The sequence below is a fragment of the Bacillus sp. SRL543 genome (assembly GCF_984799205.1).
The window spans coordinates 218405-274227 of record NZ_OZ481794.1 but is presented as its reverse complement, the minus strand read 5'-3'; the positions used below and the strand labels follow the sequence as shown (position 1 = coordinate 274227).

Here is a 55823-nt window from a genome sequence, read left to right as displayed (position 1 = left end):
ACGGCCCACACAGCCGTGCCTCTATCATTTAATAGTTTACATTGTATGTTTGATGCTCTGTTTTTCCGTATGCCTTTCAATCGCCAGGTTAACAAGCCTTTCAATCAGCTGCGGATATTCCACTCCAGTATGCTTCCAAAGAAGCGGGAACATGCTGAACGGCGTAAAGCCGGGCATTGTATTGACCTCATTGATCATCACCTTGCCGTCGCGCGTCAGGAAGAAGTCTGCCCTAACGAGTCCGGAGCAGTCAAGCGCTTTGAAAGCCCTGATCGACATCTCGTTCAGTGTGCTGTACTCCTCTTCCGTAATTTCAGCAGGAATGATCATGGCCGTATCGCCATCCTCATACTTGGCTTTATAATCGTAGAAGTCTTTCTTCGGTACAATTTCTCCTGCTACCGAACACTCCGGCTCATCATTGCCAAGGACGCCGAGCTCAATTTCCCTCGCCGTTACGCCTTCCTCCACAATGATCTTCCGGTCAAACTGGAATGCTTCTTCAAAAGCCGCTGCCAGTTCTTCACGGTTTGTACATTTGCTGATCCCTACACTGGATCCAAGATTGGCCGGCTTGACAAAGCAAGGATAGCCCAGCTCCTCTTCCACCTTCTCATAAGCCGTTTCTCCAGCCTTCTGCCATTCACTGCGCACAAACCATACATAGTTAACCTGAGGCAGGCCGGCCTGGGCAAAGATATTCTTCATGATGACCTTATCCATGCCCGCAGATGAGGCGAGCACGCCATTGCCGACATAAGGAAGATTAAGGATCTCAAGCAGCCCCTGAACCGTGCCGTCTTCGCCATTTGGCCCGTGAAGGAGCGGGAAGATGACGTCAAAGCTGCTTTCTTCAGCTGACTTGAACATTGCCGGAGCCAGTGCTGCAGGCGATACAGCTTCGCCCTGGGAAAATTCCAGCTGCTTGACGCTTTCTGCCGGTGCCTCAAGCAGTGGGCCCTTCACCCATTCCCCTTCCTCAGTTATGTAAACAGGATATATATCAAATTTCTCCAAATCCAAGGCTTTAATGACAGCCAGGGCCGTCTGCATTGATACTTTATGCTCTGCGGATTTTCCGCCGTATAATAATCCAAGCTTCTTTTTCATCAAAAGGAACCCTCCATTTATTCAATCACATGTTTCATTTTACCACTCCAAAAGACAAAAAGTCGTGATTGAATATTGTTATTTGCAGGAATTTTTTCTTTCCCATTCTGCCCTGCTTTCTATATATGTATGATTTCCCGGGCCTATCTGCCACCCATTCCGCCTAATTCCCCCCCCCCCCCGGATAACTGGTTCCAAGGTATTATTCTCAAATAGTTTTTTAGATGGTATAGTTTGAATTTACCGAATATTTTTATTTATTTTTCCTTAAAAATTTCCACTTAACAAGCTAGGTTTCCATCTGTATAATCCACGTTATACAAACAAATGTATTTTCAAGGAGGACAAAAAATGAAGCGGCTAGGACTTCTTCCCAGAATTATTCTTGCAATAGCTTTAGGTATTTTAATCGGTTCTTTCTCTCCGGAAGGAGCAATCAGGCTGTTTGCAACATTCAACAGCCTGTTCGGAAACTTTCTCGGCTTTGCCATCCCTTTAATTATCATCGGGTTCATTGCTCCCGGCATCGGGACAATGGGAAGGGGTGCAGGCAAGCTTCTTGGCATTACAACAGGGTTTGCTTACGCCTCTACAATTGCCGCAGGGACAGCCGCTTATTTTGCCGCTGTGACCCTGTACCCTGCCCTGCTCAAGAATCAGAGCTTAAAAGAATTCGGGAATCCAGAGGAAGCGCTCGCTTCTCCCTTTTTCCAGGTGGACATGCCGCCGGTAATGGGGGTCATGACAGCACTGCTGCTTGCTTTCACAATCGGGCTTGGGCTTGCCGGCCTGAAAAGCAGTGCCCTGCAGAATGTAATGGATGATTTCCGGGGGATCATTGAAATGCTGATCGAAAAAATCATCATTCCCCTGCTGCCTTTCCATATCTTCGGGATCTTTGCCAATATGACGCACGGCGGACAGGTTGGAAGCATCATCAGTGTATTCGCAAAAGTATTTGTCATGATTATTGCCCTTCATTTCTTATTCCTGCTTTTACAGTACACAGCAGCAGGGGCTGCCGCCAGGAAGAATCCTTTTTACCTGCTGAAGTCAATGCTTCCTGCTTATTTCACTGCGCTCGGGACTCAATCCTCTGCCTCTACGATCCCGGTTACGCTGAAGCAGGTTAAAAAGCTTGGCGCACGTGAGAAAACAGCGGATTTTGCTGTGCCTCTCCTGGCAACGATCCATTTATCCGGAAGCACCATCACACTGGTCAGCTGTTCCATTGCGGTTCTTATGCTCCAGGGTGAAGCCGTGTCCTTAGGGCAGATGTTCCCGTTTATCATGATGCTCGGGATAACGATGATTGCCGCACCAGGCGTTCCCGGAGGAGCTGTAATGGCTGCGCTCGGCCTCCTGGAATCTATGCTTGGCTTTAATGGGACCATGACTGCTTTGATGATCGCCCTCTACCTTGCCCAGGACAGCTTCGGCACTGCATGCAATGTAACAGGCGACGGTGCCATCACACTCCTCGCGGACAAAGCAAGCGGGAAAAAAGCTGTCCCGCTCAAAAATGAAGCAAAAGCTGTGTAGCCTGAAAATTAACTTTGACATCTCCTGGATAATCATCTAAACTGTTTCTAACATTCAGTAAACAGAAACTAAATAGATGAGTTATGACAGGAATCAGTAAGGTTTGCTTCCCTGTTTGAAGAGAGCCGGTGTTTGGTGCATACCGGTACAAAAGCAAACGTGAATTACCTCCTTGAACATTCTTTGTGAATCATAAGTAGCAAAGGACGGACGGTCCGTTATCCGAACGAGCGGAAGACAAATGTCTTCAACAAGGGTGGTACCGCGTGCAAAACCACGTCCCTTTTTACAGGGATGTGGTTTTTTTGTGCGTTCAAAACTCATCAGGAAGTGCCGCAAACAAAAAACATAAGGAGGATACATCGTGGAGAATTTTATAGAAAAGCTGAACCCCGACCAGAAAAAGGAGCTTGAAAGGCAATATCAGCTTTACACCAGCGGCACTCAGGATGTGGTGCCCCCTCAGGAGCTCAAAAATAAAATTGCCAAGTCACTTTTTCTCGGCAAGCCGCTGAAGGTGAAGCTCGGGCTTGATCCATCCGCCCCTGACGTCCACCTGGGCCATACTGTTGTATTGAATAAGCTGAAACAATTCCAGGAAAATGGCCATACCATCCAGCTGATCATCGGCGATTTTACCGGAAAAATCGGCGATCCGACTGGAAAATCAGCAGCAAGAAAACAGCTGACCGACGAAGAGGTCAAGCATAATGCGGAAACCTACTTCCAGCAATTCGGCAAAGTGCTCGATATGGGCAGGGCCGAGCTTCATTATAATTCCAAATGGCTGTCAGCCCTCAACCTCCAGGATGTCATCACGCTTGCCGGCAGCATTACCGTGGCCCGCCTGCTCGAGCGCAATGATTTTTCCGAACGGCTTGGGGCAGGGAAGCCGATTTCCCTCCATGAGTTTTTCTACCCGCTCATGCAGGGCTATGATTCGGTTATGCTCGAAAGCGATATAGAACTCGGCGGCAATGACCAGCATTTCAATGTTCTTATGGGCAGGCATTTGCAGGAGCACTATGAAAAAGAAAAACAAGTGGTAATCCTTGTCCCTCTTTTGGAAGGGCTCGATGGAACAGAGAAAATGTCAAAATCCAAGAACAATTACATCGGAGTGGACGAAAAACCGGAGGAAATCTACGGTAAAGCCATGTCAATCCCAGATGAGCTGATGGAGAAATACTTCCATCTCGCAACAAATTTGCCGCTTGCTGAGAAGCTGTCCATCAGGGAGAAGCTGGAAGAAGGGTCGCTTCATCCCCGCGATGCTAAAATGCAGCTTGCCAGAACCATTGTCAGCATGTACCACGGACATGAAGCTGCCGAAAAAGCGGAAGCCCATTTCAAAAGTGTGTTCCAGCAAGGCTCCATACCGGAAGACATGCCTGTACTCACCTGGGATGGCGGTGAAGAACCACATCTGCTGGAGCTTCTGATGTATGCCGGCCTCTTCCCTTCCAAAAGCGAGGCAAGAAGGATGGTTCAAAATGGCGGAGTCCGGATGAACGGCGAAAAAATTGATGATGTTAACTTAACGGTTCCTGTACTGGAAGAGCTGATCCTGCAGGTCGGTAAGCGGAAGTTCGTGAGGATTTTAAGGAAAGAGTAAAGAAAAAAGGGAAGACACCATTTTAGGATGTCTTCCCTTTTTCTATATCAATGGCCGGAAAGCTTGGCGCCTTTCTGTTTGTGGACAGCCAGCTTATCAACCAGATGCAGGCTCGGCTCGTTGAGTCCGATCAAATGGACGGCTGTTCCATTCTGCCTGAGCTTCATTACGATTTTATCGATGGCAGCTACAGCAGAGTCATCCCACACATGCGCTTCAGAAAGATCGATGACCACTTCCTGTACCGTTTCCTTTAGATCAAAACTGCCGGCAAAATCAGTGACAGAGGCGAAGAACAGCTGTCCTGTCACTTTATAGGTGCGTTTGCCTGCTTTTTCATCCAGGACTGTCGACACCTTCACTTTTGAGATTTTGGCAACGAAGAATATTGCGCTCAGGAGCACTCCCGCAAAGACGCCTTTAGACAGGTCATGGGTGAAAACAACTGTTACAACCGTTACGACCATTACGATGGAGTCCGTGGCAGGAACCTTTGCCATATTGCGGAGAGAAGTCCAGTCAAATGTACCAATGGATACCATGATCATAACTCCAACAAGTGCAGCCATTGGGATTTGCACCACCAGGTCGCCGAGGACCAGAATCAGGAACATCAGGAACACACCGGCTGTCAAGGTAGACAACCTTCCCCGGCCCCCTGACTTCACGTTAATGACGGATTGGCCAATCATCGCACAGCCCGCCATCCCGCCGAAAAATCCGTTAATGATATTGGCAATCCCCTGCCCTCTGGCTTCACGGTTTTTGTTGCTTTCCGTGTCGGTCATATCATCGACGATGGAAGCTGTCAAAAGTGACTCAAGCAGGCCGACAATGGCCAATCCGAGGGAATAAGGGAAGATAATCTTCAGTGTTTCCAGGTTCAGCGGGATATCAGGAATCAGGAATACCGGAAGCTTTCTTGTCAGCTCCCCCATGTCTCCTACTGTCCGCACATCTGAACCTGTCGTTATCGCAATGATAGAAATGACAATAATGGCAACAAGCGGCGATGGAACAGCCTTTGTCATGCGCGGAAACAAATATATGATTGCAAGCGCACCGGCTACCATCGCATACATAACCCATGTCGCATCGACAAACTGCTCAAGCTGCGCCATGAAAATCAAGATGGCGAGCGCATTAACAAATCCGATCATCACAGACCTTGGAATGAACTTCATAAACCGGGCAAGCTTAAAGACACCCAGCAGCAGCTGAATGATTCCGGTCAGGATGGTGGCAGCGAACAAATACTGAAGCCCGTGGTCTGCAACAAGCGTAACCATCAGCAGGGCCATGGCCCCGGTTGCAGCTGAAATCATCCCCGGCCGTCCGCCGACAAACGCGATAATAACCGCAATGCAGAAAGAAGCATAGAGACCGACCATCGGGTCTACACCTGCAATAATGGAGAAAGCAATCGCCTCGGGAATGAGCGCAAGCGCCACGACAATCCCGGCCAGGATATCACCTCTGACATTGCCAAACCATTGTTCTTTAATTGATAAACCTTTCAAATGAACACCCCTTATTGTATTTGGATTTATAGTGTGACTTTGAACTCTCATCAAAGTCCGGGCCGACAAAAACATAGAGTATCATACCATATTCCAGATAATTTACAAGAGCCGCTGTAAGCGCTGAATTACTGAGTTTCTGCTGTTTTTCTTCGATTTTCTTTAAAATACTTACCCGGATAAATCTTGCTGATGCAAAAAAATAAGCCCTCTAAAAAGAGGGCCAAGCATTTCTAGCCAATGGGTGTGCAAATCTCAATATAATGCCCATCCGGATCTTCCATATAGGCGACAGTCTGTCCCCACGGCTTTTTCACCGGTTCAACCAGGACACGAACTCCCGCCAGGCGCGCCTTTTCGATTGTCCCCTCCACATCATCTGTTACAAAGCCAAGCTCCATTGTCTGCTCTGTCCGGAAGCCTTCTGGTATCGGAAGATCTGTCAGTTCACGGACATTTTCCCTTGTATTCATGGAGAGGATGGTGCTGCCTGTGTCATATTCTATGTAGGTGCCAAATTCATTTTTCAGCTCGAGACCGAGAAGTTCGCCATAAAACTGCTTCGTCTTTTCCAAATCCTCGACATATAAAATGATATAGCCAAGCTTCAAATCCATCATAAGCTCCTTTCAGCGGTCTTTTTAGGCCCGCTTTTCTTTATTACTTTTGTGCTTTTATAATGAACCGGTGCGAACGGACCCTCTGCATATCCTGTCCGCTGATCTCCTCGTGCAGCTCCCTCAGCTTTTCTCGTATCCTTCAGCAGAAAACCCTTCAATTTGCCAGGGCCAACTGTTATAACTCATATTCTATCATTAACATCAGTTAATATATGAATTTTTATAATTTTTCAAATCACTGACTTTGGGAATAAATGTAATCAATAAATATTATCACTGATTTTAGGCGGAATAAACAAAAATCCAGGCAGAACAACTCTGAAACTAGGCTGAATCAACCGAAAAAAAGCAGCAGCTCTACAATGAGAGCTGCTGCCTGTGCTTAGCTGATCGTTTTTAAGCCAATAACACCGCCGATGATCATGCCGATAAATAATACCCTTTTCCAGTCCCGCGATTCACCGAAAAATAGCATGCCGAGCAGCACACTTCCGGCTGCGCCGATGCCGGTCCAGATTCCGTAGCCTGTGCCAATCGGAATCTCCAGGAGCGCCCTGGAGAGGAAATAAAAGCTGACAAAGCCGGATAGGGCAGACAAAAGTGTGTATTTTTTTCTGCTAAAGCCTTCTGACAGCTTCATGAAAATAACAAAACCTATCTCACCGAATCCCGCCAATACTAGATAAACCCATGCCATGCCTACTCAGCCCCCTTTTCCGTTTCTTCTTCTTTGGAGGTCATTTTCAGCCCGATGATGCCGCCGAGGAGCAGTGCCAGGAACAGCAGCTTTAAAGCCCCGCCCGGCTCCCCGAGGAACAGCATGCTGATAATTACGGTACCTGCGGCGCCTATCCCTGTGAATACTGCATAAGCTGTTCCGATCGGGATGGTCTTCATCGCATTCGAGAACAGCATAAAACTTATAAAGATCACTATAACAGTGATGGCTGACGGCAAAGGCTTTGTAAAGCCTTCTGAATATTTGAGCCCGAAAGCCCAGCCTATTTCGCATAATCCTGCTGCAAATAAATAAATCCAAGGCATTGATGCTACCCTTCTTTCTTCATGGTGATTCCGGCCAGGAAGATCTTCCATGCCGATTCTCTCCGTTTGTTGTATTCTTCCTGGCTGTAATAATGCTGTTCGACCAGCAGCCCGTCTATCAGGCAATAAAATGCTGCAGCCATTTCGCCGCTTTCGGCAGACGTAAACATTGATTCTTTTTTACCCTGCTCAAATAAGCCCTGCAGCATGTCAGTGGAATGCTTTTCATATTCAAAAAATTCCTCTTTCAGCTTTGGGCCGAGATTGGCCGGCGGGAAGAATATCGCTCTTTTGAAGAATTGGATATTCTCATTCTCTTCCCTCACTTCGGTCAAAGCATCAAAAATTGACATGATTGTTTCAAGGGCATTACCTGAACTTTGATCATCCATGGCTTCTTTAATAGTGAGCAGCTCCAATGAAACGGTGTCCCGGAAAACCGACAGGAACAGCTCTTCTTTTGAAGGAAAATGCGCATATAAAGAAGGGGTCTTAATCCCCACCGCCTTGGCGATGGCGGAGAGCGGCGTCCCCTCGTATCCTTTTTCAGCAAAAAGCTTTAATGCTGCCTGTTTGATTTGCTGTGAAGTCATCTTTGATCCATCTCCCTAACTATCGTTAGTTAGAAGTATAACAAAGTGAATCCCTATATTCAATAGCGAAAAACATTTCTGCTTCCCCACCCAAATAAGGAAGAATATGTTAGTATTTTTCTGAAAGGGGGATGCTAATGATGATTACGGAACTGAGTAAGAATGAATTCAGCAGATGCAGGGAGCTGCTTCACCCGGAAGGGCAATTAGAAGCTGCCGCTGTAATAGAAGGAACCATCACGGGAAGAGTATTTGCAGACAACAGACTCGCCCCTTCAACAGGTCTTATCTGGCTCGGAAACAATGACGGCTTCATTTCCATTGGAAATGAAAACAATGAGATTTTTAACGGAGCGTTAAATACTTTTATAGACAAAGTGATTAAAACTGAGGCAATGAAAGTCCAGCTAGAATGGTTCGAAGCTATCGGCAATCATGCTGAATGGAATAAGACAATAGAAAGAGTTTTTGCACACCGGAAGCTTGGGAGCTGGAAGCAGAGAGTATATAAATTAGAGCCAGGCAGCTATTCTGATAACTCTTACGCCCCTGCTGAGGATGGCTATGAAATCATAAGAATCAAGAAGGAACATTTTGAAAAAGTAAAAAACAGATTCCTGCAGTAAAAGATTAGCCTGTTCTGGCCAGCGCCCGAGACATTTCTAAAAGAAGGAATAGGCTATGCTTATATCTATGAAGATGAAATCATCAGTGTTTGCTTCTCAGGTTTTGTTGCGGGGAGCGTCCACGGAATTGATATTGAAACACTCAAGCCCCATCAGGGAAAAAAATTAGCGCAATGCTTAGCCCGCAAGTTTGTACAAGAATGTCTGCAAAAAGATATAGTCGCATATTGGGACTGCATGGAAATGAACAAGCCCTCCATCGCTGTTGCAGAGCGGCTTGGATTTAACCATATTTCAACGTATACCGGCTTTGAATTTCCACTAAAATAAAGCTGAGGGTCATAGACTCTCAGCTGAATGCCGCCTGTACTTCCCACTCCCCGACAAGCTCCACTTCACGGGTTCCTATATCCAGCATCTCTCCAAAAATATCCAAAATCCTGCTGCTCTCGGCTGCACCACGAACCAAACCTTCATCCACCTCATAAAGCACCACCGAAATAGAATGGAGATACTGTTCCTGTGATGATTCGCCTATCAGACTATCATGCAGAAAATCCATGAAATACTGGTAGCTCTCTCTGCTCTCCCACAAACCAAAGATACTGGCATCGGCATCCCCTTCCGTTCTTGTCCAGCCGCCGAACTGCCGGATAAAACCGGGGACCCGCTTCAATGGATCCCATCCCATTTGGGCGAGGCTGAACTTTTCCCTGGAAGCTGAGTCAACCCCGCACCTGATATATTTCACGAGCATTCAGCCTGGCACTCCGATATGGGAAAGATCGCCTGCCAGCACGAGTTCAAGCTGCCCATCCCTGTATTTCATATGGGTAAGGCTTGTGCCATGGATGAACGGCGGCTCCCATATTTCATTGTCTGTCACCTTATTGGCGAGCATGACTGCCGTTTTGATGACAACCGCGTGGGTGACAATCAGGATTTTCCCTGTGCTCCGGCTGTCCCCGAGTTCCTGCAGGAATCCGGCCAGCCTGGCTTTTACATCCAGAAAGGTTTCTCCCTCCGGGTTCTCAAACTTTTCCGGCTCGTTCCAGTAATAGCTGTACTGTTCAGGGAAGAGCATCTTTATTTCGTCGCCCGTTTTTCCTTGCCACTGGCCAAGGTGGATTTCCATCAGCCTTTCATCGGAACGGATGGGTGCTGCACTGCAGCCGGCAAGTTTTTCAGCTGTCTGAATGGTTCTGGCGCTTGGGCTTGAGATGATTTCGTCAAATTGCATCTTCCGCAAATATTCTCCGAGCCTTTCAGCATCCTCCAGCCCTTTTTCAGTCAAATCCGAATCAAGCCTGCCCTGCATCCGTCCTGACTTATTCCATTCTGTTTCCCCATGCCTTACAAAATATAAATCAAGCAAGTTTCATTCCTCCTCTAGTCGATCTCAAGCTGATGCTGGAAGCTTCCCGCTTTAATCATGATTTCTCTCTCAAGCTCCTCAGGATAGGAAGCGATGAAGCAGCAGGAAGGCCCGCCTGATTTCAAGAGGTCCACCCCACTGCAGGAAACTTCATTTTTAGTGAATTCCCTATTGGTGAAAAGCTGGTTCAGCTCATAAAGTATTCCCTTTGAGCCGACAGGCAGCGTACAGACTCCATCCATCCTGCTGATTTCTTTGAATAGCGAAAGCGGTGCAATCGCCCCTTTATCGATCAGGACCTCTTCGCCGACAAGCGGCAGTCCGATGACCGCCAGCTTCTCCCGGCCGGTGTAAAGGGGAGCAGCTACAGGACAGCCCTTCTTTTTTCCAATAATCATCAGCCCGACTGCCGATTGGAGGAGATCAAAATTGCTTTCTGTGCTTCCTGTGACAGAGAAGCCTTCAAGCCCTGCTTCTTCTGCGCCTGTCTCAATGCCTCCGGCTAGCGCATTCCAATGCTCGTCCCCTGCAAAATTGTGCAGGACAGCTGCAAAGGGAGCACCGCCGGCTGAAAGATTTTCCATGAAAGCTGTGCGGAAAGCAAAATAAGCAACTGTTTCATACGGGACCTTTACATGGTCGGCATCCTTCAGGCCGATGCCTCCGCTGTTGTCGCTGCTGATGACCAGCATTTCCCCGTTTCCGCCTGGTATGTATAATACGTCCCTCATTCCGGTACATTCCCTTCCCTCTGCCCCTCACCAAGCACGCGGCTGATGCGCGGGACCGCCCAAAAAGCCAGCATGCCATTTAGAAGCGAGCCAATCAGAAGGGAAGGGACGATCGCGATATAAAAACCAATCCCCATTAGAAAAAGGAACGGGAGTGGTGCAAGGAACGTGTTGCCTGCTGCAAACATGAACAAAGCGGCCTTCCTCCGGCCTTTTCCCCATAGCTTCCCATACAGCCAGACCAGAACGGCCATTTCTGCAGCAACGAGAAAGTGAAGCGGCCCGAGCGGCATTCCGCCGACCAGTGCAGACAGGAGATGGCCGAGCCCGGCCACAATGCTGCCTGTCCCGCCCCCGAGCAGGGCAGCAGCAGCTAATGCCGGAAACGAATCGAGCGCCACACTCCCTATGACCGCAGGAATTTTGACAGCTGCCCCGATGGCTGAAAAAGCAATGAACAAGGCAGCCAGCATCATTTTTTTATTTTTCACAATCAGTTCTCCTTGCGCTTTCCGCCGCGGAAAACCTTCGCGCTCCGAACATATTCCACATCCTTCACTTGAAGGCGGAAATTGATTACCCTTGCCAGGGCAAAGAAATAATCTGAAAGTCGGTTCATATACTGCAGGCAAACTTCAGGAACTTTTTCTTCCGTTTTGATGAGCGTGACGATGAGACGCTCTGCCCTTCTGGCCACCGTCCTTGCTATATGGATGGAAGCGGATGGCTTCGAACCGCCTGGAAGGATAAAACGTTCAAGCTCCGGTGCTTCTTCGATGAATTCATCGATCCTGCTTTCCAGATAGTCAATAGAGTCCTGTCCAAGCTTCAGTTCCCTTTTAGCCGACACATTGGCCAGGTCTCCTCCGCAGTCAAACAGCTCATGCTGAATCTTTTCCAGATCATCAAGCACATCCTTGAACACTTCCCCATCCAGCTCAGTCATGGCCTGTCCGACAAAGCAGTTCACCTCATCAACCGTGCCATACGCCTCAACCCTGACATCATCTTTATCCACTCTGCCGCCTATAATGCTTGTCTGCCCTTTATCGCCTGTCCTTGTATAAATCCTCATTTTCATTTCCCCTGTCCTTTTATTTTAATTTCCGGCTGATGCCATACCAGATCAGATCGACCCTTTCAGCAGCTGCTGCAGCATCCTGGAATATCCACCCGGAGGCATCGCGCCAATCCCGGTCTTCTTTTTCCATCGGTACAATCCCTTTGGTGATATCTGTCCCGATCAGCACCAGTTTTCTTTCCTGCAAACCAGCTTCCCAGCGGAGCCAATCATCCAGCCGCTCCTTCCACAGGGCTCTGGCCTGGTCTTTATCCATTCTCTTTATATCTTCGCGGATCCACTGTTCGATTCCTTCCATAATGACGCAGTTTGGCGCTGCCCCAGAAGCTTCAGGAAACCGCTCGCCTATATAGGCATTATGCCAGGAAATGGTTTCCCCTTCATACTGCCTCTTCACCCAGGCAGCTTTCCCGTTGAATCCTCCTCCAATAATAAAGTGCATCTTTCATCCCTCCTGAACCCATTGTTCTCCCAGACCATTGTGATGGCGCCGGCATGCGGGACTTTCCACTCCCAGAACGGCCTTTCCTCTGGTGCAAGCCTGGTCAACAGCTGCCGGATCACCCCGCCGTGCGTGACGACAGCAGCTTTTGTTCCTTCATGCCGGATCAGGATGGTCCTTATTTTTTCCCAGCCATGCCTGACCCTTTCAGAAAACTGCCCATAATCCTCGCCTTCAGGTATCGGGGCAGTAAAAGGATCATTGAGCCAGGCCTGGTAGACAGGATCATTCTTCAGCTCTTCATAGACACTGCCTTCCCATCTGCCAAAATTCATTTCCCGCAGCTCCTTCAGCTTGAGAGCATCTCCTCCGGGCAAAGAACTGGCAGTCTCGAGGCAGCGTCCCAGATCACTTGAAAAAATGAAAGGATAAGCAGGCAGGGAGCGAGCCCACACTTCGAATCTTCGTTTCTCTTCATGACATAGAGCAGAGTCTGTCCAGCCGAGATAGGCATGCTGCTTGTTTTGTTCTGTCAGGACATGGCGAAATAATGTAACAGCCACAGTACCATCCATAAAAAGCATTCAGCTCCTTCTGCAGATGCACCAAGCACATCCCCTGTAATTCCCCCAAACCATTTAACCGACTTTACAGCGGCAAACATCAGAAAACCTGCTGCTGCCAATAGCAGAATCGCCGCATGGACTGCAAGGCTGATATCTGCCATAGCATACAGCACGAACACCAGCAGCACTGCCGCCGGGTAAAAGGCCAAATCTCTGGCACTGGCAGCTTTTTGAAACATTGCCCCCAGTCCTTCAGGCTTTGCCGGGCGCACCTGCATCAGGAGGACGCCCATGATCTGTTTTCCGAGAAACGGAATCAGGGCAATGAGCCAATATGTCTCCGGCTTTTGCTGGAGCACTATTTCATATATGAACAGAAAGCGTGCGGCAAGAAGCACAATGGCCGAAAGGACGCCGAACGCACCTGTACGGGGATCTTTCATGATTTCGAGCCTCTTCTCCCGATCTTGATAAGAGAAGAAGGCATCGCTTGCATCCATCCAGCCGTCCAGGTGGATTCCCCCTGTCAGGATGATCATCGCAAGCCATAGGGCAAATGCCGAGGCGAGCGGCGAAAGCGGAGTCCATTCCAGGAAAGCATACAATACCAGGCTGTAAAAGAGTCCCTGGAGAAGACCGAGGGCGGGAAAAGTGATCACGGCCCTTTTTAAATGATCTTTATCCATCGGAATCTCCATCGGCACCGGGATGCTTGTAAAAAATTGAATGTTGATCAGAAGTCCTTTAATGGTTTTCATATGCATTTTCATATCCTATGATTTCTTTGATTTTGTCCCACTGAAGATGCTGCTTTGCCTCATTGGCGAGTTTCTCAAAACGTTCGTCCTTCATGTCTCCGATCCGTACAGGCTCCTTTTGCGGCAGGCCTTTTTCCTTCCGAATGCTGACAAGCCACCTGTTTCTGAAGCTGTCATTATGAAAAACATGATGGAGATAGGTCCCGATGACCTTTCCGCTGCTGCCGCTATAGCCTTCCTCCCGGCCATCTTCCATCAAAAATAAACTCCTGCCTGCATCCTCGCCTTTTTTAGCTGTTTGGCCAAGGTGAATCTCATAGCCTTCAACACTGCCGCTGCCAAACCCGGCGGATGCTATATATGAACCCTTCGCCTGGACGGTTATTTTGTCTCTGAAGAAGGTCGTATCAGCCGCTATCAGGCCCAGTCCCTTTTCTTTTAAGCCTATCGTACCGCTGTCGGTCCCTTCAGGATCATACAGCTGCTCCCCTAGCATCTGGTAGCCGCCGCATATTCCGGCAATTCTGCCGCCCTCTCCGGCAAGACGGATAATAGAACGGTCCAGGCCGGCTGCCTTCAAAAACTGCAGGTCATGGATTGTACTTTTCGTCCCCGGGATGATGATGGCATCCGGCTTGCCCAGCTCAGCAGCACTTTTCACCCAGCGCACCGACACGTCTTCTTCATAGAGAAACGGTTCAATGTCGCTGTAATTTGATATATACGGCAGCCTGATCACCGCAATATCAATCTTCCCTCCCTGTTTCCTGTAAAAGCTGTCCTCAAGGGAAAGGGAGTCCTCTCCATCAATCATATGGTTGTCAAAATGGGGAAGAACGCCGAGAACAGGAATCCCTGTCCGCTCCTCCAGCCAGGAGATGCCATCTGCAAACAAATCCGGATCGCCCCGGAACTTATTGATGATCAGCCCTTTCACCCTCTTCCGCTCTTCTGGGGTGAGCAGCTCAAGGGTGCCGATGATGCTTGCGAACACACCTCCGCGGTCGATATCCGCTGCCAGGATGACCGGGATATCAACAAGATCTGCCACCTTCATATTGACCAGCTCCCGGTCCTTCAGGTTGATTTCTACCGGGCTCCCGGCTCCTTCTGCAACAATGACATCAAAATCGGCTTCAAGCTTCTTCAATGATTTTTCAATCACAGCAAGACCCTTTTCATAAAAATTCTCCCGGTAGCTGCGGCCGGAATAGCTTCGAACAGCCTTTCCGAGCAGAACCACCTCTGAGCTCATATTCGATTTCGGCTTGAGCAGGATCGGGTTCATCCAGACTGTTGCTTCTGTCCTTGCAGCTTCTGCCTGGATGCCCTGCGCCCGGCCGATTTCCCTGCCGTCCGCTGTCGCATAGGAATTATTGGACATATTCTGAGACTTGAACGGCGCCACCCTGAGGCCTTCATTGGACAGCAGCCGGCAGAGAGCAGTAGCGATAAAGCTCTTCCCCACATCTGAAGCTGTTCCCTGTATCATGATGCCTTTCATGATTTTCTTCCTTTCATAAGAAGCGGGATTCCCGCTTCCACAAGATAAGCCTGTCCTGCCATAGAGACAATCCTCTGATGGAGCTGGCCAAGCAGCCTGGTGTAGATGCGGGACACACTCCCTGTTTCAAGCGTTTCATACTGGACTTCATTGCTGACAATAATCAATGCGCCTGCATGGTCTGCCAGGGATTGAATATCCCGAAGGATCCGCTCTCTGACAGCTTTCTGGAATTCCGGACTCTCCCAGCTGCCATCTGTGCCGAATAATTCATTGTTCAACAGAGTGGTCAGGCAGTCCAGAAGCAGCACATCCTGCTTTGTAAAAGCAGCAGCCAGCTTTCCTATCCCCGCAGGCTGTTCCCAGGTCCTCCACCCGCTGCCGCTTTCATCCCGCTGCTTTTGATGCAGCAGGATCCGCTCGGCCATTTCTTCATCCGAGCTCTTCCCTGCGGCTATATAATGAAGACGGCTATTGGAGGCGGCGGCTCGGGACTCTGCTGCTTTTTCCGCAAAGGTGCTTTTGCCGCTGCGTACGCCGCCTGTTATGAATATCAGCCCTTCTGTATCATCCATTCGTCGAACGCCTCCATCAGCTTCAGATTATCTTCTGTCCCTTTGATGGCAAACCTGAGCCAGCGCCCCGAAAGCCCAGGGAAATTATAGGTATGGCGGGGGACGATTCCTTTTTCCAGCAAAAAGGAAAACAGTTTTTCCTGGTCATCATATTCCTGGTCGCGGAGAAGATAGAAATTGGTTTTCGATTCGGACACGGGCAAGCCTTTGGCTCTGTAGAAGTTAAAGAGCCTGCTTCTTTCTTTTTCAATAAATTTCTGTGTTTCTTTTATGTATGCGTCCTCTTCCAGGCAGATCAGTCCTGCCTGCTGGGCAGCGGAGTTGATGCTCCAATGGTACTGAAAGCGGGCCATCCCCCTGATCAGTTCAGGATCTGCCAGTGCATAGCCGAGCCGCAGACCCGGGATGCTGAACATTTTCGTCAAGCTGCGGAGAAGAATCAGATTTTTGTATTCTGAAAGCAGCGGCACAAGAGGTTCATATTCCGGCAGAAAATCATAAAATGCCTCGTCAACGATGATGAGTGTTTCGGAACATCCCTCTAATAATGAAACGATTTCTTCACGGCCATAGTATCTGCCTGTCGGATTAGCCGGATTGCAGAGAAAGAGGGCATCCGCTTTCCTTCCTGCCTCACAGAGTTTTGCCGTATCCAGTTCCCAGCTCCCTTCTTCCAGCTGAAAATAGCTGATGTCACAATCATTCACTCTGCAGGCCTGTTCATATTCAGAGAAAGCCGGCTGAACAATCGTGACTTTTTTTCCTGCCAGAAGCCTTGCTGCCAGACTGATCAGCTCGGATGCACCGTTCCCGGCCAGTACATACTCTCCGGCGATGCCTTCCTTTTGAGCCAGCCTGGCAGTCAGTTCTGCTGCAAAAGGGTCCGGGTAAACAGGCAGTTCATTGAAAAATGAATGCCAGCCTGCCTTTAATTTTTCAGGCGGCCCCATAGGATTAATATTAGCGCTGAAGTCCAGCAGCTCTGATGGCTCCGGCATCCCAAGTGCCTTAAATAAATGCTGCGGATTGGATCCATGTGACGGCCAATTCAAAGAGCATTCCCCCCAGCCATAAGAATAATAGAAATAATAAAGACGTCCTTTTCATAATCTCAATGACCGACAATATATGGCCTTTTTCCAGGATAACGACAGGGTCGCCCATTCTTGCCCTGTCAGAAACGATCCCTCTATAGTAATTGATGCCCCCGAGCTGCACACCCATCAAGGCTGCAGCTGCCGCTTCTCCCCAGCCGCTGTTCGGGCTCGGGTGCTTCCTGCTGTCCCTGATGAGAATGTCCCATGCTTTCTTAAAACTGGTATGCTCGGGCTTTTTTCCCAGCAGCATCAGGAGGCCGGTCAGCCGGGCCGGGATAAAGTTCAGCAGATCATCGAGCCGGGCTGAGGTCCAGCCGAAGTCGATATATTTTTCATTTTTATATCCTGTCATAGAGTCGCAAGTATTGGCTGCACGGTATAAAAGGGCAAGAGGTGCTCCGCCGATGAGCGCCCAAAACAATGGAGCAGTGATCCCGTCACTCGTATTTTCTGCAACCGTTTCCACCGTTCCTCTTACAATGTCCGGCTCTTCCAGCTTTTCTGTATCACGGCCGACAATATAGGAAAGCTTCAGGCGTGCTTCAGATATGTTTCCTCTATGAAGCGGACTATAGACCTCAAGCGCCGCTTCCTTCAGGCTTTTTTGCGCGATGGTGGTGGAAATGAGGATGGCTTCAATTATGATTCCTGCCAGCGGATGGATGCTATAGCCGGTGTATGTGATGGCGCTGGCAGCAAGGAATACAGTACCAAGGACAGCCAGGACCATGATGGCCCCTTTCAGCTTCCGCCGGCCGCCCCGGTTCCATTTTTTATCCAAAAATAGAATAAATGACCCGATCCACCGGACTGGATGGGGCCATTTAGGCGGATCTCCAATAAGCAGATCCAGCAGAAACGCAAGGGTAAGGGCAGCAAGATGATAAACAATCATGATGACACCCTATCCCGGTATTTGTGGAGCGCTTCAGCTGTACAGTCATATACGGCTTTGCTGATCAGCTTGCCAAGAGGTGTAATCGTTCCTGCAAACTCCAGCTTTTTCCCTGACTGGGCCGCAGCAATCAGGATGCTGTCTGTGCTTGTTCCGGTCGCCAGAGTGCCGGATGCCTTATCGATTATTTGATGATCATGAAGCACTTTCACCTTTGTTTCCGTGGCCGTCATGATGCTTTGGATGAAGGCTTCCTCTGTCAGGTTTCCGTTGATGAAGATCCATGTATTGATCGTGCCTGGGGAAAATTCAAAGCTGTGCAGGCCGCTGCGGGAAGCGTCTACAGCATTCCCCGTTCCCGCGGTGACAACTGCGAGGAGAGAAAAGCCGTCGGATTCATAGAGCCTATAGGCAGCGTCGGCCACCTGGACGGCTGTCATCATGCCGACCGCCTCGCCTGGTTCATAGCCTTTTTCCCGCAGATATTCCTTCATTTCTGCCCGATGGTCGCTGCAGTCATAATGGTTCGGCACCTGGCGGTTAACAAACAGCCTGTGCCAGCCGACCCCAGCTCCTGCCACCCCAGAGGACATCGTACGGAGCGGGAAAGATGATTTCACAAGCACATGGTCTTCGTACACCTGGACATCTTCTTCGCCGACAGCGGCCGGTTCAGCAGCAGTCAGGTCCCCTGGCAGGATCGCCATCTGCGGGGCAGGGACGGCCGGATGGGCATGCTTCATGATATCCGTCTGATAGACTGTGCGGATCCGGTCCTCATGGAGCACTTCATTCGGTACATCAGCCGCGACTACCTTACCGTTTTCCATTAAAAGCAGCCTGTCGCAATACAGCGCTGCAAGGTTCAGATCATGGAAAATGGAAACAACGGTCATCCCGCATTCCTTCGCCCATGTCCGCAGCAGGTCAAGCAGCTCTTTCTGGAAAGAGAGATCAAGATGGTTGGTCGGCTCATCCAGGAGCAGGATCTCAGGTTCCTGGGCAAGCGCCTGGGCAAGGAATACCCGCTGCCTCTCCCCGCCGGAAAGCTCATGGATATAATGATCCTTGAATTCTGCGACCCGCGTTTGTTCCATCACGCGCTGTACGATCTTTTCATCTTCTTCAGACCAGGTCTGGAACCATCCCTTCTGATGGGCATACCTGCCCAAAGAAACCGTTTCTTTGACTGTATAAGAAAAAGATTGTGATGAATGCTGCGGCAGCACTGCAATGACCTTTGCCAGCTCTTTCACTGAGAACTCCGTCAAAGGCCTGCCTTTGACAGAAATGCTCCCGCTCTTATAGGAGAGGATGCCGCTCAGCATTTTTAAAAGAGTTGTCTTTCCGCTTCCATTTGGGCCAAGGATGCCAAACAGCTCACCCTTCTCCACTGAAAAACTGACCTCTTTAATAATGCTTTCGTCCGCGTAGCCGCCGGTCAATCCTTGTATGCTCAGCATCAGACCGCCCTCCTATTTCTTCTTTTCAGCAAAATGAGTGCAAACACAGGCGCTCCGATGATGCTTGTAATGACGCCGATCGGCAGCTCTGTAGGCGAGATGACCGTCCGTGCGACCAGGTCGGCAAGTATCAGGAAGCCTGCGCCGGTCATCATTGACAAAGGCAGCAGATGGATATGGTCAGGCCCCCACAGCCGTCTTGTCAGATGCGGGATTACGAGGCCGACAAAGCCGATGGTGCCTGACACCGCGACGGCGGCACCTGTCAGAATGGATCCTGCCACGAGCACCATCATTTTTCTTCTCTGTACATTCACACCAAGATGCTGTGCACGCTCTTCTCCAAATGACATGGCATTCAGCTCTTTCGCATTCATCATTAACAGAAGGCTTCCTATGATGAAAAACGGCAGGATGATGCGGATATAGGCCCATCCCCTCATCGAAACGCTTCCCATGATCCAGCCGATGATCTGCCTGAGCTCTTCTCCTGTCAAAGCGATCATGAGAGAAATGAGCGCGCCAAGAAAAGAACTGACAATGATTCCCGTCAAAATGATCGTTTCCACCTTCATGGCCCTGTCAATCCTTCTTGCGAAAAACAGCACGGCAAATATGGTCAGGAATGAGAATATCATACTGAGAATAGGCAGCGTAAACAGGCCTGCAAACGGGATCGAGATTTGAAAAAACAGCACCAGCACTGCACCGACAGACGCACCGGATGAAACCCCCAGTGTATAAGGATCTGCAAGCGGATTGCGCAAGAGGCCCTGGAAGGCTGCCCCCGCAATGGCGAGGGAAGCTCCTACAAGCCCGGCAAGAATGACCCTGGGCAGGCGGATATTCATCACAATATTGCTGTGCATCGGGTCAACCGCAGCAGCGGGCTGAATCGGCAGGATTTTAGATCCTACTATATTGATGATGGAAGGGACCGGCACAGAGACTGTACCAATTGAAATCCCGACCAGCATGCATATGACAAGGAAAGCGGCTGCAACCACATAGGCTGACAGCTTATTCTTACTTAAATACGTCCGGATAGACAGCTTTGGCAAATTCCTCTACTCCTTCAGCAAGCCTCGGGCCGGAACGGCTTACTGTATCTGAATCCACACTGAACACCTGCTTGTTTTTTACGGCATTTACATCCTGCCAGCCTTCACGGGCGAGAACTTCTGCCACAGCATCTTCATTACGGTAGCCGGAAGTGGAAATGATCACGTCCGGATTTTCCTTGATGATGGCTTCAGGATCCACCTTTGGCCATCCTTCTTCTTTTACAATATTCTCTGCATTAATCATCGTAAGCATTTCATCCATGAATGTATTTTTCCCAGGCGAATAAATTTCCGGCGCTGGAGACACCTCTACAAAGACTTTCTTCTTTTCCGTTACGCCAGCTGCTTTTTCTTTGATTGCCTCTATCTTCTCTTTCATGCCGGCAATCACATCTTCGGCTTCTTCCTTTGCACCAGAAGCGGTTCCTATCATTTCGATCGACTCATATACCTGTTCAAAGCTCTGGGCATCATTGACAACCAGCACAGCGATTCCTGAATCTTTCAGCTGCTGCAATCCTGCTGTTGCATTGTGAGCGCTTGAAGCATGCGCAAGAACCAGGTCCGGAGCAAGGGAGATGATTTTTTCAACATTGAACTCCATTCCGCCGATCTTCTCTTTATCTGCTGTTTCTTCCGGGTAATTATCAAAATCAGATACCCCAACAACTTCTTCACCCAGACCGAGTGCAAAAGCTGTTTCCGTGTTGCTTGGAATCAGGGAAACAATCTTCTCCGGCTTTTCTTCTATAACAACTTCTTCACCGGCGGCATCTGTGATGGTAACCGGAAATTCTGCTTTTTCTGTTTCTGTCTCTGTCTGTTCAGTGCTGCTGCCATTGTCCTTTTCAGGCTCTGCAGCCGAATCGCCGCAGCCTGACAGAACACCCGCTGCCAAAAGCATGCTGAATAATAACGAATAAAGCTTTTTCATGGTAAATCCCCCTGTAGAATAAATGTCGCAAAATTCATGCTGCAAGAGTCTTATGCCCAAAACGGGACCAGCATCCTTTGAAATCAAAAAAAGCATCCCCAATAAACATGGAGATGCTTTGCACGGCGTGCGCAGATTCAAAATAAAAGATTCCAAAAGGCTGCCGTACACCTCCCTATCCTCGTAGGTTTATGGGTGCATAAGAATCAGGCAGGTCTCCTGGCTCATGGTCATTGCTTGCTGCCCCTTCCCATACATCCGTACAGTGGCTTTGCAGCTTGCTCCCATTTACAGTGGCGGGACCGCGTTGGATTTGCACCAACTTCCCTTTTAAGTCTTTCAAAGAAAAACACCTGTTTCTGCATATGTATGAAATTTTCCGCTATCGCCATTATACACTATTTCATCTTTAAAACTAGCAGAAAAAGGGCCGTCCGGAAGAAGACCGGGCAGACCCTTTTTGCTAGACGGTCGGGCTGCTGCTTCTTGCCGGCCGCCTGCTCTTCAATCCTGCCATCGAGAAAACGGCAGCGCCAAGTGCGAAGAGGATGAAGACTCCCCCTGCCGAAGCGTTCCACTCGACTGAAGCCTGTTCAATTATAATTCCCCCGATCAGGGATCCAAAGGCAATCCCAAAGTGCAGGGCTGAGTTATTCAAGCTTTGCTGGATATCCGATGTTTCCGGAGAAGACTCTATCAAATAACTCTGCAAGGCCGGAGTGATCGCCCAGCTCAGCATGCTCCAGATAATCATGACTGCAATAAATAGCGGCAGGTAAAAAGCAGTATGCGGAATCGAAAACAGCGCAGCCGCAAACAGCACAATAATCGCTAAAATCGTCGGCTTTGTTCCGAAGCGGTCGGCTAGATATCCGCCTGCACCGCCGCCGGCCACCGCGGCAATACCGAACAGCAGATACATGATGCTGACCCAGTTTCCGTCCATTCCCAGGACGGTCTTTAAAAATGGAGTCAGATATCCATAAAGTGTCAGGTGCCCTGCTAAAAAGAGGAACGAGGCCAGTTGGGCGAATAAAATTTTCCTGTTCTTCAGGGCAGCGAACATCTGCCTGATGGATATGGCAGCTTTCGGTTCAATCCGGTCCATGAAAAAGTACACCCCTGCTATCGACAGGCATGTCAGGACAGCAATCATCAGGAATGGTGCCCTCCAGCCAAATTCATTGCCAAGCATAAGCCCGGCCGGAATGCCAAGAACAAGTGAAGCACTTACGCCCATAAACACGATGCCGATCGCCCGTGCGCGATATTTTTCCTGCACTATATTCGATGCGATCGTGATGCACAGCACAACAAGCAAAGATCCGCTTGCCGCTGATATAACCCTTGCCAGAAAAAGAATACTATAACTCGGGCTCAGGAAAGCCAGGATATTTCCTGCAAGGAAAACGAGCAAGGCTATGAGCGTCAGTTTTTTCCTTTCCACTCCCCCGGTCGCTGTCAGCAGAATCGGTGCCGCGACAGCATATACAATCGAAAACACACTGATCAAAAGGCCGGCTTTGCCGATGCTGACATGAAGATCGGCCGCAACCAGATCAATGATTCCTCCTATTATAAGCTCGACCATCCCGACTACAAAGGAAACGATCGTCAAAAGATACACACGTTTATCCATTTTATACACCTCTCAATTAGTTACCACCACAATGGTAACTTTTTATAGGGATAGGTGCAAGTGTTAATTTTCCCAGTGCGATTTAGCGGAAAAGATATGATATTATTAAGAAAAAACTGACTCAGGAGTTCTGTCTATGCTGCAGCAATTCGGGTTTACCCAATATGAAAGCCAAATTTATCAGGCGCTTATTTCCGCGGACCAGCCGCTGGACGCCACAGGGATCGTCAAGCTCTCTGCCGTCCCCCGCTCAAAGGTGTATGAGGTGCTTCACCGCCTGGCAGAGAAGGGCATCATCCTTGAAACGACGGTAGAAAAAAAGCGTTTGTACACCGCCCTTCCCGTTGAATCTGTGATCAGCAAGCTGAAGGCTGACTTCGAAACAAGCGTCCAGGAGCTGCGGGAAACTGCCGTCAAAAAACCTGTTGCGGATGACCGGGTGTGGACCTTGAAAGATAATCACTCCATCCTTTCCCTGCTGGAGGAAATGCTCGGAAGGGCGGAAAGAAAGATCATTATCTCTGCCTGGGGCGATGATCTGCAGAAGTTTACAGAGCTGCTGGAGGAGAAGCACGGAGACGGTGTCAGTATTCATGTGCACTCTATCGGAAAAATAGAAACGAACCTCCCCTCAGTTTCCGTCCTGATTCCAGACAGGCATCATGAAACACTCGAAAGAAGCAGGATCGCCATCATCGACGAAGAAGAAATGCTGTTCGCCGGCATGGAAGCCGGCAAGTGGAATGCCATCACCACCCGTTCAAGGCCGCTCGTGAAGTTTTTCGCTGAGTTCTTCTATCATGATGTCGCCCTTACCGAAATCACACAGAAATATAAGGACACCATCATGGAGGATAAAGCGATCCGGGATGTTCTTTTGAATTTGCGGTATTAGGGCAAGGCGGGCATCTTGCGGTTAACGGGGCATGTGAGGTTCAGATGCATGCAGTCTGTTCTTCGGAAACTCTTCTAGAGGGCTCTAGTCGGTCTTGCTGGCACCCTCTGTTTTGTAAAAACTCTTCTAGAGGGCTTTGGGCGCGATCACTAACACCTCTGTTTTACAAAATCTCTTTTAGAGGGCTTTAGTCGCTCCCACTAACACCCTCTTTCTTCAAAAACTCTTCTAGACGGTTCTAGTCACGATCACTAACACCCTCTGTTCTTCAAAATCTCTTCTAGACGGCTTTAGTCGCGATCACTAGCACCCTCTGTTTTACAAAATCTCTTTTAGAGGGCTTTAGTCGCTCCCACTAACACCCTCTGTTCTTCAAAAACTCTGCTAGACGGCTTTAGTCGCTCCCACTAACACCCTCTGTTCTTCAAAAACTCTTCTAGACGGTTCTAGTCGCGATCACTAACACCCTCTGTTTCTCAAAATCTCTTCTAGACGGCTTTAGTCGCTCTCACTAACACCCTCTGTTCTTCAAAAACTCTGCTAGACGGCTTTAGTCGCTCCCACTAACACCCTCTGTTCTTCAAAAACTCTGCTAGACGGCTTTAGTCGCTCCCACTAACACCCTCTGTTCTTCAAAAACTCTTCTAGACGGTTCTAGTCGCGATCACTAACACCCTCTGTTTCTCAAAATCTCTTCTAGACGGCTTTAGTCGCTCTCACTAACACCCTCTGTTCTTCAAAAACTCTGCTAGACGGCTTTAGTCGCTCCCACTAACACCCTCTGTTCTTCAAAAACTCTGCTAGACGGCTTTAGTCGCTCCCACTAACACCCTCTGTTCTTCAAAAACTCTTCTAGACGGTTCTAGTCGCGATCACTAACACCCTCTGTTTCTCAAAATCTCTTCTAGACGGCTTTAGTCGCTCTCACTAACACCCTCTGTTCTCCAAAAACTCTTCTAGACGGCTTTAGTCGCTCCCACTAACACCCTCTGTTTAGCAAAATCTCTTCTAGACGGCTCTAGTCGCTCCCACTAACACCCTCTGTTCTTCAAAAACTCTTCCAGACGGCTCTAGTCACATCCACTAACACCCTCTGTTCTTCAATAACTCTTCCAGACGGCTCTAGTCACGCCCACTAACACCCTCTGTTCTTCAAAAACTCTTCTAGACGGCTCTAGTCGCTCCCACTAACACCCTCTGTTTAGCAAAATCTCTTCTAGACGGCTCTAGTCGCTCCCACTAACACCCTCTGATCAACAAAAACTCTTCCAGACGGCTCTAGTCACACCCACTAACACCCTCTGTTCTTCAATAACTCCTCTAGAGGGCCAAACTCTCCTGCCCCCCCTTTTCCCAATAAAAAAAGCCCGGCATTCCTGCCGGGCTTTCCTCATCTCGCATACAGCTTCCATTCCCGTGTTTTTTTATCAAACACGAGCTTGGCTTCGCATTTTTCTTTTGCGATGCTTTCGTATTCTTCGTACATGTCGTCCATATTGGCAAAATCGCCGATCACCCAGATGGGGATCTCGATCCGCGCACGGTTTTGCTCTGTCTGTTTGATGGAGATGACTGCACCTTCCCTCATCATGTCCTTCATGTAGGAAATAGCCTCTTGCGGCACCGGCGGGAAGGAGCTTTTCTTCCGCAGGCCGAGGAGTGATTTTTCCGGCTTGATTTCGCTCAGCTTTTCAGGGATCAGCTGGCTCAGCAGGCGGTAAAAATCAGCCATGTCCCGGTAATAGGTTTTGTTATACCAGCCGTCATCATGGGCCAAATAGACAAAGCGGTTGCCAAGATAGTTATAGAATGGCGCTTTCAGGTGCTCCTTCAGATGGCCCAGATACAAAAGCTCCGCAATGGTCTGGCCAGGAAGCTCGTTCAGCCCTTCAAGCTCCTCAAAATCGATCCAGCAGAAGTCGCCATAGTTGTAGACATCATCAGAAAGCAGCTTATTCAGCTTTTCATACGGAACATACTCCAGAAGTGTATGCATATTGAATTCACCATCATCAAACCTGTGCTTCAAAAGCAGGAGATTCGCCATTACATCTGACAGCGACCGGGCAAACTCCTCAAATTCAATGCCGTAAGACATAACATATCTTTCCTGTTCATTTAAATGGACATATATGAGATCACGCGAGCTGTTATGATTCTTTTTCAATAGCAGAACCTCCGAATAAAATAAGAAAAGATGATTTCTGAGCCGATGGAGCGCGGAGCTAAACAGTTGCCGAAGTTTTAAAGGATCTTCTGATCTATTAAGATACACAGCCTCGCTCACGCTTCAGCTGCCATGCCCGTCCGGATACAATATCCCTATTTTAGCAAAAAACATTGAAAATTTCTTAGTTTTAATAAAAATATAAATCAGCCGCATCTTTCCAATTTATGGTTAACCGCACAATGCAAGTGTACCGGCACTCACTCATTTGCCAATAAAACAGCAGCAGATAGAACCGAATACTCTCTTTTCCCGGCAATCTTGAAAAATTCTCCTTTTAAGGAAACAATATGACCGGCAGGAACGTCTATACTAATGACAATGTACATAAAGCTATTCCGGACTTTCGCCAGAATCCACTTGCCTTCCCCCTGCAGAGTGTATGGGAGCATGGCGCATATATAAACAATGGCCAAACTGAAATGAAACAGGGTGTAATTTACAATGGATCGTTCACTTAAGCCTTCCGACCGCTTTGACTGGACGCTGAGCTTTCTGCTGCTGTTATTTGCCATAGTCAGCTGTACAGCGATCTACAGTGCACAAACCTTGCAGCAATATGATAAAAATTTTCTGCTGATGCAGATTTTCTGGTATGGGGTCGGCACTTTTATCGTGGGTGTGACCATGTATTTCGACAGCGACCAATTCAGGAAGCTTTCCTGGATCCTCTATGCTTTCGGCATACTCCTGCTTGTGGCGCTTGCCCTCGCCCCTGACAGCATTGCCCCCGTAATTAAAGGAGCAAAAAGCTGGTTTGTCATCCCCGGCGTGGGTTCGATCCAGCCATCCGAATTTGTTAAAGTATTCCTGATCATGGCGCTCAGCAAGCTGATTGCCTCCCATCATGAAAAATTTATGCAGAAAACACTGAAGACCGACTTTTACCTTCTGATCAAGCTTGGCGCTGTGACCGCCTTGCCGCTCGGCCTTATCATTGTCCAGGATCTTGGGACCGCCCTCGTGATCATTGCCATCATGCTCGGAATCATCTTCGTCTCCGGGATTTCATGGAAAATTCTTCTGCCCATCTATAGTGCTGGCATTGGTTTTGCTGCTGCAGTCCTTTACCTGGTGATATGGGCACCTGAAATCATTGAAAAATATTTGAAGGTCGACCCTTATCAATTTGACCGGATCTATTCGTGGCTCGATCCCGAGAGCTACGGGCAGTCTGCCGGCCTCCAGCTCCTGCGCTCGCTCCAGGCGATTGGATCTGGCCTTATTACTGGAAAAGGAGTCGGCGACAGGCAGGTCAATATTCCCGATAATCATTCCGATTTCATCTTCAGCGTCATCGGAGAGGAATATGGCTTCCTTGGGGCAAGCGTGGTCATCAGCCTTTTCTTCCTCTTAATCTATCATTTGACCAAGACGGCCATGGACACAAAAGACCCTTATAATACTTATATTTGTACAGGGATCATCAGTATGATCACGTTCCATGTGTTCCAGAATATCGGCATGACCATTCAGCTGCTGCCGATCACAGGGATTCCGCTTCCATTCATCAGCTATGGCGGAAGCTCGCTGATGGGCAATATGTTTGCGATGGGTTTGATCTTCAGCATCCGCTTCCATCATAAAACCTATATGTTTTCATCAGATTCACAATAGTCTTGCAATTTATATAAAATGGGATATAATCGTTTAATATTAAGTTCATCTATATTTCAATCGAGGATGAAGAGAGTAGTAAAGGGGCCGTCCCCTGAAGCGATGCAGGGATGGTGAAAGCCTGCAGGGACCCTTTTATGAAGCGCACTTCGGAGATGCCGGGCCGAAAATCAAAGTAGGTCCTGCCGGGGCAGTCCCCCGTTATCATTTCAAGAGGTCCTATGGACAATCAGAGTGGCACCGCGGGTATAACAGGCTCGTCTCTTTTATAAGAGGCGGGCTTTTTTGCGTTCAATCAAAACAACTGGAAGGAGAAAGATCCATGATCAAACTGAAAGCCATTTTTACTGAAGCGCTTTTGGAACTGTTTGAGGACCGGCTCTCAGCCGCTGAGCTTGCCGGCTTGATTGAAGTGCCAAAGAATACGGCGCACGGCGACCTGGCATTTCCCTGCTTCACCCTTGCCAAAAAAATGAAGCAGGCACCGGCAGTGATAGCTGCTGAAGCCGCCGGAAAACTTCAGTACAGCCTCATTGACCGGGCAGTAGCCCACGGCCCGTATTTGAATGTTTTTTTCTCGAAGGAAAAAGCCGGCCTGGAAATCCTGCAGTCTTTACTTAACGCCGGCTCCCTTTACGGCAATAGCACCGCCGGCTCTGGAAAGACCATCACCATTGACTTCTCAGCCCCCAATATTGCCAAGCCGTTTTCGATGGGGCATCTGCGCTCAACCGTCATCGGAAACAGCATCAGCCTGATAGTTGAAAAATGCGGTTATGAAGTTATCAGGATCAACCATCTCGGCGATTGGGGAACTCAATTCGGCAAGCTGATTACCGCCTATAAAAAATGGGGCAGCCCCGGCATTGTAAAAGAAAAGCCGGTCGCTGAACTATTCAAGCTTTACATCCGTTTCCATGAGGAGGCAGAGAAAGATCCTGATCTCGAAGACGAAGCGCGCCGCTGGTTCAGGGAACTTGAACAGGGTAATGAAGAGGCTTTTGCGTTATGGAGCTGGTTCAGGGAGGAATCATTGAAAGAATTTAACCGGATTTATGAGCTGTTGGGCATCTCTTTTGATTCCTATAACGGAGAGGCCTTCTACAACGATAAAATGGATAAAGCCGTAGAGCTCCTGCAGGCCCGGAACCTCCTCACCCAATCCGAGGGAGCGGCAGTGGTCACCCTGGAAGAACATGGCCTCCCTCCCTGCCTGATCAAGAAATCGGATGGAGCGACCCTGTATGCAACCCGAGACCTGGCCGCCGCGATCTTCCGGCAAGAAACCTATCACTTTTCTGAAAGCCTGTATATCGTCGGCCAGGAGCAATCCGTCCACTTCAGACAGCTGAAGCTTGTTCTGAAAAAGCTTGGCTTCCATTGGGCAGATGATATGCATCACATTCCTTTCGGGCTTTATCTGAAGGACGGCAAGAAAATGTCGACAAGGAAAGGCAGGGTCGTCCTGCTTGAGGATGTCCTGAAGGAAGCGGTCGAGCTTGCTTATGAGAATATCTGCCGTAAGAACCCTTCTCTTGAGCAGAAGGAAGAAACCGCTGCCGCTGTCGGCATCGGAGCAGTCCTTTTTCACGACTTGAAAAATGACCGCCTCAACCATATTGAATTTTCTCTGGAAGAAATGCTTACATTTGAAGGTGAAACCGGCCCTTATGTCCAGTACACAAATGCGAGGGCACATTCCATCCTCCAAAAGGCCGGGACAGCAGGCAAGGTGGAGCAGGGACTCAGCGACCCATACAGTTGGGATCTCCTCAAGCAGCTCAGCCTCTTTCCCCGGAAGATTGAAGAAGCCCATAAACACTATTCACCTTCCGTCATTGCTAAATATATCATCAATGTAGCGCAGAGCTTCAATAGATATTATGGACAGATCAGGATACTGGACGATACCCCTGGGCTCGAAACCAGGCTCAGCCTTATCCGGGCTGCTTCCCTTGTCCTTGAAGAAGGGCTGCGGCTGCTTGGGATAACAGCGCCAAAGAAAATGTAGGATTAACAAAAAGAGGAGGGCAAAGCGCCCTCCCCTCCTGCCTCTATGCCTCCGCTTCCTTCTTCCTGATGATCTTCGACAGGGACAGAAAAAAGAAATAAGCAATAAATAAGCTCAGCAGGACAATTCCGATCAGATTGTGATGGACCAGCTTGAAAACAACGCTTAACAGGGTCGCAATATACAATCCTGAAAGCAGCAGGCTGATGTCTTTATTTTTATAAAAATTGGTCAGCCATGCTCCTGCCTGTGATCCGACAAGGCCGCCGGCAACAAGCAGGATGGCTGTCAGATAACTGATCTCCACAGCAGATGCATACGACAGGAATCCTGTGCTTACAATCAGCAGGACAGCAAACAGGCTTGTCCCCACTGCCTTTCTCGGCTGGAGGCCAAGAAAGGCAATTGCCAGGGGAACCATGATGAAGCCTCCCCCCACTCCTAAAGCGGCAGAGACAAAACCGCCTGAAAATCCGATCAGCAGCATTCCAGCCAGGGATGGCCTGCCCTCATGGGACTGTTCATTGGTCTTTTTCCCTTGCCGGAACATGGTGAACGCGAAATAGGAGAGCAATACAATATAGCTTGCCGGTATGACGGTTGCATCCAGGCCTTTATCGCTCAGGAACAGCACCAGCGGCTTGGCTGCCTGGGTGGCAAGCATGCCGCTCACCCCAAGTATTGCCCCTTCCTTCCATAGGATATTTTTCAGCCGGAAATGGGCGCCGATCCCCGACAGTGAAGTGCCGATTGAGAAAAAAAGGCTGGTCGCGATTGCCTCCAGGGGGGCAAACCCGATCAATAACAGTACAGGCGTCAGGATGAATCCTCCTCCTACTCCAAAGAAGCCGGACAATACACTGATCACTCCGCCAAGCAATAAAAAAAGTAAAATTTCCATCTAAAAACTCCTTTGTTATCTCTATACCCATTGTAACTGATTTCATTACCCTTCGCCTTTTACCTTGTATAACAATGTACATTGAAGTACAATGTATACAAATGAACCTGGAGGTACCCTTCGTGGATAAAGAACTTTTAAAAGGAAGCATCGATATCCTTCTATTATCCCTTCTTTCCGAAAAAGACAGCTATGGATATGAAATGACAAAGGAAATCCGCAAGAAGAGCGATGAAGCATACAGCATGAATGAGGGAACTCTGTATCCCGCTCTCAAGCGGCTGGAGGCAAAAGGATTTGTCACTTCCTACTGGCACCAGGAGCTTGAGGGCAGCAGGCGGAAATATTACAGCATCACCGAAGACGGCCGCAAAGAATTGCGCAAAAAGCTTAAAAACTGGAACAAGATCAGCGACTTAATCCACAAATTTTCGGAGGGCTACTCATGAGAAAAATCGATCAGTACATCGAAAATATCGTTGATGGTCTGCCAATGGACAATGCTGAGCGGGAAGAGCTGCGGCTTGAAATGACCTCCCATCTTGAAGAGCATGCAAAAGAGCTGATGGCCTTCGGCTGGTCCGAGGAAGAAGCTGCCGGGGAAGCAATCAGAAGCTTTGGGAATGAAAAGCAAATCAGCTCGGAGCTGAAGAAAGCTGTTTTTCCTTTTTATAAAATTTTCAGGTTCCTCTTCAGCACGATTTTTCTGACAGCTGCCCTGCACCTCATATCATATAAAACAATGGTGTATTATAACCCGCAATATGAGTTCGGGCTTGAACCAGGATACCTTTTCTCCACCTATATGCTTGTGTTCTTCCTTGCAGGGATTGCAGAGATATTGTATGAAGCTGTGTCACAGGCTTATAAAGTGAAATGGCTGCAAAGCCCATGGATGGTCATTCTTGTCCCGGCTGCTTTTATCTCGGGTTTGACATCGCTTGACTGGTTCAAACAGCCTGAAAGATACCAGAATGGGCTTTGGCTCGACCTGTTCGCCATCCTGATCGGGGCATTCATCTATCTTCTTGCAAGACAGATGTATACCCTTTTATTCTTATCGGGTAAAGGAAACGCCGGATCAGCCGGCCAGCGGTAAGGCCCCCTTGGTCTTTATGAAAATTCTTGTAATTACCGGACTCCTGCATGACTTGGCAGACAGTAAATGATATACTTCTCGTGTGCTGTCCTTCAGCTCTGTACAAGAGGGCTTGAGGATATTTAACGAAGCTGCTAAAGGAGATCCGTTATGTCAGAACTGATTCACACGATTGAAGAATGGCTTATGGAGTATGGTATTTTTGGATTGTTTTTTGTGTCCTTTGCCGACTCATCCTTCTTCCCCATCCCTCCGGATGTACTATTAATCCCAATGGGCATTTCCAATCCGGACCGCGTCATCTGGTATGCATTCATCACAACCGTGGCATCCGTCCTGGGCGCCATTCTCGGATGGTTCATTGGAAAAAAACTGGGCCGCCCTGTTTTGCGGTATATCATCTCTGAAGAAAGAATCCAGAAAGTAGAAAATTATTTCAATAAATACGGGCCAGTAGCCATCCTGATTGCAGGCTTTACCCCAATTCCTTATAAAGTGTTCACTATTTTTGCCGGCATCACAAAAGTCCAGCTCCGGACCCTCATCATCTGGTCCATCATAGGCAGAGGCGCCCGTTTCTTCCTTGAAGCCGCCCTTATTATGGTGCTTGGCGCACAAGCACGGCCATTTATCGAAGAGAATTTCGGTATGGTCACCCTCATAGGCGGAGCCTTGATTGTCATCGTATATATCATTTATCTGGTTATGCGCAAAAAAAAGAAAACAGTCTGATTCAAAACGGCCATCCCGGCCGTTTTTTTATATTAATTTTTTATTTATAATAATTATAAATAAATATTGATTTTAAATTAATATTTGATATAATGTAGATACAGACAATATGAGGAGGAATTATCTATGACTTTAATAAACAGCCTGAATAAACAGATCGCTAACTGGAGCGTCCTATATACTAAACTTCACCGTTTTCACTGGTTTGTGAAAGGACCTGCATTTTTCACCCTGCACGAGAAATTTGAAGAGCTTTATAATGAAGCGGCAGCCAATGTCGATACAATTGCGGAACGGGCATTAGCTGCTGGCGGCAGGCCGATTGCCACAATGAGTGAGTTCCTTGAGCATGCGTCCATCGAGGATAATGGCAGCGAAGAAACAGCAGAAGAAATGGCCGCTTCCCTTATTTCAGACTACGGCATTATCAGCTCTGAGCTAAAGCAGCTGGCAGGACTAGCGGATGAAGAAGCAGATCCGGTCACAGAAGACCTTGCTATCGGACTGATTGAAGATCTGGAGAAGAAAATCTGGATGCTGAAAGCCTTTCTAGCATAAAAAGAGCCGGACGGCTCTTTTTTTTTGTATGCTCCTTTAAGAAAATAAAGGAGTTCCTCCTTCTATGGGGAATATTTAAGTACTGAAATCTTTTTGAAAAGGCAGGCAAGAGTTCTATGCAGAAAAATTCAATGGTGCCGGACATCCTCTTTTATGTTGTGCTCCCTCTTGTGGTTTGGAATTATGGCCGGGACATGCTCGGTGATTATCTGGCGATGATCCTGTCTTCCGTACCTGGCATCATCTATACACTGTACCGCTTCTTCCAGCTGAAGAAAATCAATCTATTCGGCCTGTTCCTTCTTTCGAACCTGGTGATCGGGACCATGATAGATGTACTTGCCGGTTCTGCCCTTCAGCTGCTTTGGAATAATGTCATTTATTCTTATGTACTGGGCTGTCTGTTTTTGTTGACGATCGTGCTGAGAAAGCCCGTCTTCCTCTATTTCACTCTGGATTTTATGGAGCTGCAGGGAAAAAACAGGGGCAGCATGAAGGAAGTTTTCTTTAAAAGCAAAAGCTTGATGATTTTCAGCCTGATCACAGCGGGCTTTGCCCTGAAGTTCATTCTTCTCGCTTCCATAAAGGTGTGGCTCATTGGAAAATATGGCGTCGATGCCTTTGACCAGGGAATCGTGCTGAGGCAGATTTTGAATTGGGGCTTTACCATTGTATCGGCTGGCGGATTCTATTTTATCCTGAAAGAAATCGGAGCGCTGAACGAGCCTTCTGAAACAACCATAAGCCAGGACAGCCCTTAAAGCTGTCCTGGCTTTATCATTTGCACATGTCCTTCATGGACCCGTATCTGGCAGGGAGTCACAGAATAAACCTCTCCATCCATATCGGCTTCCATCTTCTTGTCTGTGCTTACTTGTATTTCCTTCCCTTTATAGTGGAGAATATTCTCGTTCGCTTCCATGCTTTCTTCAGTAAGGGCTTCTTTCATTAAAGCAAGATTGGCATCTTTTATAATGAATAGATCAGCCAGTCCGTCATTATAATCAAGATCCCTGAAAGGCAATGCATTGGTTCCTATATACCGGCCATTGGCGAGGAGGATCATGACGGCATCTTCCTCTATAGCCGTCCCATCTACAAAAATGGATGCATGGAAGGGCTCCATTTCCTTGATCGTCCGCAATGCGCTCAAGAAGTAGCCGATCCGGCCGAATAGGTTTTTTTCTGTTGCCTTGATATTTTCCGAAGCTTCCGTCACCAGCCCGATTCCCCAGAAATTGAGGAAATAATCCTCATTCGCCTGCATGATGTCAACCGGCTCTGCTTTCCCTGTGATCATGGCAAGCGCGGCATCACGAAGATTCCGGGGAATGTCCAGTGTCCTTGAGAAATCATTGCATGTCCCGCCAGGCAAAATGCCGATGGCCGGCCGGGTCTCAAGCGGCGCCAATCCATTGATGCATTCATGTACTGTCCCGTCTCCGCCCAGAATGAAAACCACGTCCACTTCAGGCCCATATTCTTTGCACAGCTCTCTTGCATGCCCTTCCCTTTTGGTTGGCAGCAGAATCAGGGAATCCAGCTCCGCTGACAAGATCGGGACACAGGCTGCCAGGGATTTTTCCATATTCTTTTGTCCGGCGTTTCCATTATAAATAAGTATTCCTTTTTTATAATCCATCCTGGCCAAGGCCCCCTCTTTCGAACAGTGTATCTGCTATTACATTTACCCAACTTTTGCTTTTTCAATTATCATTGATGCATAAATTGCTGAAAGTGATAAAATATCTATTTTTATCTGTCCTTCAGTGGATTATATTGTAATTAGAAAATTCCAAGGAGGAGTTCGAATGGATGCAATACGGTTTCTGCAGGGCGAACGGATTTTTTTACGGCCGATCAGTACAGAGGATACAGATACCTATATAAAGCTGCTCTACAATGAACAGTCACGAAAGCTCACCGGGCTGAAAAAAGCTTTTTCGAAAGACCAGATCTTCTCTTATATTAAAGAAAAAGCAGAGGACTCTTCTTCCATCTTCTTATTGATTGTCCTTGATGGAACACATGAAGTGATCGGTGATATCGCCCTTCAGGATATAGATGCCACCAACCGCAATGCCAATATCCGCGTGAATATCAGCGAAGAAGAGAACCAGGGGCGCGGTTATGGCAGCGAAGCCATGGAACTGATGCTTGGCTATGCGTTCGGCGTACTGAATCTGCACAGGGTCGAGCTGAATGTTTTCAACTATAACAACCGGGCGCTTCATGTCTACGAAAAGCTCGGCTTCAAACAGGAAGGCGTCCAGCGCGATGCTTTATTCTACGATCACCAATACCACGATTCGATTATGATGAGCATTCTGGAGGATGATTACCGCCAGATCCATCTGGAGGGTAAATGATCTTATTAAACCGTGCAGCCTGCACGGTTTTTTTGGTCCAGAAAAATTTACAATTTCCTGATTGACTTTGCAAGGGTGCGGGAGTATTTTATTTATTATAATCACACTTGAATTTCATAACTTTGCTGAATCTTATGTTAAGAACGGGGGAACCAATAAGGCAGGCTGCTGATGCACCTGCCCGGGGTGAATCCTGGCGCGGGCCAGGAAGGAAGCTCTCAATTCCTAATCCGGCAGCTAACTCCGTAAGCATATTGAGAGAAAGGCCAATGGGCGCATTGACCATTCTTTTCCGTGGATAAGAATGGTCTTTTTTGTGTCCAAAAACCCTGGCCTGTTTGTTTTCATCATTTTGAGGAAGAAGGAGTACCATCCATTATGAAACGAAAATATCTAAATATAACGCCTCCCCAGCTTCTGACCCTTATATTCTTGTTTTTCATCCTGTTAGGTGCCTCCTTGCTGAAGCTTCCCTTTTCAACTGTTAAAGGCGTTTCGTGGATCAATGCCCTGTTCACAGCCACCTCGGCGATGACTGTGACCGGGCTGACAGTAGCTGACACTGCCTCCACCTATACACTGTTCGGGGAAGTTGTCATCATGTGCCTCATCCAGCTTGGCGGGCTCGGGATCATGTCATTTGCTGTTCTGATTTATCTGATGCTCGGAAGGAAAATCGGGTTTAAGGAGCGCCTGGTCCTCCAGCAGGCATTGAATCAAACGTCAATCGGAGGGGTCATCCGCCTCGTCCGCTACCTTTTTATCTTTTCCTTTACAATCGAGGCCATCGCCGTTTTCTTTCTCTGCCTGAGATGGGTTCCGAAGTACGGATGGTCGGATGGCTTTTATTATAGCCTCTTCCACTCTGTTTCTGCTTTCAATAATGCAGGCTTCCAGCTCTGGCCGGATGGCCTGAGCCAATTTGTCGGCGACCCTGTCATCAATATTGTCATTTCCATGCTCTTCATCATCGGCGGCCTAGGCTTTACCGTACTGGCCGATTTGTGGAAATCAAAGCAATTCAGAAGGCTTTCGCTCCACTCCAAGATGATGATTGCGGGCACCTTTGTGGTCAATATTGTATCAATGGCCGTCATCTTTTATCTTGAATACAATAATCCGCAGACCCTCGCCCAGCTGACCGGCTGGGAAAAGCTTTGGGCATCCTACTTTCAGGCTGTATCGCCCAGAACGGCCGGTTTCAACAGCATTGACATCGGCGGGCTTGAGGATGCAACCGTCTTGTACATGCTGCTTCTGATGTTTATCGGCGCCGGCAGCGCCTCAACCGGGGGCGGGATCAAACTGACAACCTTCATCATCATCATCCTGGCCGTCATTACATTCATACGCGGCAAAAGAGATATCGTCATCTTCCGCCGCTCTATCAGCGGAAACTATCTGACAAAAGCATTGGCCATCTCAACGATCTCCATTCTGTTCGTATTTAGTGCCATCTTTATCCTGAGCATCACAGAAGATCTGCCTTTTATTAAAATCATCTTTGAAGTCGTCTCCGCTTTCGGCACCGTCGGCCTGTCCATGGGCATCACTGCCGACCTGTCCGGAATCGGAAAAGAAATCATCATCTTCATCATGTTCCTTGGCAAACTCGGCCCGCTCACACTCGCCTTCTCCTTCGCCAAACAAAGACCGGAAAAGATCCGGTACCCTAGTGAGGATGTTTTGCTGGGGTAAAGAAAAGCGGAAAAGCCTTGCTCAGCCCCGATAAGCATAAGACGCCCAAGAATAAAAGGCGTTCTTTGCCTTTAATTCTTGGGTGGCTTATGACTCGAGGGGCTAGGCTTTGGAGCTGGACAGAGAGAAAAGCGGAGGCGGCTTGTCCAGGTGAATCAATCGGGCGGCACCTCCTTATCAATGGCAGAATGCACATAAAAAGACCAGGCCGGAACCCATTGTTCCAGCCTGGTCTTTCTTATAACGGAAGAGTGCTTCTCCTTATAAAGTTCCGGACATGGAGGTTTTCACCCTCTGCAAACCTATCAGTCTCTAATACAGCCGAAGCTTCACTTCTCCCTCAATCCAGGATGGAAATGCTGCTAGTTCAAGTCTAATGGGATTTTTATACTTGGCAGGATCTGCTTCAGATAAGGCCACGCCAAACTCCTTCTCAAGACCATAGCCGCCGGATCGATAGAAGGAGCTTCCGCCATCAAGCTCCCTGCCTTCTGCATCTTTTGCAGCTGTAAAGAGCTGATGGTTGTATTCCTTATCTGCTTGAACCTGAAATGAGAGGCTTCCTCCTTCCAAGACTAAACCTGACAATTTATCACCCTTGGGCTGCTTCAGAATCTCTAATGTCTCGGTGTTTATGACCACTTCCGCATCCTCTTTATCAACGGCCATCACTTTATTCAGGGCAAGATACAGCTCCTCCGGCTTTTTAAAATAATTGCTCTGCAGATAAATGATTTTCTCGTTTTCCTTAATATCTTGTGCTGTCACACCATTGGCAATGCCAGACCAGGCTTCTCCATTCTCATCAACAAGCCTTAAATCATCAAGAGCAAAGATTTTCTTGCTGTTGTCCGGGTCAAATGCCACATGGATGGCCACGCGCAGTGGATAGATGGTGATATCCTTGAATGTAATTTTCTGCCCTTCAATTGATACAGTTTCATTTAACGAATATACCTTCTTCTTCACTTTTGGGCTTTCAACCGGGAAATCAATTTTGAAAGTTTCTGTCCCATTCTCCGTTTTGACCTCCAACTCTGCCTTAAACTCGTTTCCTTCCAAGTCTTCGCTGAATAGATAGTCAGCTGTCCCATTTACAGACTTGACTGGCTCATCCGTGTAGGCGCTGTCACCGGAACCGGAAAAACTGACAGGAAGCTCTTCTCCCTCACCGCCAGTTATACTGATCTTATTTGTATGAAGCACCTGCTTCTCTTTTGATTCAACTGTGTAAAATACCACCAGTCCCCGCTCATCCCTTATGGCGGCATCAAGCGTGACCCGTACCCCATTTTTTTCCTGGGACAAGCCGAGAGGCTGCATATAGTCATTCTCCACAGCGGATATCCATCCCTTATCAAACCGGATGAGGTCAACCAGCTTTTCCATACCAGGCATTTCTGCGACATAGTGGGCAAAAGCCGGGGAAACTCTGATACTGGTCAAAAAGCCGAGCAATAACACGGCGGCCGTAATACCGGGCAGCCACCTTTTTCTGATCAATCGTTTTTTCGGAGAAGCTGCTTTAGCCTGCTGGAATCCTTTCATGATTGCTTCCTCCAGCCGTTCATCTGGCACGGGAAGCTCTCCATACCGTTCCCCCATGGCTTCAAGCTGTTTTTCTTCCTTCTCAAACATCCATCTTCCCCCCGCTTTCCTCAAGCTTTTCCCTTAATGATTTTAACGCTTTATTGAGCCATGTTTTCACGGTTCCCTCCGGGCGGTTGTAAAGGGCAGCCACTTCCCTGATTTTCAGATCGTGGAAGTATTTCAGCGTCAGCAGTTCACGGGAGCGGTCATCGAGCGCCTCCATCGCATCCTGGATTTCAAATAGAAGATTATCCTCTTTCCCGCCCGCAGCGGGGAGCAGCTGTTCGTTATATACTAGCCTGTTTTGCTTCTTAAGCCTGTCGCAGCAATAATGGATCATGATACGGATGATCCATGTCTTGAAATAGGCAGGCTGCTTCAGATCTTTTATGCTCCTGTAAGCCCGGAAGGTGACTTCCTGGACGGCTTCAAGAGCTTCTTCCTCATTTCGCATATAGGCGAGTGCGGTTTTGTACAAATCCGCCTTACAGGAACGGATGATATCAAGAAAAGCTTCATCATTCCCTTTCATGGCTTTGCGGACAATATGCTCCAAAGCTGATCGATCCCCCTCTTGTTTTCCTGAATATTAGACTGCTTCATAGGAAAAAGGTTTTGCTTTTCCAAACTTTATTTTCCAATTCAGCTGCCTGTGGCCTGTTTAGCAGCTAACTCTCTGGGTAAATGTAAATATCTATGTAAAGGAGTGGATCTAGTTGGATAATAATTATGCGTTTTGGAATGGCTGGAACGGCTACCTGAACCAGCTTCCCGACCTTTTGCTGGCATTGGTCGTCCTCTTGCTGGGATGGATCATTGCAAAGGCGGTTGAGAAGGCGGTACTAAAGGGGCTCCGCAAAACAAATCTTGATAATAAACTGTTTGCTGAAGCAGGAAACAGGAAATACTCCCCTGAAAAAATAATAAGCAAAATCGTTTATATCCTTATACTGATTTTTGTCTTTATATGGTTCTTCAATATCCTTAACTTAAGCTTCCTTGCCACTCCGCTTGTCGGCATGTTCTCGACGATCACGGGGGCCATCCCGAACATCCTGAAGGCAGCCTTGATCCTTCTGTTTGCCTGGCTGGCAGCATCCGCTCTCAAGTTCCTCATCAAGCGGGCAGGCAGAACGCTGCGTGTCCATGAAACACTGAACAAATATAAATTCATCAAAGGCGATCATGATTCCTCTGATATTGTCGATAAAGCTGCCAATATCGTATTCTATCTGGTTCTGCTGATTTTCATTCCAGCCGTGCTGTCGGCATTGAATCTCGAAGGGGTTTCCGGGCCGTTTGCCAGCATGCTCAATGATATCCTGGCTTTCATTCCCAAGCTCTTTGCCGCTGCCCTTATTCTGTTTATCGGCTGGTTCATCGCCAAGCTGGTCCGTGATATTGTCACGAGCTTCCTGCAGAGCATCGGCACGGAAAAGCTTGTCGGGCGCTTCGGCCTTTCCAAGCTGTTTGAAGGGACTACCCTTTCATCTGTCGCCGGCTATATCGTATTTGTCTTCATTATGATTCCGGTCGTAATCGCGGCTCTCGAAGAATTGGATCTGGAAGGAATATCACAGCCTGCGATTGCCATGCTGAACGATGTCCTCACCATGATTCCGAATATCATTGTCGCCATTGCCTTTATCCTTGCGGGCATCTGGCTCGGAAAATGGGTCAGGCAGCTGGTTGCCGGCCTTCTTGAACGAATCGGCGCAGATTCTTATTTTAATAGCATCGGATTCAAAAAAAATAAAACTGGAGCTGCAAAGAGCGGGATCTCCCAGCTGATCGGCTATCTGGCGCAGATCATTGTTGTCCTCTTATTTGCTGTACAGGCTCTGAACCTGTTGAAGCTCGACTTCCTTGTCACCCTGGCAACCGGTGTCATAGCCTACCTGCCGCATGTTCTAGCAGCCCTTGTCATTCTTGGGGCTGGACTATGGCTCGGAACCCTTGTAAACAAGCTGCTTTCCAGCCTGCTGGAAGGCCCTCATTTCCGCCTGCTTTCTTCAGTGGCCCAATATGCAATCGTGGCTGTTTCCATCTTTATGGCCCTGGACCAGCTTGGCGTCGCACATTCCATCGTCAACTCTGCCTTTATCCTTATCCTGGGCGGACTGGCTCTTGCCTTTGGCCTTGCCTTCGGATTGGGCGGAAGGGATTTTGCAGCCAAGTACCTGCAAAAGCTTGACCGGAAAATCGAGCAGACCAGCATCAATAAAGATGCCCGCACCAGCCAAATCAAAGAATCCATGACTCCTGATGCCTCAATGGGCAATCAGGCTGGTGGATCTGATCCGGCGCGGCCGATGACGCCTGGTAACGCTGATCCGATAAACCCGGAGAACAATCGCATGAATGAAAACAGAGATGAATAGCCACCAGAAAAGAGGCATTTTTTAAAGCATGAGATGAAGCCGGCCTCCTGCGGGAAGCCGGCTTTCATGCACCATGGAAAAAACCACTTTAGGAGAGATGATGATGAAAACAATCCAAAAAGCATTGCTGAAAAAAGAAGATATGACGAACCCTGATATTGTACCCGCGTGGGTCATTGAAGAATATAAAACCTTCCATCAAACCGTCACAGATAAGACATTCCCCTGCTATTTCGGCATGACTGCAGAAAACCGCGGGGAGCTGCGCTATGCGTATATTTCACGGGACGACTGGTCACAGCTTCCGAAGGCGCTGGAACAGTTCATTGACCTTTTTGACGCCCCGAAGCTTATCCGCCATGGGTTGTTTGTGTTTGTGGAGCCTGAAGAAGAAGAGAAGGATATCCCCTATTACCGCGAGTATTTCTGGAACATCCTGCAGCATCTTCATGATCAGGATGAAAAGCCGTGGCCAAAGGATTATCCCGAGGATCCTGACCATCATCTATGGGCGTTCTCTTTTGCAGAAGAGCCATTCTTTGTATTTGGAAACGCTCCTGCCTATAAGCAGCGGAAAACAAGGGATCTCGGAAACAGCCTGGTGCTGGGCTTCCAGCCGAGGAGGATTTTCGAGGGGCTTGAAGGCACTTCTAAGGGAGGCATCATGTCCCGGGAAAAAGTCAGGGAACGCGTGGAAAAGTGGGATGGACTGCCAAAGCATCCGAATATCAGCCATTACGGTGACCCTGAGCATCGGGAATGGAAACAATATTTCATCGGCGATGACATCAAGCCGATTGAAGGAAAATGCCCCTTCCATTCCAGCTGATAGAATGGGGTGAAAATTTCAGCAAACAGGTTTTACTTTCCTTTTATGATGGTATCACTATACTAACATACCATTAAGAAAGGAATTAAAAAGCATGTTACAAGTAACCGTAACCGTTAACCACGATGGAAAAAATTATATGACAAACGTAATTGCACATAGAGGGACTCAAGAAGAGGAAATTGCCCGCCTTGCACAGGAGCAGGTTCAAAGACAGTGGCAGGCTGCAAATTAAAAAGTGAAGCGTATACGCTTCACTTTTTAGATTCCCCATTTAATATAAACACCCAGTGCGACAATAGACAGCAGAATGACTGCCGCATAAATCACAGTCAGGTTGACAGTATTTCTCTTGGCTGACTGAGAGTAGTCAGCATCACTTTTGCCTGCCAGCATAAGGGTGAAAATTAAAGAAAGAATGATAATGGCGATAACTATGATTAATCCCAGCTTCATGTTTGATTCCCCGCTTTTGCAGAAGGCTGCTTAATAGATATTCCCAGTGTATCACTTTATATTTAATTAGTTCTTCTTTTATATAAAAGTTTCACACAAATATCACCTTTTGGTTTGTTCGAATCCCGCTGCCATCAGCGCCTGCTTAAGATTTGCCCTTGTCGGGATTTCCCGGAACTCTATTCCGAGGGCCACGATCGTCTGGGCAATTTCAGGCCGTATTCCTGTCATAGTTGCCTTCACGCCGATTAAGTTTAATGCCTTCACAATCCGGAACAGATTATGGGCAACCATCGTATCTATCATGGGCACGCCTGAAACATCAATGAACAGCTGCTTTAATTGAAGCTCAGAGCTGTTTTTCAGGCATTTCTCCATAATGAATTTTGCGCGCTCTTCATCTACTACTCCAACAAGCGGAAGAACGGCAATATCCGCTGAAATCGGCACAACCGGAACGGACAGCTCCTGAAGGGCAGTCTGGGCGACTTCAATTCTCCTCGTGCTGTAGTTCATATAAATATTGCTGAATATATACGCAACTTCATCGAGGAGCGGGTTGATGATTTTGCTGACATCAAGCATCGTTACTGCAGCAAATTGATTTTTCTCCAGCTCTTCTGTGAAGACGTCCCAAATAACGGAACGGAAAAGGGACAGCACACGCAGGGATTCGTCCAGGGGGACACCGTTTTCCATCGCAGTTTCTCCCGTATTCCTGGCCCATTTTTCAATTCTGCGGCCGCTTTCCTTCTGTTCCATATATAATGATTCACCCAGGATCTGAATCAGCTCTGTACGCCATACAGCTATTTGCTCTTTGGCAACAGTCGACCTCTTAAGTTTTTCCTTATAAAAAGGGCATTCTCTTTCAAATATATGTTTGACGAGCTGCTCTTTGCTTTCAACTATTCTTGTGCCAATCTTAAGCAATTCGTTCTTCAAAGCAATCCCTTCTCCCATGAAAAAGTCTGACAATTATATCATAAGCATTTCCCCCGGGTATTGCAATGTTCAACCCCCATTTGAGTCCCGGCACGCAGCGTATTCTGCCATATTTTTCAGGCGCGGCAAGGTTTAAGCGTTTTCCACAAGAGGGTATGTACCCTAGTAGATTAGCTTTTATACGAATAAGGAGGAATGAAAATGGCAGAAGATAATAAGCGTGTAGTAGGCTCATATGCAACAGAGGATGAAGCAGTTGAAACAATTGAACGGCTGAAAGCGGAAGGCTACCGGGCTGAAGACATTTCGGTCATCAGCAAAAACCGCGATGATCTTGACGCCGTTAGTGAAGAAACCGGAACGAAGACAGAAGAAGGCCTGGCAGCTGGCGCTGCTGCCGGCGGAGCATTAGGCGGGCTTACAGGGCTGCTGGTCGGCATCGGCGCCCTCGCGATTCCTGGAATTGGCCCGATTGTTGCGGCAGGCCCGATTGCGGCAACACTGACCGGTGCAGCTGTAGGAGCGGGCGCAGGAGGCCTGGCAGGGGCATTGATCGGCATGGGCATTCCGGAGGAAGAAGCCAACCGCTATGAAGCAGAGGTAAAAGAAGGCAGAATCCTGATCCTTGTCGATCCGGATAAGCAGAACCGTGACCGCCTGACGGATGATGAAACAATCTTCACCGGAGGAGCTGTCAATGCCGCCCGCCGAACTGACGAAGACTTCGTTGGTACCACAGACAGGAATACAGCTATCCGGGCAACAGACCAGGAAGAAAAATATGACAACTATGTAGTCGATCCGCTTAACCCTGGTGAACTGGATAAAGGAGAAAATGCATTCGAGGATCACAAGGATCAAAACCGCCCTTATACGGATGAAAATATCGATCCGAATACCCCGCTCAGCGATAAGGTGGTTAGCAATCCCTTTGCGGATGAAGACAGACTGAGAGATGAAGTGAATCGTGATTATACTGATCCGCGGGAGCCAAATTCCGACTATCCAAAAGGATAAGGCTGCACTGTCCAACTAGGACCTGGCAAATCAGCCAGGTCCTTTGGCTTTTTCAGAGTCCCCTGCTAAATAGGCTGAAAAGGTTCATGCTATAATAAAGGCAATCCGCATTTTGAAAGGAGAAAGACCATGAAAGATCCTATTTTTTCCGGATTTATCGGCACATACACAAAAGGCGACAGCAAAGGCATTTACTTCTTTGAATTGAATACAGAAAACGGCAGGCTCGAAAACGTCAAGCTCGCCGCAGAGCTTGAAAACCCTACATATGTGACAATCAGCGAAGATAAAACCCGCCTTTATTCCGTCGTAAAGGAGGGGGCAAAGGGCGGCGCTGCCGCGTTCTCCATCAGCGATGAAGGCGGGCTTTCAGAACTGAACCGCCAGCTGTCTGACGGTGCATCTCCCTGCCATATCAGTGTAAATAAAGACTTGAACTATGCAGTGACTGCCAATTACCATAAAGGTACGATTGAAGCCTACGGACTGACGGGGGACGGTTCCCTGCTTTCAGCTTCATCGGTTGCCCAGCATGAGGGCACAGGGCCAAACCCAGACCGCCAGGAAAAGCCGCATGCTCATTATGCAGGTTTTACGCCAGATGAAAAATACATCGCGGCTGTCGACCTGGGTACAGATGAAATCATCACTTATGCATTGAAAGATGGGCAGCTGAAGGAAACGGCCAAACTGGCTGCAAAGCCCGGCAGCGGGCCGCGGCACCTTGTTTTCCATCCGGAGAGGAATATTGCCTATGTGATGACAGAGCTGAGCTCCGAAGTCATCGTGCTCGAATACAGCCCGAATGACGGCAGCTTTAAAGAGATACAGACAGTAGCGGCCATTCCTGAGACATTCCATGAAAATAACCAGGGAAGCGCCATTCATATTTCTTCTGACGGCCGCTTTGTTTATGCCGCCAATCGCGGACATGACAGCATCGCCGTCTTTTCAGTAAACACAGAAACCGGCACGCTGGATTTCATTGAGCATACCTCCACCGAAGGAAACTGGCCGCGCGACTTTGTGCTTGACCCTTCAGAGAAGTATATCGTTGCTTCCAACCAGGAAACCGGCAGCCTCACCCTGTTTGCCCGCGACGCACAGAGCGGGAGGCTTTCCCTGCTGCAGAAGGATGTTTCTGTTCCTTATCCTGTATGCGTGAAGTTTTTATAAGCTGGCAGCAACAGAGGAAGCGCATGGATCATTTTAAGATTCATGCGTTTTTGTCTGTTTTTTAAAGTACAGTACAGAAAAAACCAGCCAATCACTTTTGAACGCTGGATCATACTGATCATACTGGACTGTATAATATAGCTGCCTTTCCCTGAAAAAATTGCTGGACAGCTGCCATGCTCATTTCTCTATTGGCCTGAAGATCTGACGTCAGAAAGACTTCTGTCACAGCCATTTACAAGGCTAAGTCTTTTTCATGTTACATAACCATATGCTATAATAGGATTAAGTTACATTAGAGGTGATGGAATGAAAACAGTCGGCGCAATAACCGATAAACAGAAAATCCTGATGATGAAGGAATGGCTCCAATCACGTTCAGCCCGGGACTATTGCTTATTCCTGCTCGGCATCAACACCGGCATCCGCATCAATGACCTGCTCCATCTCCAGGTAAAGGACGTGGCGGATGAGAGCGGAAATATCCTTCCTTATATGCAAACCTCAGAAGCTTGCTTTCCCCTTATCTATTTCAATCCGCAGGTCCGCCAAGCCCTCCATGCATGCATCCGGGAGAATGGCCTCCATCGGGAGGACCCGCTCTTTAAGTCCAGGAAGTCCCACAATTCAATTACTAGGGTACAAGCATACCGGATCATCAATGAGGCTGCACAAGCCGCCGGCATCGATGAACCTGTCGGGACCCATACTTTAAGGAAAACTTTTGGCTATCATGCCTATTTAAAAGGCATTGCCGTGTCGCTCATCCAAAAGAGGCTGCAGCAATCCTCCCCCTCCGAAACGTACAGCTACTTGGGGATTTCACCCAAAACCCCGCCATCTGTCACTCTCGATATCAATTTATAGAAAAGGAGCAGAAAATGATGATTAATGTTTTGCATACAGATACATTCATCCTGCTTGCAGCCATCCTGTTCATCACCGGTGTGCTGACGACTAAATTCTCCTCACGGCTCGGTGTTCCATCCCTAGTGCTCTTTATGGCAGTCGGAATGCTGATGGGCAGCGATGTACTGGGCATCATTTATTTCGATAACGCCAACACAGCCCAGATGATCGGCGTCCTCGCCCTGATCATTATCCTGTTTGAGGGCGGTTTGCAGACTAAATGGAAAACACTGCGCCCAGTCGTTCTCCCGTCCCTGTCGCTCGCCACCATTGGCGTCATCCTCACATCCGGAATGGTCGCTGCTGCAGCAAAATTGATTCTGGGGACAGATTGGCTTGAATCGATTCTATTCGGGGCCATTGTCGGCTCAACAGATGCCGCTGCTGTTTTCGCCGTCCTTAAGGATAAGAATATTGATGAACGGATCGGCGCCACGCTTGAAGCAGAGTCAGGCTCCAATGATCCGATGGCTGTTTTCCTGACGGTTGCCATGATTGAATTGATCACAATTCCTGAGGCAAGCATCGGGATGCTGATCGGCACCTTTTTCCTCCAGATGGGCATCGGCCTCCTGTTTGGCTTGATTTTTGGAAGAGTGGCCGTCTTTGCCCTTAACCGCATCAATCTCGATTCAGGCGGCCTCTATCCTGTTTTTGCCTCTGCCTTTGCACTTCTGACATATGGAATCACAGCCTTTGCGAACGGCAGCGGCCTTTTGGCGGTCTATATCGCTGCCATTATCATCGGGAACATGGAGCTTGCCTACAAGCATACGATCTTCCGCTTTTCTGAAGGGTTTGCCTGGATGATGCAGATCATGATGTTTGTCATTCTCGGCCTCCTGGTGTTCCCTTCTGAGCTGTTCAGCCTGGATATTTTCCTGAAAGGCATCGCCATTTCCGCGTTCCTCATTTTAGTCGCAAGGCCTGCAGCCGTCTTCCTATCTACCATCAGGATGGGCTATAAAAAGAACGAACTCATCTTCCTTTCCTGGGCCGGCCTAAAGGGAGCCGTCCCGATCGTACTGGCCACCTTCCCCCTTCTTGCAGGGATTGAGGGAAGCCAGCAGATCTTCAATGTCGTCTTCTTCGTTGTGCTGACCAGCTGCCTGATCCAAGGATCAACGATCACAGCACTCGCAGCCAGACTGAAGCTGACCGGACCTAAAAAGACGATGCCGATGCACTCGCTTGAGCTTGTTTCTATCGGGAAAGCAGATGCGGAAATGATTGAATATGAAATGGAGGAAGACGCCCAGATCATCGGGCAGACGCTGATCGATATTCCATTTCCAAAGGGCGCGCTCGTAAACGCCATCATCCGCAATGATGAGCTCATCACCCCGGCCGGCAGCACGATTATCCTCCCTGGGGACATCCTGTACATCCTCGCCAGCCGGAAAAGCAAGCCACAGCTCAAAAAGCTGCTTTTGCAGAAAAAAATAGAAGAAGCGGCCGAGCCGACAGCTTAAGAAGCACGCATGCGCTCACTCGGCCTATGAAAAAACACCGTCCTTGATTTGGACGGTGTTTTCTCTCTATAATCAGGTCAATTCCCGATTTTTCTTTTTCTCGGATTCTCCGACGATAACGGCACAAGCCGCGTCGCCTGTAATATTAACCGCTGTTCTGGTCATATCAAGAAGCCTGTCGATCCCGATGATCAGGGCAATCCCTTCAACCGGAAGGTTAACAGACTGAAGGACCATCGCCAGCATAATCAGGCCGACGCCTGGTACGCCTGCTGTACCGATGCTCGCGAGGACGGCAGTCAGAACGACCGTCACAAGCTGCGTGAACGTCAGGTCAAGGCCATACACCTGCGCGATGAAGATGGTGGCCACACCTTGCATGATCGCCGTTCCATCCATATTGATCGTGGCGCCAAGCGGCTGAACGAAGCTGCTCACAGATTCAGGCACCTTCAGATTCTTCTGGGCCACATTCATGGAAACAGGAAGTGTGGCATTACTGCTTGATGTACTGAAGGCCACGCTCATTGCCGGGGCAAAGCCCTTGAAGAACTCGATCGGGCTGCGCCTGGCCAGGAAGTATACCGCTGATCCGTACGTCACAAGCGTATGGACAATCAGTGCCGCAAGCACCACACCCATGTACAGGCCCATCGCTTTGATTGCATCCACTCCCTGTGTGCCGACTGCCGATACGATCAGGCCGAAGGTTCCATACGGTGCAAAACGCATGATCAGGTTCACGAGGTACATCATCAGCTCATTCCCCTGGTCAAACAGCTTCAGGATGCCCCTGGTCTTCTCGCCCAGCATAGTCAGGGCAAAGCCGATGAAAACAGAGAAAGTAATGATCTGAAGCATATTTCCTTCCGTAAATGCCTTGATAGGATTTGTCGGAATGATATTCAGCAGTGTTTCAGATACGGGCGGCGCCTCCTGCGCTTCAAACTCTGCCCCAGTCGTATCAAAGGTCCCGACATTTCCCGGCTGGAAGATATAAGAGAACGCAATCCCGATGATCAAAGCCATGCAGGTGGTGGCCAGGAAGAAAGAGATGGTCTTCAGGCCGATCCTTCCGAGCTTTTTAGGATCGCCAAGGCCTGCGGTGCCAAGTGTGATGGAGAAGAACACAATCGGCACAACGAGCATGTTGATCAGGTTGAGGAATATTTTCCCCAGCGGAGTAAATAGATACGTACTCAGTGTCACAAATAAATCGGGAGAATAAAGGTTCAATAATAAGCCGGCAATCCCCCCCGCAATGAGGGCTATGATAATCTTTGTTGATAGTTTCATAATGCAAGCCTCCTTGTTAAAATCTGATTTTTTTAGCACAAAAAAACACAGAGAGCGAGACCTCTGTGTTTGAACGCAGACTTGTCCTCCCAAATAACGCTTACGAGGTTAGCTGTCGGATTCGGGCTTTGAGAGTGCCCTACCTGTAAAGGATTCACCCCGAGGCATTTAGATGCCGGTTGGATCCCCCGCTCTTTAAAAGATTAAGCGCATCATTCGATAAATTTTTTTTAATTTTACTCTATGAACCTATCTTCTGTAAATATTTAAATCCTGGAACCGTCCTTTAGCCTCACAGAAAAACAAAATAAATGACTGCCGCCAGGATAATTCTGTAAATAGCGAAAGGCACCAGCTTGATTCTGTTGATGAGCGCCAGGAAAAACCGGATCGATGCCAGGGCGAAAACAAAGGCGCTGATGAAGCCGACGATAAAGAATGGGATGGCATCAGGTGTGAAGTACTCCCAATTCTTCAAAAGCGACAGCCCGCTTGCCCCAAGCATGACAGGCACGGCCATGATAAAGGTGAAGTCAGAGGCAGCCCTGTGGCTGAGGCCAAGCAGCACCCCGCCCGAGATCGTAGAGCCTGACCGTGAAAAACCAGGCCATAATGCTATACATTGGAACAGGCCGATGAGAATCGCCTGCCGGTACGTTATTTTGTCCACTGTCTCAATGGCCGGCTTCCTCTTTGAATAATAATCAGCAACAATCATCAGCAGTGCGCCAGCCACCAGGCCGATTACCACTGTATTGACTGAGAACAGATACTCATCAATATAGTCTTCGAACAGAAGCCCGAGAACAGCCGCCGGCAGCAGGCCGGCAATCACCTGCGTGAGCTTCAGCTTCGGTCCATCCGATTGTTCCTTCTTCCTATTACCCAGCCCTAAGAGCTGGATAAACCGGTCCTTGAACACAATCACCACCGCAAGGATCGACCCAAGCTGAATGACAACCTTGAATGTATTGGCAACTTCCTTTGAAAAAAGCTCTTTTGACTTCAATAAGATATCGTCCACTATAATCATATGGCCTGTGGACGAAACAGGCGCAAACTCAGTAAGCCCTTCAACAATGCCCAAAATAAGGGCAACAATCATCTCTTTCATCATGTTCCTCCAGAACAAAACAGCTGCTCCGCAATGATGAAGCCAAATAAAGGCCAGCATCGGCGGAGCAGTTCTGCATCTATTTATTTATCTTTCTCATTATCATCTTCCATGATGCCTTTTGTCGCTTTCTTGAATTCACGCAGCGTATTGCCGGCCGCCCTGCCAAGCTCAGGAAGCTTTTGCGGCCCAAATATAAGCAGCGCAACAAAAACGATGACCATGATTTCCCCAAAACCTAAATTCCTCATTCTTACACCTCTTTTTTTCAGATTCGCGTTTCTCCTGCCCGAATACTCGTGCAGATAAAAAACTTAGAATGAAAAAAGACCGGTGTGAGCAGGATCCTCAGCTTTTCCAGCATAATATCCATCCGGAAAAACCTTCGTAACAGCAGTACGCCGGCTGACGCGGCTGCTAAAGGCAGATACGCGGCCGCCCCAAGGAGCTTCCCTTTTCGCTCAAAAGGCTTTTCTTTCGAAAAAGCTTTGCCTTCCTCCAGTACAAGCGTTTCAAATCGCTTGTCATCATCCGAAAGCAGGCCCGAGAAAGGGTCGTCCCCTAATCCCCATAGACTATAGATAGTGATTGCAAATAGGAAAAGGAGATTCATTCCCGCCATATTGTCTTCCCTTTCAGTTTGATAGAATTATCATACTTCGTCCGCACCGGTTTGGAAATAGCGAAAATAGAGAATCAATACCCTTTTTATGGAAAGTAAAAAAGAACAGGCTATCCTGTCCCCTTTTCCTATCCCAATAATCCATCTGGCAGATGCCGCTGGCTGTTCAAAAACATGGCTGCCTTTCTTTTATGATCTATCCTGAACAAATGAACACCGGTATCACCCGTTGCAAACAGCTGGCGGCTGGTATTTGGCAGTCCGAGCAGCGCCAGGATCAGCATGGAAATCATCCCGCCGTGCGAGACTGCAGCAATCCTTTTGTATCCTCTTTGTTCAGCATCATCCAGCAGCTCTGATAAAACTGTCTCAGCACGGAATCTCATTTCGAGCATCGATTCTCCCTTTTCAATGCGCTCATGCGGCTTTCTCCCATCAGGCGGTTCTGGATAGAGGATTTCCGCTTCTTCCCGGGACATTCCGGCAAGAACCCCATTATTGAATTCCATCAGCCTCTCATCTGTCTTCAGCCCGCACCCTGCTCTATCAGCTGTTATAGCCGCTGTTTCATAGGCTCTTTTCAGCGTGCTTGTCCAGATGATATCCGGAAGATAGCGTTCGGTTATAAACTCGGCCAGAAGGCCCGCCTGCCTCCTTCCCAAAGCGGTCAGCGGAAAATCCGCCCGCCCCTCATGGACGCCCAGCAGGTCTGCTTCTGACTGGCCATGGCGGATCAGCAATAATTCAATCATTCTCTCCCACTCTCTTTCTTTTTTATGTATAAAAAGATGTTTTCCTGCAAAAATAAGGAAGCATTCTTCCTGGGAGATTAGATCTATCAATTAAATTCAACCTAAACGAGGTGTACTGTGAATATTTCAGAATTGCTGATAAGGATCTCCGTTTCTTTTCTTGTTCTTTTTGCACTTGCCAGGGTGATGGGACGGAAAGAAATTGCCCAGATGACCTTTTTCAACTTTGTGTCGGCCATTGCCATCGGGTCTATTGCCGCCAACACAGTTCTTAACCCAAATGTGGCTCTTCGGAGCGGGGTCATCGCACTCACCGGCTGGGCAGTATTTACCATCCTCATGGGCTATCTTGATATCAAGTCCCGGAAAGCACGGGTGATCCTGGAGGGGCAGCCGCTGATCGTCATAAAAGACGGCAAGGTGATGGAGGATTCCCTCCGCAAAGCCAGACTGGATATCGATGCGCTAAGCGCCCTGCTCAGGCAAAAAAATATTTTCTCCATTTCAGATGCAGACTACGCAGTCTTTGAAACAGACGGCAAGCTGTCGGTACTAAAAAAAGAAGGAAAGCGCCCGCTGACACAAAGCCACGCAGCCCAGGGGAACCCGGTGCCTAAAGATGCCTATCCGATCGGTACCGCCGTCATTTCCGACGGCCAGCTTGTCTCCCAGAATCTTGACGGCTTAAATCTTTCCCAGGAGTGGCTGGAGGACCAGCTCCAGCAAAGCGGCGCCTCACTGTCAGATGTCTTTTACGCTGAAGTCCAGCAGAATGGCACCCTATACGTTGATTATAAGGATGATCAGCTTCATTAATCTCAAAGAAGATGGTCCAACAGCAGCCTTTTTACCAAGCCATGCCTCATTGCAAAGACAGGAACCTGGATCAGGCCCCTGTCTTTTTTTCTATCTCACCAGCTCCACAAATTGCTCCAGCTTTTCAAGGCTGGTCAGGTTCTGGTTGCACTTCACACTGTCACAGCAGATATAATTGCCTTTTCTTACATAAGTCCCCTGAACGGCGCCCTTCTTTTGGGAAACAAACAGCCCCGCCTCTTCATGTCTGCCGCAGATGGAACAGATTCCTTTTTGGCTGATCGGCTTGAAGGTTCCCGACAAGCCGGCGAGCTTATTTTTATACAATGCGGCCATATACCTTCTTCCGGTGCCTTTGTCATCCCAGGAGAAGTAGGAGAGGCCTTTCTGCACTTCCAGTCCGGCTTCCGGCACCTTCAGTTTCTTAGCTTTGGGAAACAGTTTTTTGGCAGCCTGTTCTCCCACTGCCGGAAAAGGGATGACATAAGCCTGCAGGCTCTCCAGGAATCGGTCTGCCTCTGCCCTGTCCTTTATATCAGGCAGTGAGGCAAGAAGCTCCTCCTGTTCTGCACTGAGCTCAGGGAACAGGGCAGCAGCCTTCTCAGATGTGATGGCTCTCAGTGCATTCAATACTCCTTTATCATTTACAGAGCTATGCCCGTTCACAAGGAGAGCCGCCTGCTCTTTAATAAAATTATACTGGTCGTTCCGGATAAAGTGTTCCATTTCATTCACTCCTATTCTGTCCCGGATCAGGCTGTTGATTTCTCAAGACAATTATAGGAAAAATCAGCAGCGAAAAATAGGAGTAGAATGACTCTGAACTAAAGTGTACCTACTGCCTGCGTTTCTGTTTTGAATAGACTATTTTTTTGATCGTTTCAATGGCCAGGAAGTATTCCTCTGCCAGCTCCTCTATAGGCTTTCCGTTCCGGAATGCCTTCCTGATTTCCTCATTTCGTCTATCTATCTGCTTCCGCCCGCCGGAGGACTCTCCCCATTTCTGCCGGACAGCCTCAGGCTTCGGTATATAAATCATTTCACCTTGGATATATTTCTGGATTTCCGCTATCAGCTCTTCAGGCAAAACAGCGGCTGCTTTTACATAGCTCATTTCGGCCAGCTCCTTATTTTAGTGGATTCTTAAATAAGGGCAAAGCCAGTAATAGAAATGAGATCACAATGTAAGGGCGATTATATGAATCTTCTCCCCATGCAAAGTATCGCCTTTCCTCTTACAGGCTTTGCATGAGCCGCTCCAGTATCCGGCAGCCAGAATGTTTCTGCCATTATATCCACCTCCCGTTATCCTGATTTTGGTATTCATTATTATAGTACAATTCATCTGGGTTTGCATCGGTTTCTGCGCATGAAAAAAAGCATGGAAAGAGCTGCAGCCCATTTTCCATGCTTTTTTATTGCAAGATAAGACTTTGATTACTGTCTAGCAGCAATTGCCCGTATTCCCCAGCAGCACAAGGCCTTTCTTGTCCCCGCTAAGGTCAAGGACCAGGTCCTCTACATTCGGTTCGATGATCGGATCGACCGCCACCTTGATTTCATTGATTGTTGATACATTGTCATCCTCTTCCGGCTCATCCAGAGCCAGTCCTACTTTTGGCTGTCCTCAGCCATAGCCTGCGAAATATATACGGATATTGCGGGCATTTTCTTTTTCAAACATCTGCTTTAAAATATCGCGTGCCTGATCAGTGATTTGCATCTGCATTTCCTCCTTTGCTGTTGTTATTACTTTACCATACAAACACCCTGGCTGGGACCAAATCAGCTCCGCACAGGCCTGGGACTGGCATCCAATTGCTTCCTGCGATTGCATTTTTGCGCCAAGACTGTCAGACTAGGATTGAAAGATTATGAAGGCGAAGGTGAAAAGCTTGATTGAAGTTAGAATCTCAAACATTACCGATGACGAAACCAATAAAGGTGTGTTCGCTACCCGCGATATCAAAAAGGGAGAGCTGATCCACAGAGCCCCGGTGCTTGCGTATCCAAATGAAGAACATAAATATATTGAGAAAACCAGGATCGCAGACTATGTATTTGAATATGGAACAAACCATTCTGCACTTCTGCTTGGGTATGGAATGCTGTTCAACCATTCCTATGAGCCGAATGCCGATTACGAAATCAGTTTCGAGAATCACTCTTTTGATTTCTACGCTTATAAAGATATTAAAAAAGACGAAGAAATAATGATCAACTATAATGGCGACCCTGATGATGAAGCTCTCCTATGGTTTAACGGAGGAGAAGAATAAGGAGGGCAGTTCCCTCCTTATTCACTCTGCCATCCTGCTGTTCACATAAAATACGAGCCCCATCATAATGGCTATACAGAACATGATTAAAAATTTCGGTGAACCTGCTCCCAAAATGCCGCCAATAATGAGAACAAAGCCAAGAACCGCTTCCGTTCCCCCTACCAAATGGGCCAGTTTGTTTTTATCCTTCACCCTTTTCTCATTAAACCCCGATAAAAGCCACGTCATTTTCTTAACTCCTACCAAATAGCCAAGCACAAGAAAAATAATCCCAAAAACCATCAAATCCTGATTCATTGATTCATCTCCTTAATATTTCTTCACTATGACCGGAATAATGTAAAACGGAATAAACAGGGTTGCCAGCAGATAAATTAAGATCGTTTCTTTACCCAGGCCGATTGCCGCCGGAATGAGAGCCTCCAAGCATAGCAGCACAATTAAAATAAAATTCAGCAGATAGATGCTCCGCAGCGACCATTTCGCAATATTGGCATTTACCCGGTCATCAAACTCGACTTCCTCCTCCTTCATACGCACCCTCATGTATTTGGCCAAAGCAACAAGGACAACTCCGAGTCCCAGCAGAATCCATTTCAGTATGCCGCCATCCAATAGATATAGAACTAAAATAAAGGAAAGAACGGGCAGATAAGTAATCAGTATTCTCATAATCATTCCTCCATCCAAAACAGCTTCTCAACGGATGTATCAAGGGCGGCAGCAATCAGCAGGCAGACTTTAATGGTTGGATTATACTTCTGCGCTTCAATCAAATTCATCGTCTGCCGGGTCACCCCGACAAGCTTTGCCAGGTCGCCCTGCGTCAGGTTTCCTCTCTCCACCCTTGTGACTTTCACCGCATTTTTAACCAGAATTTCTTTCAAACACATGCCTCCTTTTATTGCCAGCCTGGCTTTTACTGCTTTTAAAAATTGTAACATATAATTTACTTTTGTCGTATATATATGACAAAATATTTGTTGATTTTTTAATAATAACTTGGACATTTCATTCTTGCCTCTTTTTTAAGCGATGCCGTTTGCCTCTATAGCCCATTGTTCAAACGTTTGATTAAAGCCATACATATCTTGCAGCAGTCCATTTATTACCCTTAATCAAACGTTTGATTAAAGCTTTGCAGCAGCAGTCCATTTGCTTTCCTGCATCAAACTTTTTAATTAAAACTGTAGCGCCGTGCAACAGCTGCCCTTAATCGATTAATTTTCTCTACGTTCCACACCTATGCAAAAAGGAGGCATCCT

General features: G+C 48.0%; 61 protein-coding genes, 1 pseudogene, 3 riboswitches and 2 other annotated features. Of the genes and pseudogenes, 22 read left to right on the top strand and 40 right to left on the bottom strand.

The features are described from left to right. Positions 1 to 36 precede the first annotated feature (36 nt). On the bottom strand, positions 37 to 1110 hold the full coding sequence (locus AC4E8B_RS01530) for a D-alanine--D-alanine ligase (protein ID WP_490219446.1): 1074 nt from the start codon (positions 1108 to 1110) through the stop codon (positions 37 to 39). Positions 1111 to 1461: 351 nt separating this feature from the next. Between AC4E8B_RS01530 and AC4E8B_RS01525 the strand changes: the two genes are divergently transcribed. Both AC4E8B_RS01525 and tyrS read left to right on the top strand, forming a co-directional pair. Continuing rightward, positions 1462 to 2652, top strand: coding sequence for a dicarboxylate/amino acid:cation symporter (locus AC4E8B_RS01525; protein WP_490216598.1), 1191 nt, complete (start codon positions 1462 to 1464; stop codon positions 2650 to 2652). 74 nt (positions 2653 to 2726) lie between these two features. Next, positions 2727 to 2939, top strand: a binding site (T-box leader). 77 nt (positions 2940 to 3016) lie between these two features. After that, positions 3017 to 4267: a tyrosine--tRNA ligase gene (gene tyrS, locus AC4E8B_RS01520; RefSeq protein WP_490216596.1), complete on the top strand. Its 1251-nt coding sequence runs from the start codon at positions 3017 to 3019 to the stop codon at positions 4265 to 4267. Between the two features lie 47 nt (positions 4268 to 4314). Here tyrS and AC4E8B_RS01515 read toward each other — a convergent pair whose 3' ends face one another. The 5 genes from AC4E8B_RS01515 to AC4E8B_RS01495 form a co-directional block, all read right to left on the bottom strand. Further along, positions 4315 to 5787 (bottom strand): SulP family inorganic anion transporter, encoded by a 1473-nt coding sequence (locus AC4E8B_RS01515; protein WP_490216594.1) that lies wholly within the window; start codon positions 5785 to 5787, stop codon positions 4315 to 4317. Between the two features lie 233 nt (positions 5788 to 6020). Beyond that, positions 6021 to 6404: a VOC family protein gene (locus tag AC4E8B_RS01510; RefSeq protein ID WP_490219444.1), complete on the bottom strand. Its 384-nt coding sequence runs from the start codon at positions 6402 to 6404 to the stop codon at positions 6021 to 6023. Positions 6405 to 6789: 385 nt separating this feature from the next. Further along, a complete protein-coding gene (locus tag AC4E8B_RS01505; protein ID WP_490216592.1) occupies positions 6790 to 7104 on the bottom strand; it encodes a DMT family transporter in 315 nt (104 codons plus the stop codon). 2 nt (positions 7105 to 7106) lie between these two features. Continuing rightward, the gene (locus tag AC4E8B_RS01500) at positions 7107 to 7451 is read right to left on the bottom strand and encodes a DMT family transporter (RefSeq protein ID WP_490216590.1); all 345 of its coding nucleotides are present in this window, start codon (positions 7449 to 7451) and stop codon (positions 7107 to 7109) included. Positions 7452 to 7456: 5 nt separating this feature from the next. Further along, positions 7457 to 8044 (bottom strand): TetR/AcrR family transcriptional regulator, encoded by a 588-nt coding sequence (locus AC4E8B_RS01495; RefSeq protein WP_490216589.1) that lies wholly within the window; start codon positions 8042 to 8044, stop codon positions 7457 to 7459. A 140-nt stretch (positions 8045 to 8184) separates the two neighbouring features. Here AC4E8B_RS01495 and AC4E8B_RS01490 point away from each other — a divergent pair. Next, positions 8185 to 9000, top strand: a pseudogene (locus tag AC4E8B_RS01490) (GNAT family N-acetyltransferase). Positions 9001 to 9019: 19 nt separating this feature from the next. On the opposite strand, the gene AC4E8B_RS01485 reads toward AC4E8B_RS01490, so the two are convergent. From AC4E8B_RS01485 to AC4E8B_RS01410, 16 genes are all read right to left on the bottom strand, one after another. Beyond that, on the bottom strand, positions 9020 to 9427 hold the full coding sequence (locus tag AC4E8B_RS01485) for a YdbC family protein (protein WP_490216588.1): 408 nt from the start codon (positions 9425 to 9427) through the stop codon (positions 9020 to 9022). Beyond that, on the bottom strand, positions 9428 to 10045 hold the full coding sequence (locus AC4E8B_RS01480; RefSeq protein WP_490216586.1) for a histidine phosphatase family protein: 618 nt from the start codon (positions 10043 to 10045) through the stop codon (positions 9428 to 9430). 14 nt (positions 10046 to 10059) lie between these two features. After that, entirely contained in the window at positions 10060 to 10776 is a 717-nt protein-coding gene (locus AC4E8B_RS01475; RefSeq protein WP_490216585.1) for an ATP-binding protein, read from the bottom strand. Continuing rightward, positions 10773 to 11267, bottom strand: coding sequence for an ECF transporter S component (locus AC4E8B_RS01470; RefSeq protein ID WP_490216584.1), 495 nt, complete (start codon positions 11265 to 11267; stop codon positions 10773 to 10775). The genes AC4E8B_RS01475 and AC4E8B_RS01470 overlap by 4 nt, the downstream gene beginning before the upstream one ends. 2 nt (positions 11268 to 11269) lie before the next feature. Beyond that, the gene (locus AC4E8B_RS01465; RefSeq protein WP_490216583.1) at positions 11270 to 11851 is read right to left on the bottom strand and encodes a cob(I)yrinic acid a,c-diamide adenosyltransferase; all 582 of its coding nucleotides are present in this window, start codon (positions 11849 to 11851) and stop codon (positions 11270 to 11272) included. A gap of 19 nt (positions 11852 to 11870) precedes the next feature. Then, positions 11871 to 12299: a bifunctional adenosylcobinamide kinase/adenosylcobinamide-phosphate guanylyltransferase gene (locus AC4E8B_RS01460; protein ID WP_490216581.1), complete on the bottom strand. Its 429-nt coding sequence runs from the start codon at positions 12297 to 12299 to the stop codon at positions 11871 to 11873. Then, positions 12251 to 12862, bottom strand: a complete 612-nt coding sequence (locus tag AC4E8B_RS01455) for a histidine phosphatase family protein (protein WP_490216579.1) — start codon at positions 12860 to 12862, stop codon at positions 12251 to 12253. The genes AC4E8B_RS01460 and AC4E8B_RS01455 overlap by 49 nt, the downstream gene beginning before the upstream one ends. Beyond that, entirely contained in the window at positions 12832 to 13623 is a 792-nt protein-coding gene (gene cobS / locus AC4E8B_RS01450) for an adenosylcobinamide-GDP ribazoletransferase (protein ID WP_490216577.1), read from the bottom strand. The genes AC4E8B_RS01455 and cobS overlap by 31 nt, the downstream gene beginning before the upstream one ends. Further along, positions 13610 to 15127, bottom strand: a complete 1518-nt coding sequence (locus AC4E8B_RS01445; RefSeq protein WP_490216576.1) for a cobyric acid synthase — start codon at positions 15125 to 15127, stop codon at positions 13610 to 13612. The genes cobS and AC4E8B_RS01445 overlap by 14 nt, the downstream gene beginning before the upstream one ends. Beyond that, positions 15124 to 15702: a bifunctional adenosylcobinamide kinase/adenosylcobinamide-phosphate guanylyltransferase gene (locus AC4E8B_RS01440; RefSeq protein WP_490216574.1), complete on the bottom strand. Its 579-nt coding sequence runs from the start codon at positions 15700 to 15702 to the stop codon at positions 15124 to 15126. The genes AC4E8B_RS01445 and AC4E8B_RS01440 overlap by 4 nt, the downstream gene beginning before the upstream one ends. After that, positions 15681 to 16754 (bottom strand): threonine-phosphate decarboxylase CobD, encoded by a 1074-nt coding sequence (gene cobD / locus AC4E8B_RS01435; protein WP_490216572.1) that lies wholly within the window; start codon positions 16752 to 16754, stop codon positions 15681 to 15683. The genes AC4E8B_RS01440 and cobD overlap by 22 nt, the downstream gene beginning before the upstream one ends. Beyond that, the gene (gene cbiB / locus AC4E8B_RS01430) at positions 16711 to 17694 is read right to left on the bottom strand and encodes an adenosylcobinamide-phosphate synthase CbiB (RefSeq protein WP_490216571.1); all 984 of its coding nucleotides are present in this window, start codon (positions 17692 to 17694) and stop codon (positions 16711 to 16713) included. Before cbiB ends, cobD begins: the two co-directional genes overlap by 44 nt. Beyond that, a complete protein-coding gene (locus AC4E8B_RS01425) occupies positions 17691 to 19157 on the bottom strand; it encodes a heme ABC transporter ATP-binding protein (RefSeq protein ID WP_490216569.1) in 1467 nt (488 codons plus the stop codon). The genes cbiB and AC4E8B_RS01425 overlap by 4 nt, the downstream gene beginning before the upstream one ends. Beyond that, positions 19157 to 20218: a FecCD family ABC transporter permease gene (locus AC4E8B_RS01420; protein ID WP_490216567.1), complete on the bottom strand. Its 1062-nt coding sequence runs from the start codon at positions 20216 to 20218 to the stop codon at positions 19157 to 19159. Before AC4E8B_RS01420 ends, AC4E8B_RS01425 begins: the two co-directional genes overlap by 1 nt. Beyond that, positions 20184 to 21155 carry an ABC transporter substrate-binding protein gene (locus AC4E8B_RS01415; protein ID WP_490216566.1) on the bottom strand — a complete coding sequence of 324 codons (972 nt, stop codon included), beginning with the start codon at positions 21153 to 21155 and terminating at the stop codon, positions 20184 to 20186. Before AC4E8B_RS01415 ends, AC4E8B_RS01420 begins: the two co-directional genes overlap by 35 nt. Positions 21156 to 21347: 192 nt before the next feature. Continuing rightward, positions 21348 to 21527: riboswitch (cobalamin riboswitch) on the bottom strand. A 91-nt stretch (positions 21528 to 21618) separates the two neighbouring features. Beyond that, a complete protein-coding gene (locus AC4E8B_RS01410; RefSeq protein WP_490216564.1) occupies positions 21619 to 22794 on the bottom strand; it encodes an MFS transporter in 1176 nt (391 codons plus the stop codon). Positions 22795 to 22930: 136 nt separating this feature from the next. On the opposite strand from AC4E8B_RS01410, the gene AC4E8B_RS01405 reads away from it, so the two are divergent. Continuing rightward, positions 22931 to 23689, top strand: a complete 759-nt coding sequence (locus tag AC4E8B_RS01405; RefSeq protein WP_490216562.1) for a TrmB family transcriptional regulator — start codon at positions 22931 to 22933, stop codon at positions 23687 to 23689. A 1390-nt stretch (positions 23690 to 25079) separates the two neighbouring features. On the opposite strand, the gene AC4E8B_RS01400 is transcribed toward AC4E8B_RS01405, so the two are convergent. Then, positions 25080 to 25856: a hypothetical protein gene (locus tag AC4E8B_RS01400; RefSeq protein WP_490216561.1), complete on the bottom strand. Its 777-nt coding sequence runs from the start codon at positions 25854 to 25856 to the stop codon at positions 25080 to 25082. A gap of 260 nt (positions 25857 to 26116) precedes the next feature. Next, positions 26117 to 26245 carry a hypothetical protein gene (locus AC4E8B_RS01395; protein ID WP_490216559.1) on the bottom strand — a complete coding sequence of 43 codons (129 nt, stop codon included), beginning with the start codon at positions 26243 to 26245 and terminating at the stop codon, positions 26117 to 26119. A 115-nt stretch (positions 26246 to 26360) separates the two neighbouring features. Between AC4E8B_RS01395 and AC4E8B_RS01390 the strand changes: the two genes are divergently transcribed. Together AC4E8B_RS01390 and argS are read left to right on the top strand one after the other, a co-directional pair. Then, complete coding sequence (locus AC4E8B_RS01390; RefSeq protein WP_490216558.1) at positions 26361 to 27533, top strand: FtsW/RodA/SpoVE family cell cycle protein; 1173 nt, start codon at positions 26361 to 26363, stop codon at positions 27531 to 27533. A 54-nt stretch (positions 27534 to 27587) separates the two neighbouring features. Next, positions 27588 to 27801, top strand: a binding site (T-box leader). Between the two features lie 57 nt (positions 27802 to 27858). Further along, positions 27859 to 29544 carry an arginine--tRNA ligase gene (gene argS / locus AC4E8B_RS01385; protein WP_490219443.1) on the top strand — a complete coding sequence of 562 codons (1686 nt, stop codon included), beginning with the start codon at positions 27859 to 27861 and terminating at the stop codon, positions 29542 to 29544. Positions 29545 to 29587: 43 nt separating this feature from the next. Here argS and AC4E8B_RS01380 read toward each other — a convergent pair whose 3' ends face one another. Continuing rightward, the gene (locus tag AC4E8B_RS01380) at positions 29588 to 30445 is read right to left on the bottom strand and encodes a sulfite exporter TauE/SafE family protein (protein WP_490216557.1); all 858 of its coding nucleotides are present in this window, start codon (positions 30443 to 30445) and stop codon (positions 29588 to 29590) included. A gap of 122 nt (positions 30446 to 30567) precedes the next feature. Between AC4E8B_RS01380 and AC4E8B_RS01375 the strand changes: the two genes are divergently transcribed. The 5 genes from AC4E8B_RS01375 to AC4E8B_RS01355 all read left to right on the top strand — a co-directional run bounded on the left by AC4E8B_RS01375 (position 30568) and on the right by AC4E8B_RS01355 (position 33595). Continuing rightward, positions 30568 to 30894 (top strand): PadR family transcriptional regulator, encoded by a 327-nt coding sequence (locus AC4E8B_RS01375; RefSeq protein WP_490216556.1) that lies wholly within the window; start codon positions 30568 to 30570, stop codon positions 30892 to 30894. Beyond that, on the top strand, positions 30891 to 31544 hold the full coding sequence (locus tag AC4E8B_RS01370; RefSeq protein ID WP_490216555.1) for a permease prefix domain 1-containing protein: 654 nt from the start codon (positions 30891 to 30893) through the stop codon (positions 31542 to 31544). The genes AC4E8B_RS01375 and AC4E8B_RS01370 overlap by 4 nt, the downstream gene beginning before the upstream one ends. 150 nt (positions 31545 to 31694) lie before the next feature. Further along, positions 31695 to 32276 carry a YqaA family protein gene (locus AC4E8B_RS01365; RefSeq protein ID WP_490216553.1) on the top strand — a complete coding sequence of 194 codons (582 nt, stop codon included), beginning with the start codon at positions 31695 to 31697 and terminating at the stop codon, positions 32274 to 32276. A gap of 126 nt (positions 32277 to 32402) precedes the next feature. After that, positions 32403 to 32834, top strand: a complete 432-nt coding sequence (locus AC4E8B_RS01360; RefSeq protein ID WP_490216552.1) for a Dps family protein — start codon at positions 32403 to 32405, stop codon at positions 32832 to 32834. A 116-nt stretch (positions 32835 to 32950) separates the two neighbouring features. Further along, the gene (locus AC4E8B_RS01355; RefSeq protein ID WP_490216551.1) at positions 32951 to 33595 is read left to right on the top strand and encodes a VC0807 family protein; all 645 of its coding nucleotides are present in this window, start codon (positions 32951 to 32953) and stop codon (positions 33593 to 33595) included. Here the strand turns inward: AC4E8B_RS01355 and AC4E8B_RS01350 are convergent. Then, complete coding sequence (locus tag AC4E8B_RS01350) at positions 33592 to 34476, bottom strand: diacylglycerol/lipid kinase family protein (protein ID WP_490216549.1); 885 nt, start codon at positions 34474 to 34476, stop codon at positions 33592 to 33594. The genes AC4E8B_RS01355 and AC4E8B_RS01350 overlap by 4 nt on opposite strands. Positions 34477 to 34645: 169 nt before the next feature. Between AC4E8B_RS01350 and AC4E8B_RS01345 the strand changes: the two genes are divergently transcribed. Together AC4E8B_RS01345 and AC4E8B_RS01340 are read left to right on the top strand one after the other, a co-directional pair. Further along, positions 34646 to 35203: a GNAT family N-acetyltransferase gene (locus tag AC4E8B_RS01345; protein WP_490216548.1), complete on the top strand. Its 558-nt coding sequence runs from the start codon at positions 34646 to 34648 to the stop codon at positions 35201 to 35203. A 113-nt stretch (positions 35204 to 35316) separates the two neighbouring features. Then, positions 35317 to 35469: riboswitch (cyclic di-AMP (ydaO/yuaA leader) on the top strand. A gap of 112 nt (positions 35470 to 35581) precedes the next feature. Then, on the top strand, positions 35582 to 36901 hold the full coding sequence (locus AC4E8B_RS01340) for a TrkH family potassium uptake protein (RefSeq protein WP_490216546.1): 1320 nt from the start codon (positions 35582 to 35584) through the stop codon (positions 36899 to 36901). Between the two features lie 312 nt (positions 36902 to 37213). Here the strand turns inward: AC4E8B_RS01340 and AC4E8B_RS01335 are convergent, their stop codons facing one another. Both AC4E8B_RS01335 and AC4E8B_RS01330 read right to left on the bottom strand, forming a co-directional pair. Further along, positions 37214 to 38539, bottom strand: a complete 1326-nt coding sequence (locus AC4E8B_RS01335) for a DUF4179 domain-containing protein (protein WP_490216545.1) — start codon at positions 38537 to 38539, stop codon at positions 37214 to 37216. After that, positions 38532 to 39047 carry a sigma-70 family RNA polymerase sigma factor gene (locus AC4E8B_RS01330; RefSeq protein ID WP_490216543.1) on the bottom strand — a complete coding sequence of 172 codons (516 nt, stop codon included), beginning with the start codon at positions 39045 to 39047 and terminating at the stop codon, positions 38532 to 38534. Before AC4E8B_RS01330 ends, AC4E8B_RS01335 begins: the two co-directional genes overlap by 8 nt. Before the next feature lie 160 nt (positions 39048 to 39207). Between AC4E8B_RS01330 and AC4E8B_RS01325 the strand changes: the two genes are divergently transcribed. The 3 genes from AC4E8B_RS01325 to AC4E8B_RS01315 all read left to right on the top strand — a co-directional run bounded on the left by AC4E8B_RS01325 (position 39208) and on the right by AC4E8B_RS01315 (position 41936). Then, a complete protein-coding gene (locus AC4E8B_RS01325) occupies positions 39208 to 40872 on the top strand; it encodes a mechanosensitive ion channel (RefSeq protein ID WP_490216541.1) in 1665 nt (554 codons plus the stop codon). Positions 40873 to 40975: 103 nt separating this feature from the next. Further along, positions 40976 to 41701, top strand: a complete 726-nt coding sequence (locus AC4E8B_RS01320; protein WP_490219442.1) for a YqcI/YcgG family protein — start codon at positions 40976 to 40978, stop codon at positions 41699 to 41701. Positions 41702 to 41795: 94 nt separating this feature from the next. Further along, positions 41796 to 41936: a BA3454 family stress response protein gene (locus AC4E8B_RS01315; protein ID WP_490216539.1), complete on the top strand. Its 141-nt coding sequence runs from the start codon at positions 41796 to 41798 to the stop codon at positions 41934 to 41936. Between the two features lie 26 nt (positions 41937 to 41962). Here AC4E8B_RS01315 and AC4E8B_RS01310 read toward each other — a convergent pair whose 3' ends face one another. Next, on the bottom strand, positions 41963 to 42157 hold the full coding sequence (locus AC4E8B_RS01310; RefSeq protein WP_490216537.1) for a hypothetical protein: 195 nt from the start codon (positions 42155 to 42157) through the stop codon (positions 41963 to 41965). Between the two features lie 102 nt (positions 42158 to 42259). Next, positions 42260 to 43102, bottom strand: coding sequence for an STAS domain-containing protein (locus AC4E8B_RS01305; RefSeq protein WP_490216536.1), 843 nt, complete (start codon positions 43100 to 43102; stop codon positions 42260 to 42262). Between the two features lie 201 nt (positions 43103 to 43303). Between AC4E8B_RS01305 and AC4E8B_RS01300 the strand changes: the two genes are divergently transcribed. From AC4E8B_RS01300 to AC4E8B_RS01285, 4 genes are all read left to right on the top strand, one after another. Beyond that, positions 43304 to 44119 (top strand): general stress protein, encoded by an 816-nt coding sequence (locus tag AC4E8B_RS01300; protein ID WP_490216534.1) that lies wholly within the window; start codon positions 43304 to 43306, stop codon positions 44117 to 44119. 129 nt (positions 44120 to 44248) lie between these two features. Then, a complete protein-coding gene (locus AC4E8B_RS01295; protein ID WP_490216533.1) occupies positions 44249 to 45295 on the top strand; it encodes a lactonase family protein in 1047 nt (348 codons plus the stop codon). A 309-nt stretch (positions 45296 to 45604) separates the two neighbouring features. Then, on the top strand, positions 45605 to 46162 hold the full coding sequence (locus AC4E8B_RS01290) for a tyrosine-type recombinase/integrase (RefSeq protein WP_490216532.1): 558 nt from the start codon (positions 45605 to 45607) through the stop codon (positions 46160 to 46162). Between the two features lie 17 nt (positions 46163 to 46179). After that, positions 46180 to 47676, top strand: coding sequence for a potassium/proton antiporter (locus AC4E8B_RS01285; RefSeq protein ID WP_490219440.1), 1497 nt, complete (start codon positions 46180 to 46182; stop codon positions 47674 to 47676). Between the two features lie 72 nt (positions 47677 to 47748). Here the strand turns inward: AC4E8B_RS01285 and AC4E8B_RS01280 are convergent, their stop codons facing one another. The 5 genes from AC4E8B_RS01280 to AC4E8B_RS01260 all read right to left on the bottom strand — a co-directional run bounded on the left by AC4E8B_RS01280 (position 47749) and on the right by AC4E8B_RS01260 (position 51457). Then, positions 47749 to 48972: a dicarboxylate/amino acid:cation symporter gene (locus AC4E8B_RS01280; protein ID WP_490216530.1), complete on the bottom strand. Its 1224-nt coding sequence runs from the start codon at positions 48970 to 48972 to the stop codon at positions 47749 to 47751. Between the two features lie 81 nt (positions 48973 to 49053). Continuing rightward, a riboswitch (cyclic di-AMP (ydaO/yuaA leader) is annotated at positions 49054 to 49192 on the bottom strand. A 72-nt stretch (positions 49193 to 49264) separates the two neighbouring features. Next, the gene (locus AC4E8B_RS01275; protein ID WP_490219439.1) at positions 49265 to 50086 is read right to left on the bottom strand and encodes an undecaprenyl-diphosphate phosphatase; all 822 of its coding nucleotides are present in this window, start codon (positions 50084 to 50086) and stop codon (positions 49265 to 49267) included. Positions 50087 to 50169: 83 nt separating this feature from the next. After that, positions 50170 to 50337: a twin-arginine translocase TatA/TatE family subunit gene (locus AC4E8B_RS01270; RefSeq protein ID WP_490216529.1), complete on the bottom strand. Its 168-nt coding sequence runs from the start codon at positions 50335 to 50337 to the stop codon at positions 50170 to 50172. 17 nt (positions 50338 to 50354) lie between these two features. Further along, positions 50355 to 50699, bottom strand: coding sequence for a hypothetical protein (locus AC4E8B_RS01265; protein WP_490216527.1), 345 nt, complete (start codon positions 50697 to 50699; stop codon positions 50355 to 50357). A gap of 137 nt (positions 50700 to 50836) precedes the next feature. Then, positions 50837 to 51457, bottom strand: coding sequence for a histidine phosphatase family protein (locus tag AC4E8B_RS01260; protein WP_490219438.1), 621 nt, complete (start codon positions 51455 to 51457; stop codon positions 50837 to 50839). 120 nt (positions 51458 to 51577) lie between these two features. On the opposite strand from AC4E8B_RS01260, the gene AC4E8B_RS01255 reads away from it, so the two are divergent. Next, positions 51578 to 52276 (top strand): DUF421 domain-containing protein, encoded by a 699-nt coding sequence (locus AC4E8B_RS01255; protein WP_490216525.1) that lies wholly within the window; start codon positions 51578 to 51580, stop codon positions 52274 to 52276. A gap of 90 nt (positions 52277 to 52366) precedes the next feature. Here AC4E8B_RS01255 and AC4E8B_RS01250 read toward each other — a convergent pair whose 3' ends face one another. Together AC4E8B_RS01250 and AC4E8B_RS01245 are read right to left on the bottom strand one after the other, a co-directional pair. Beyond that, the gene (locus AC4E8B_RS01250; protein ID WP_490216523.1) at positions 52367 to 53002 is read right to left on the bottom strand and encodes a FusB/FusC family EF-G-binding protein; all 636 of its coding nucleotides are present in this window, start codon (positions 53000 to 53002) and stop codon (positions 52367 to 52369) included. A 109-nt stretch (positions 53003 to 53111) separates the two neighbouring features. Continuing rightward, a complete protein-coding gene (locus tag AC4E8B_RS01245) occupies positions 53112 to 53390 on the bottom strand; it encodes a CD3324 family protein (protein WP_490216521.1) in 279 nt (92 codons plus the stop codon). 781 nt (positions 53391 to 54171) lie between these two features. Between AC4E8B_RS01245 and AC4E8B_RS01240 the strand changes: the two genes are divergently transcribed. Further along, positions 54172 to 54555: an SET domain-containing protein gene (locus AC4E8B_RS01240; RefSeq protein ID WP_490219437.1), complete on the top strand. Its 384-nt coding sequence runs from the start codon at positions 54172 to 54174 to the stop codon at positions 54553 to 54555. A 21-nt stretch (positions 54556 to 54576) separates the two neighbouring features. On the opposite strand, the gene AC4E8B_RS01235 is transcribed toward AC4E8B_RS01240, so the two are convergent. The 3 genes from AC4E8B_RS01235 to AC4E8B_RS01225 are packed head-to-tail and all read right to left on the bottom strand — an operon-like array spanning position 54577 to position 55451. Next, positions 54577 to 54855, bottom strand: coding sequence for a DUF3784 domain-containing protein (locus tag AC4E8B_RS01235; protein WP_490216520.1), 279 nt, complete (start codon positions 54853 to 54855; stop codon positions 54577 to 54579). Positions 54856 to 54867: 12 nt separating this feature from the next. Next, a complete protein-coding gene (locus AC4E8B_RS01230; protein ID WP_490216519.1) occupies positions 54868 to 55230 on the bottom strand; it encodes a hypothetical protein in 363 nt (120 codons plus the stop codon). 2 nt (positions 55231 to 55232) lie between these two features. Beyond that, positions 55233 to 55451 (bottom strand): helix-turn-helix transcriptional regulator, encoded by a 219-nt coding sequence (locus AC4E8B_RS01225; RefSeq protein WP_490219435.1) that lies wholly within the window; start codon positions 55449 to 55451, stop codon positions 55233 to 55235. Between the last annotated feature and the right edge of the window lie 372 nt (positions 55452 to 55823).

Coding starts and splice junctions, on each gene's coding strand:
- AC4E8B_RS01355 (WP_490216551.1), top strand. CDS start 32,951: ATGCAGAAAAATTCAATGGTGCCGGACATCCTCTTTTATGTTGTGCTC.
- AC4E8B_RS01485 (WP_490216588.1), bottom strand. CDS start 9,427: ATGCTCGTGAAATATATCAGGTGCGGGGTTGACTCAGCTTCCAGGGAA.
- AC4E8B_RS01270 (WP_490216529.1), bottom strand. CDS start 50,337: ATGAGGAATTTAGGTTTTGGGGAAATCATGGTCATCGTTTTTGTTGCG.
- AC4E8B_RS01395 (WP_490216559.1), bottom strand. CDS start 26,245: ATGTACATTGTCATTAGTATAGACGTTCCTGCCGGTCATATTGTTTCC.
- AC4E8B_RS01235 (WP_490216520.1), bottom strand. CDS start 54,855: ATGAATCAGGATTTGATGGTTTTTGGGATTATTTTTCTTGTGCTTGGC.
- AC4E8B_RS01445 (WP_490216576.1), bottom strand. CDS start 15,127: ATGAAAGGCATCATGATACAGGGAACAGCTTCAGATGTGGGGAAGAGC.
- AC4E8B_RS01505 (WP_490216592.1), bottom strand. CDS start 7,104: ATGGCATGGGTTTATCTAGTATTGGCGGGATTCGGTGAGATAGGTTTT.
- AC4E8B_RS01245 (WP_490216521.1), bottom strand. CDS start 53,390: ATGAGCTATGTAAAAGCAGCCGCTGTTTTGCCTGAAGAGCTGATAGCG.
- AC4E8B_RS01225 (WP_490219435.1), bottom strand. CDS start 55,451: ATGTGTTTGAAAGAAATTCTGGTTAAAAATGCGGTGAAAGTCACAAGG.
- AC4E8B_RS01525 (WP_490216598.1), top strand. CDS start 1,462: ATGAAGCGGCTAGGACTTCTTCCCAGAATTATTCTTGCAATAGCTTTA.
- AC4E8B_RS01495 (WP_490216589.1), bottom strand. CDS start 8,044: ATGACTTCACAGCAAATCAAACAGGCAGCATTAAAGCTTTTTGCTGAA.
- AC4E8B_RS01280 (WP_490216530.1), bottom strand. CDS start 48,972: ATGAAACTATCAACAAAGATTATCATAGCCCTCATTGCGGGGGGGATT.
- AC4E8B_RS01500 (WP_490216590.1), bottom strand. CDS start 7,451: ATGCCTTGGATTTATTTATTTGCAGCAGGATTATGCGAAATAGGCTGG.
- cbiB (WP_490216571.1), bottom strand. CDS start 17,694: ATGATTGTTTATCATCTTGCTGCCCTTACCCTTGCGTTTCTGCTGGAT.
- AC4E8B_RS01510 (WP_490219444.1), bottom strand. CDS start 6,404: ATGGATTTGAAGCTTGGCTATATCATTTTATATGTCGAGGATTTGGAA.
- AC4E8B_RS01360 (WP_490216552.1), top strand. CDS start 32,403: ATGACTTTAATAAACAGCCTGAATAAACAGATCGCTAACTGGAGCGTC.
- AC4E8B_RS01380 (WP_490216557.1), bottom strand. CDS start 30,445: ATGGAAATTTTACTTTTTTTATTGCTTGGCGGAGTGATCAGTGTATTG.
- AC4E8B_RS01390 (WP_490216558.1), top strand. CDS start 26,361: ATGGATCGTTCACTTAAGCCTTCCGACCGCTTTGACTGGACGCTGAGC.
- AC4E8B_RS01440 (WP_490216574.1), bottom strand. CDS start 15,702: ATGGATGATACAGAAGGGCTGATATTCATAACAGGCGGCGTACGCAGC.
- AC4E8B_RS01345 (WP_490216548.1), top strand. CDS start 34,646: ATGGATGCAATACGGTTTCTGCAGGGCGAACGGATTTTTTTACGGCCG.
- AC4E8B_RS01275 (WP_490219439.1), bottom strand. CDS start 50,086: ATGAAAGAGATGATTGTTGCCCTTATTTTGGGCATTGTTGAAGGGCTT.
- AC4E8B_RS01300 (WP_490216534.1), top strand. CDS start 43,304: ATGGCAGAAGATAATAAGCGTGTAGTAGGCTCATATGCAACAGAGGAT.
- AC4E8B_RS01250 (WP_490216523.1), bottom strand. CDS start 53,002: ATGGAACACTTTATCCGGAACGACCAGTATAATTTTATTAAAGAGCAG.
- AC4E8B_RS01290 (WP_490216532.1), top strand. CDS start 45,605: ATGAAAACAGTCGGCGCAATAACCGATAAACAGAAAATCCTGATGATG.
- AC4E8B_RS01295 (WP_490216533.1), top strand. CDS start 44,249: ATGAAAGATCCTATTTTTTCCGGATTTATCGGCACATACACAAAAGGC.
- AC4E8B_RS01460 (WP_490216581.1), bottom strand. CDS start 12,299: ATGCACTTTATTATTGGAGGAGGATTCAACGGGAAAGCTGCCTGGGTG.
- AC4E8B_RS01425 (WP_490216569.1), bottom strand. CDS start 19,157: ATGCTGAGCATACAAGGATTGACCGGCGGCTACGCGGACGAAAGCATT.
- AC4E8B_RS01285 (WP_490219440.1), top strand. CDS start 46,180: ATGATTAATGTTTTGCATACAGATACATTCATCCTGCTTGCAGCCATC.
- AC4E8B_RS01465 (WP_490216583.1), bottom strand. CDS start 11,851: ATGAGGATTTATACAAGGACAGGCGATAAAGGGCAGACAAGCATTATA.
- AC4E8B_RS01530 (WP_490219446.1), bottom strand. CDS start 1,110: ATGAAAAAGAAGCTTGGATTATTATACGGCGGAAAATCCGCAGAGCAT.
- AC4E8B_RS01410 (WP_490216564.1), bottom strand. CDS start 22,794: ATGGATAAACGTGTGTATCTTTTGACGATCGTTTCCTTTGTAGTCGGG.
- AC4E8B_RS01315 (WP_490216539.1), top strand. CDS start 41,796: ATGTTACAAGTAACCGTAACCGTTAACCACGATGGAAAAAATTATATG.
- AC4E8B_RS01265 (WP_490216527.1), bottom strand. CDS start 50,699: ATGAATCTCCTTTTCCTATTTGCAATCACTATCTATAGTCTATGGGGA.
- AC4E8B_RS01230 (WP_490216519.1), bottom strand. CDS start 55,230: ATGAGAATACTGATTACTTATCTGCCCGTTCTTTCCTTTATTTTAGTT.
- AC4E8B_RS01320 (WP_490219442.1), top strand. CDS start 40,976: ATGAAAACAATCCAAAAAGCATTGCTGAAAAAAGAAGATATGACGAAC.
- AC4E8B_RS01415 (WP_490216566.1), bottom strand. CDS start 21,155: ATGAAAAAGCTTTATTCGTTATTATTCAGCATGCTTTTGGCAGCGGGT.
- AC4E8B_RS01365 (WP_490216553.1), top strand. CDS start 31,695: ATGTCAGAACTGATTCACACGATTGAAGAATGGCTTATGGAGTATGGT.
- AC4E8B_RS01405 (WP_490216562.1), top strand. CDS start 22,931: ATGCTGCAGCAATTCGGGTTTACCCAATATGAAAGCCAAATTTATCAG.
- AC4E8B_RS01350 (WP_490216549.1), bottom strand. CDS start 34,476: ATGGATTATAAAAAAGGAATACTTATTTATAATGGAAACGCCGGACAA.
- AC4E8B_RS01340 (WP_490216546.1), top strand. CDS start 35,582: ATGAAACGAAAATATCTAAATATAACGCCTCCCCAGCTTCTGACCCTT.
- AC4E8B_RS01310 (WP_490216537.1), bottom strand. CDS start 42,157: ATGAAGCTGGGATTAATCATAGTTATCGCCATTATCATTCTTTCTTTA.
- AC4E8B_RS01370 (WP_490216555.1), top strand. CDS start 30,891: ATGAGAAAAATCGATCAGTACATCGAAAATATCGTTGATGGTCTGCCA.
- AC4E8B_RS01475 (WP_490216585.1), bottom strand. CDS start 10,776: ATGAGGGACGTATTATACATACCAGGCGGAAACGGGGAAATGCTGGTC.
- cobS (WP_490216577.1), bottom strand. CDS start 13,623: ATGAAAACCATTAAAGGACTTCTGATCAACATTCAATTTTTTACAAGC.
- AC4E8B_RS01335 (WP_490216545.1), bottom strand. CDS start 38,539: ATGTTTGAGAAGGAAGAAAAACAGCTTGAAGCCATGGGGGAACGGTAT.